General features: G+C 53.0%; 40 protein-coding genes and 1 pseudogene (1 of these 41 running past the window's edge). 15 read left to right on the forward strand and 26 right to left on the reverse strand.

The window, feature by feature from the left end; translation table 11 throughout:
- Window positions 1–91: 91 nt before the first annotated feature.
- Both ACW73I_RS16430 and tnpA (ACW73I_RS16435) read right to left on the reverse strand, forming a co-directional pair.
- Entirely contained in the window at window positions 92–1183 is a 1092-nt protein-coding gene (locus ACW73I_RS16430; RefSeq protein WP_458030508.1) for a glycosyltransferase, read from the reverse strand.
- Window positions 1184–1335: 152 nt separating this feature from the next.
- Window positions 1336–1696: pseudogene (gene tnpA / locus ACW73I_RS16435) on the reverse strand (IS200/IS605 family transposase); the annotation flags it as partial.
- A 299-nt stretch (window positions 1697–1995) separates the two neighbouring features.
- On the opposite strand from tnpA (ACW73I_RS16435), the gene tnpA (ACW73I_RS16440) reads away from it, so the two are divergent.
- Window positions 1996–2235 carry an IS66 family insertion sequence element accessory protein TnpA gene (tnpA, locus tag ACW73I_RS16440; RefSeq protein WP_458030509.1) on the forward strand — a complete coding sequence of 80 codons (240 nt, stop codon included), beginning with the start codon at window positions 1996–1998 and terminating at the stop codon, window positions 2233–2235.
- A 289-nt stretch (window positions 2236–2524) separates the two neighbouring features.
- On the opposite strand, the gene dapB is transcribed toward tnpA (ACW73I_RS16440), so the two are convergent.
- From dapB to hrcA, 7 genes are all read right to left on the reverse strand, one after another.
- Window positions 2525–3334, reverse strand: a complete 810-nt coding sequence (gene dapB / locus ACW73I_RS16445; protein WP_458030510.1) for a 4-hydroxy-tetrahydrodipicolinate reductase — start codon at window positions 3332–3334, stop codon at window positions 2525–2527.
- Window positions 3335–3337: 3 nt separating this feature from the next.
- On the reverse strand, window positions 3338–4474 hold the full coding sequence (dnaJ, locus tag ACW73I_RS16450) for a molecular chaperone DnaJ (protein WP_458030511.1): 1137 nt from the start codon (window positions 4472–4474) through the stop codon (window positions 3338–3340).
- A 394-nt stretch (window positions 4475–4868) separates the two neighbouring features.
- Window positions 4869–5030 (reverse strand): addiction module protein, encoded by a 162-nt coding sequence (locus ACW73I_RS16455; protein WP_458030512.1) that lies wholly within the window; start codon window positions 5028–5030, stop codon window positions 4869–4871.
- Between the two features lie 35 nt (window positions 5031–5065).
- Entirely contained in the window at window positions 5066–5218 is a 153-nt protein-coding gene (locus tag ACW73I_RS16460; protein ID WP_458030513.1) for a hypothetical protein, read from the reverse strand.
- Window positions 5219–5478: 260 nt separating this feature from the next.
- Window positions 5479–7416, reverse strand: coding sequence for a molecular chaperone DnaK (gene dnaK, locus ACW73I_RS16465; protein WP_458030514.1), 1938 nt, complete (start codon window positions 7414–7416; stop codon window positions 5479–5481).
- 73 nt (window positions 7417–7489) lie between these two features.
- On the reverse strand, window positions 7490–8140 hold the full coding sequence (gene grpE / locus ACW73I_RS16470; RefSeq protein WP_458030515.1) for a nucleotide exchange factor GrpE: 651 nt from the start codon (window positions 8138–8140) through the stop codon (window positions 7490–7492).
- A 51-nt stretch (window positions 8141–8191) separates the two neighbouring features.
- A complete protein-coding gene (gene hrcA / locus ACW73I_RS16475) occupies window positions 8192–9226 on the reverse strand; it encodes a heat-inducible transcriptional repressor HrcA (protein ID WP_458030516.1) in 1035 nt (344 codons plus the stop codon).
- Between the two features lie 209 nt (window positions 9227–9435).
- Between hrcA and ACW73I_RS16480 the strand changes: the two genes are divergently transcribed.
- The 3 genes from ACW73I_RS16480 to ACW73I_RS16490 are packed head-to-tail and all read left to right on the forward strand — an operon-like array spanning window position 9436 to window position 12409.
- Window positions 9436–10710 carry an ABC transporter substrate-binding protein gene (locus ACW73I_RS16480; protein WP_458030517.1) on the forward strand — a complete coding sequence of 425 codons (1275 nt, stop codon included), beginning with the start codon at window positions 9436–9438 and terminating at the stop codon, window positions 10708–10710.
- The gene (locus tag ACW73I_RS16485; protein ID WP_458030518.1) at window positions 10707–11585 is read left to right on the forward strand and encodes a carbohydrate ABC transporter permease; all 879 of its coding nucleotides are present in this window, start codon (window positions 10707–10709) and stop codon (window positions 11583–11585) included. The genes ACW73I_RS16480 and ACW73I_RS16485 overlap by 4 nt, the downstream gene beginning before the upstream one ends.
- Complete coding sequence (locus tag ACW73I_RS16490) at window positions 11582–12409, forward strand: carbohydrate ABC transporter permease (protein ID WP_458030519.1); 828 nt, start codon at window positions 11582–11584, stop codon at window positions 12407–12409. The genes ACW73I_RS16485 and ACW73I_RS16490 overlap by 4 nt, the downstream gene beginning before the upstream one ends.
- A 630-nt stretch (window positions 12410–13039) precedes the next feature.
- Here ACW73I_RS16490 and cas2 read toward each other — a convergent pair.
- The 11 genes from cas2 to ACW73I_RS16545 form a co-directional block, all read right to left on the reverse strand.
- Complete coding sequence (cas2, locus tag ACW73I_RS16495) at window positions 13040–13330, reverse strand: CRISPR-associated endonuclease Cas2 (RefSeq protein ID WP_458030520.1); 291 nt, start codon at window positions 13328–13330, stop codon at window positions 13040–13042.
- Window positions 13331–13345: 15 nt separating this feature from the next.
- Window positions 13346–14377 (reverse strand): type I-C CRISPR-associated endonuclease Cas1c, encoded by a 1032-nt coding sequence (cas1c, locus tag ACW73I_RS16500; RefSeq protein ID WP_458030521.1) that lies wholly within the window; start codon window positions 14375–14377, stop codon window positions 13346–13348.
- Window positions 14378–14380: 3 nt separating this feature from the next.
- Window positions 14381–15004 carry a CRISPR-associated protein Cas4 gene (gene cas4 / locus ACW73I_RS16505; RefSeq protein WP_458030522.1) on the reverse strand — a complete coding sequence of 208 codons (624 nt, stop codon included), beginning with the start codon at window positions 15002–15004 and terminating at the stop codon, window positions 14381–14383.
- Between the two features lie 17 nt (window positions 15005–15021).
- A complete protein-coding gene (cas7c, locus tag ACW73I_RS16510) occupies window positions 15022–15888 on the reverse strand; it encodes a type I-C CRISPR-associated protein Cas7/Csd2 (protein ID WP_458030523.1) in 867 nt (288 codons plus the stop codon).
- Between the two features lie 29 nt (window positions 15889–15917).
- The gene (cas8c, locus tag ACW73I_RS16515) at window positions 15918–17759 is read right to left on the reverse strand and encodes a type I-C CRISPR-associated protein Cas8c/Csd1 (RefSeq protein ID WP_458030524.1); all 1842 of its coding nucleotides are present in this window, start codon (window positions 17757–17759) and stop codon (window positions 15918–15920) included.
- Window positions 17756–18433: a type I-C CRISPR-associated protein Cas5c gene (gene cas5c / locus ACW73I_RS16520; RefSeq protein ID WP_458030525.1), complete on the reverse strand. Its 678-nt coding sequence runs from the start codon at window positions 18431–18433 to the stop codon at window positions 17756–17758. The genes cas8c and cas5c overlap by 4 nt, the downstream gene beginning before the upstream one ends.
- Window positions 18434–18458: 25 nt before the next feature.
- Window positions 18459–20753, reverse strand: a complete 2295-nt coding sequence (gene cas3, locus ACW73I_RS16525) for a CRISPR-associated helicase Cas3' (RefSeq protein WP_458030526.1) — start codon at window positions 20751–20753, stop codon at window positions 18459–18461.
- A gap of 151 nt (window positions 20754–20904) precedes the next feature.
- Window positions 20905–22458: an efflux transporter outer membrane subunit gene (locus tag ACW73I_RS16530; protein WP_458030527.1), complete on the reverse strand. Its 1554-nt coding sequence runs from the start codon at window positions 22456–22458 to the stop codon at window positions 20905–20907.
- Complete coding sequence (locus ACW73I_RS16535) at window positions 22439–24883, reverse strand: HEAT repeat domain-containing protein (RefSeq protein ID WP_458030528.1); 2445 nt, start codon at window positions 24881–24883, stop codon at window positions 22439–22441. The genes ACW73I_RS16530 and ACW73I_RS16535 overlap by 20 nt, the downstream gene beginning before the upstream one ends.
- A gap of 77 nt (window positions 24884–24960) precedes the next feature.
- Complete coding sequence (locus ACW73I_RS16540; protein ID WP_458030529.1) at window positions 24961–29052, reverse strand: hypothetical protein; 4092 nt, start codon at window positions 29050–29052, stop codon at window positions 24961–24963.
- 69 nt (window positions 29053–29121) lie between these two features.
- Window positions 29122–29541 carry a hypothetical protein gene (locus tag ACW73I_RS16545; RefSeq protein ID WP_458030530.1) on the reverse strand — a complete coding sequence of 140 codons (420 nt, stop codon included), beginning with the start codon at window positions 29539–29541 and terminating at the stop codon, window positions 29122–29124.
- A 283-nt stretch (window positions 29542–29824) separates the two neighbouring features.
- Between ACW73I_RS16545 and ACW73I_RS16550 the strand changes: the two genes are divergently transcribed.
- The 5 genes from ACW73I_RS16550 (at window position 29825) to recN (ending at window position 42098) form a co-directional block, all read left to right on the forward strand.
- Window positions 29825–30970, forward strand: a complete 1146-nt coding sequence (locus ACW73I_RS16550) for an ABC transporter ATP-binding protein (protein WP_458030531.1) — start codon at window positions 29825–29827, stop codon at window positions 30968–30970.
- 144 nt (window positions 30971–31114) lie between these two features.
- The gene (locus ACW73I_RS16555) at window positions 31115–36643 is read left to right on the forward strand and encodes a PAS domain S-box protein (protein ID WP_458030532.1); all 5529 of its coding nucleotides are present in this window, start codon (window positions 31115–31117) and stop codon (window positions 36641–36643) included.
- A 271-nt stretch (window positions 36644–36914) separates the two neighbouring features.
- Entirely contained in the window at window positions 36915–39425 is a 2511-nt protein-coding gene (locus ACW73I_RS16560; RefSeq protein WP_458030533.1) for an EAL domain-containing protein, read from the forward strand.
- A 105-nt stretch (window positions 39426–39530) separates the two neighbouring features.
- Window positions 39531–40415, forward strand: coding sequence for an NAD(+) kinase (locus tag ACW73I_RS16565; RefSeq protein WP_458030534.1), 885 nt, complete (start codon window positions 39531–39533; stop codon window positions 40413–40415).
- Window positions 40416–40418: 3 nt separating this feature from the next.
- Window positions 40419–42098, forward strand: coding sequence for a DNA repair protein RecN (gene recN / locus ACW73I_RS16570; RefSeq protein ID WP_458030535.1), 1680 nt, complete (start codon window positions 40419–40421; stop codon window positions 42096–42098).
- A gap of 77 nt (window positions 42099–42175) precedes the next feature.
- Here recN and ACW73I_RS16575 read toward each other — a convergent pair whose 3' ends face one another.
- The 6 genes from ACW73I_RS16575 to ACW73I_RS16600 form a co-directional block, all read right to left on the reverse strand.
- Entirely contained in the window at window positions 42176–43948 is a 1773-nt protein-coding gene (locus ACW73I_RS16575; protein ID WP_458030536.1) for a bacteriohemerythrin, read from the reverse strand.
- A 402-nt stretch (window positions 43949–44350) separates the two neighbouring features.
- A complete protein-coding gene (locus tag ACW73I_RS16580) occupies window positions 44351–45259 on the reverse strand; it encodes a DUF7281 domain-containing protein (protein ID WP_458030537.1) in 909 nt (302 codons plus the stop codon).
- 1 nt (window position 45260) lies between these two features.
- Window positions 45261–46493, reverse strand: a complete 1233-nt coding sequence (locus tag ACW73I_RS16585; RefSeq protein WP_458030538.1) for a hypothetical protein — start codon at window positions 46491–46493, stop codon at window positions 45261–45263.
- Entirely contained in the window at window positions 46490–47122 is a 633-nt protein-coding gene (locus ACW73I_RS16590; protein WP_458030539.1) for a condensin complex protein MksE, read from the reverse strand. Before ACW73I_RS16590 ends, ACW73I_RS16585 begins: the two co-directional genes overlap by 4 nt.
- Entirely contained in the window at window positions 47115–50783 is a 3669-nt protein-coding gene (locus tag ACW73I_RS16595; RefSeq protein WP_458030540.1) for an ATP-binding protein, read from the reverse strand. Before ACW73I_RS16595 ends, ACW73I_RS16590 begins: the two co-directional genes overlap by 8 nt.
- A gap of 160 nt (window positions 50784–50943) precedes the next feature.
- Window positions 50944–51654: a 4'-phosphopantetheinyl transferase family protein gene (locus tag ACW73I_RS16600; RefSeq protein WP_458030541.1), complete on the reverse strand. Its 711-nt coding sequence runs from the start codon at window positions 51652–51654 to the stop codon at window positions 50944–50946.
- A 131-nt stretch (window positions 51655–51785) separates the two neighbouring features.
- On the opposite strand from ACW73I_RS16600, the gene ACW73I_RS16605 reads away from it, so the two are divergent.
- From ACW73I_RS16605 to ACW73I_RS16630, 6 genes are all read left to right on the forward strand, one after another.
- Complete coding sequence (locus ACW73I_RS16605; RefSeq protein WP_458030542.1) at window positions 51786–53522, forward strand: acetolactate synthase 3 large subunit; 1737 nt, start codon at window positions 51786–51788, stop codon at window positions 53520–53522.
- Complete coding sequence (gene ilvN / locus ACW73I_RS16610) at window positions 53523–54014, forward strand: acetolactate synthase small subunit (protein ID WP_458030543.1); 492 nt, start codon at window positions 53523–53525, stop codon at window positions 54012–54014.
- A 28-nt stretch (window positions 54015–54042) separates the two neighbouring features.
- On the forward strand, window positions 54043–55059 hold the full coding sequence (gene ilvC / locus ACW73I_RS16615; protein WP_458030544.1) for a ketol-acid reductoisomerase: 1017 nt from the start codon (window positions 54043–54045) through the stop codon (window positions 55057–55059).
- A 296-nt stretch (window positions 55060–55355) separates the two neighbouring features.
- Window positions 55356–56096: a CDP-diacylglycerol--serine O-phosphatidyltransferase gene (pssA, locus tag ACW73I_RS16620; protein WP_458030545.1), complete on the forward strand. Its 741-nt coding sequence runs from the start codon at window positions 55356–55358 to the stop codon at window positions 56094–56096.
- Window positions 56097–56105: 9 nt separating this feature from the next.
- Window positions 56106–56945 carry a CHAD domain-containing protein gene (locus ACW73I_RS16625; protein WP_458030546.1) on the forward strand — a complete coding sequence of 280 codons (840 nt, stop codon included), beginning with the start codon at window positions 56106–56108 and terminating at the stop codon, window positions 56943–56945.
- Between the two features lie 73 nt (window positions 56946–57018).
- Window positions 57019–57671, forward strand: partial view of a F0F1 ATP synthase subunit delta gene (locus tag ACW73I_RS16630; RefSeq protein WP_458030547.1) — the 5' portion only. It continues 100 nt past the right edge of the window; the window shows 653 of its 753 coding nt (coding positions 1–653); the start codon lies at window positions 57019–57021; its stop codon lies beyond the right edge, outside the window.

The following is a 57671-nucleotide window of genomic DNA, read 5'->3' on the forward strand; positions in this document are numbered from 1 at the left end:
GCTTTATAAGTTAATCTAGCGGCTGGCTCAGCGAATCAATGCGGATTGCGGGGGCGATAAAATCAACAGCCTGTTAAAGGTAAAGTATTGGTCATATAAAACTAACACCATATAAATGCCAATTTTGTTGTGTTTCTGAAACAAGTTTGAGTTCTAATAAATAGGTTGACGTATCGAAATCCGATATTTCGTAACACGCTTCCGTAAATTTAAGAGGAGAACCATTGAGATATGCCAACGGAGTTTCTGCCAGGTCACAATCCACGACGACTCGGCTAGGCTTTTCTTTTTTATACCACGGTAAATAAACCTCGACTTCAGAGCCAACTAAATGGTTATTTTTATAAAAACCATAATTCATATCATTTTCGGACGATGGATGAGGCTTTATGGTCTTAAGGCTTCGATAACAATTAAGCAAATTCAACATCAGCCGGTCAAAGCCATTTGTTTGATTCGACAATAAATCTTGATAATAAAATCCAAGCAATGATCTTATTGCTGAAAAGGGATTGTTATTGTTAAACAGATGTTGGCCTATTTCATAAAAACGTTGCCAAGAACGACTGGAGGTTTTCGTTCCTGGATACATTCTCACAACGGACAAAGGTTTATTCAGGTAATAAAATTTAGCACCGGACTTATAGAGTCTTATCCATAAATCCCAGTCCATCGTATAATGCAATCCATCGTTGAGTTTTCCGCCGATTTTCTCAAATGCCGTGCGCCGCACAAAGCATGAAGGTTGAGAAATGCAACATTCTCTGGTGATGGCATTTATCGACTTCTTGATTGCAGGAAAATAGCCGATAAATTTCTCGCACTCATCGACAAAAACTGAATCGCCGTAAACGACATCCACATCGGGATGATCGATAAATACTTGGCGTATTAAATCTAATGTATACGGAAAATAATAATCGTCGGCACATAGCCAGGCGATTATCTCTCCATCCGTATTATCCCAACCTTCCTGTATTGCCGCAGTTTGCCCTTGATCGGGCCCATGGCGATGATAAGCAAATAATCCGCTATAACCATTCAAAACCTCCTGAACGCTATCGTCTGGCGTTGCATCCATGATCGCCAAATTCACATAATTATTTCGGACTCGAATACTCTCCAAGGCAGATTGCAGGAAATTCGCTTGGCCATAAACCGGTATTGCTATGCTTATTTTCATTAAACCATATCATAAGATACTAAACAACCACCCGCTATAGTGGGTGGGTTCTAATAACGGGCTGAAACCAGATACGCTTCAAATAAACAACGCTTCTTAATCGACTCCAGTTTAAAATTGTCCTTTGAATTAGATTCAGAACGATACTCCAACTAGTGTTTGATCATTTCATCCGTCATCTGACCTACTGTGACGCATAAATACTCGCGAGCCCAAAAACGACTTTTCCAATACAGCTTTTTCAAGTATAAAAATTCTTCAAATAGATAGCTCGAAGCTTGACTCTTGACTTCGGTCGGGGGCGACGGCACACATCATCAAGATGTGCACATGATCTTTGCTCACGACACCGACACCTTTGATGATCCGTATCTCAAAGGTTTCGCACGTCTGCAGCACTAAGTCTCTCACCCGTTCGACTATTTCACCCTTTAGCACTGTATAACGATACTTCGTTACACAAACAAAATTGTACTCACTTTGATAATCCGTATGGCTACAGTATCTATAGTCTCTTGTCTACACGTTTGCCAGCTTTATCACCGCTATAGCTGTTAGTCACCTTCATGTTGGAAAGTTAATCAGCTTTATATGTCAAGTCCTATAAGATTATGGATATACGAATAAAATCTCTCGACTTTTTTCTGTAATGTTCTCAAAGCTTGAAGCGAACAAAAATGCTCAAGACTATGCAGAGGCATTCCTACTATTGTAACAGTTTGACATCGTGTAAGGTAGTAAGCGCGTAGTCGTCCCACCTGTGAAAAATATTCGTCCTGCGGCATCCTGTGATTTTTTGAGCAGAAGAAGTCATGGCCGTCACATCGAAATGGCGTCAGCATATTGAAGAGTGGCAGCGCAGTGGTCTGTCGCAAGCCGAATATTGTGCTGAGCAGCAAATCAATGTTCGTACGTTCACGGCGCGACTGAGCGACTATCGCAAGTTACCCAAGTCCGATTCGGCAGTCTTGATACCCGTCCAGGTTGCGCCCTCTGAGCCTGTCGATGCGGCCATCCCCTTTACCCTAAATTCGGCAGTTGAAGCTATTTGAATGATGTAAATCGCTGTATTCATTGAGAACAACGGTTTTTTCACACTCACCAAAATGGTGACGCTTTCAACTGCTCCGCAGTTGAATTCAGTACTTTAAAATCATATGGTTAGCAGATTTCAACCTAATTAAACTGCTCTTTTTAGGTTGAATAAAGTAACGGAAATAAACCGAAGCTCGGCCCATTTCGCAAAAAAAGGTGCCAATGGCACCTTTACATGATTCGAATCCCGAAATAGCGGATACGGCCAAACGATAAACTCTGCGGCCGGTTTTACCAAAAGAATGATTAGGCGTTTTTCAAATCCAACACGTCCAGCATATCGTATAGACCCGGTGTTTTATCCTTTAGCCATATCGCCGCCCTTACCGCGCCATTGGCGAAGGTCATACGGCTGGTCGCTTTATGGGTAATCTCGACCCGCTCGCCTTCGTCGGCGAACATCACGATATGTTCGCCGACGATGTCGCCTGCCCGTATCGTCGAGAAGCCTATGGTTTTGCGGTCGCGTGCGCCGGTTTCGCCTTCGCGGCCATAAACCGCACATGTTTTCAAATCGCGCCCCAAAGTAGACGCCACGACTTCGCCCATGCGCAAAGCGGTGCCGGAAGGCGCATCCACCTTATGCCGGTGATGAGCCTCTATGATTTCGATATCGGTGTAATCGCCCATGACTTTGGCTGCCATTTCCAACAATTTCAGCGACAAGTTCACGCCGACACTAAAATTAGGCGCGATCACAATGGGAATTTCTCTAGCGATTTCCGCAATCGCAGCTTTTTGCGTATCGGAATAGCCGGTGGTACCGATCACAACTTTCTTGCCGGCCTGCCGGCAAATATCGATATAAGCCATCGACGCATCGGGGCGGGTAAAGTCGATCAACACATCGAATTGATCGCTTACTGCCGCCAAGTCCGTCCCTACCGGCAAACCCAGTGTAGAAATACCCGCCAGTTCGCCGGCATCCTTACCGACCGAGAGACTCTCCGCCCGCGACACTGCGACAGTCAGTTCCGCCTGCTCGGCCAAAGCCGCCGCCTTGATCAAACACAATCCCATGCGGCCGGACACGCCGACCAGGGCAATTTTCACCATGATTTATCCTGTCAATTTATCGAAAAAGCTTTTGACGCCGTCCATGAAGCTATGTTCTTGCGGACTATGCTGTTTGCCGCCGCCGCTCAGCGAAGCCTGCAATTGCTCGATCAACGATTGCTGTTCCTTGGTCAAACGCACCGGGGTTTCGATCTGTACCCGGCATAACAAGTCGCCCACCGCGCCGCCGCGCACCGGCTTGACGCCTTTGCCGCGCAAACGGAACAGCTTGCCGGTTTGAGTTTCGGCGGGGATTTTCAATTTAACCTTGCCGTCCAATGTGGGCACTTCCAGTTCGCCGCCCAAACAAGCGGTCGGAAAACTGATCGGTACTTCACAATACAAGTTGGCGCCGTCGCGGGTAAAGATAGGATGATCTTTTACCTGCACCTGCACGTACAAGTCGCCGGAAGGCCCTCCGTTGATGCCCGCCTCGCCCTCGCCGGCCAGACGAATGCGGTCGCCGGTATCGACGCCGGGCGGCACTTTGACATTGAGGGTTTTGGTTTCCTGCACACGACCCTGTCCATAACACTTCGGACAAGGGTCTTTGATTTGCTTGCCGGAACCATGACAGGTCGGGCAGGTTTGCTGGACCGAGAAAAAACCCTGCTGCATTCTGACCTGGCCATGGCCGTGACAGGTAGAACAGACCACCGGACTGCTGCCTTTTCTTGCACCCGAACCGTTACATTCGTTACAAGTAACCAAAACCGGCACTTTTACGACGGCTTCGGTACCGCCGACCGCTTCTTCCAGCGTCAATTCCAGGTTATAGCGTAGGTCGGCGCCACGCTGCACACTGCTGCGCTGCTGGCGTCCGCCACCGAAAATGTCGCCGAACACGTCGCCGAAGATGTCGCTAAAACTTTCCGCGCCGCTAAATCCGCCTCGTCCGCCCATGGACGGGTCAACACCGGCATGACCGAATTGATCGTACGCCGAGCGTTTTTTCGGATCGGACAATACCTCGTAGGCTTCCTTGATTTGCTTGAATTTCTTCTCGGCTTCTTCTTGATTGTCTTTGTTTCTGTCCGGATGAAATTTCATCGCCAGCTTGCGATAGCTCTTTTTGATCTCGGCTTCGCTCGCGTTGCGATCGACTTCCAACAGTTTGTAAAAATCTTCTTTTGCGGCCATCTAGTTTTCTTGGATATTTATTATTCAGTATTAATAATTCGGTTACAGCCTGCCCAACCAATAATCGGGCCTTCTTTTCTTATGGGAGATGGCTAAAATCTGTAAGCCACCCGACGCGTCTCTGAAAATGATTTTATAAGGGAATCAGTCAAAGAAACCACCCGAATATTTGGTTTCCGCTCTACCCTGAAACGTTCCGGCATATCGGCGACGCGGATCATCAAATTTTCGAATTCAGCCAAATAAGCGCCCCCTAGCCCCGGCTGTCGCGATTCATAAAAAACGATATTTTCAAAATGTTCTCACTCGGCACCCGGATGAAACCAGTAACTCATTTCAACAACTGACGCGCCTTGGCACTAACCTCTTCGGCAGAAATCAATTCTATCGAACCTTAATCAATCTCATCGGCCCGGCGCTGAGCTTCGTCCAACCAAGCTTCATGTAATTCGGCATCGGTCATATTATCCAAACTCAACAGCAAACTATGAGCGAGTTTTGCACGCTCCGCTACTGGAAGATGAAGCGCTTCGCGTTCGATTACCGTGCTATCCATTATTGCTACCTCAAAAATACCTCGAAAGTTTGCACTTAGCCTAACACGCGATCGAATTGTTTTTCGACTTCCTCGTGGGAAACACTCTCTTCTTTCTCCGCCCTGGCTATTCCCACCTGAATTTTGACCATGACATACAGACGGTATTGAATGTCTTCATAACTGCTTTCTTCAGGCAGTCTGTTCAATCATTCTTTGACTTTCGAAACCGCAGCTTGCATATCTCACCTCGAAAAACAAAAGGTAGGCGATGCGTACCCTACATGGCTAGGTAGCTCCGATTAGCGTTAGCATAATCGGAGGAACGTAATTATTTTTGAACATACGTCCGATTACGCTCCGCTAATCGGACCTACGCAGGCTTCTTAACACGTAAGGCGAAAGCCGTAGAGCGTTCCGTCAAATAAAAAGCAAAGGCGGATCGGCTTTCGCCATCCGCCCTACGCTGTTACTTGTTATCGTCCTTGACTTCTTCGAATTCGGCATCGACCACGTCGTGCTCGGCACCGGCTTGTTGCTGGTCGTCACTCGCCTGGTGAGCTCCGCCAGCACCCGCTTCGGCGCCGCCTTTTTGCGCATAGACCCGCTCGGCCAATTTGCCGGACAGTTCGGTCAAGGCATGAGTTTTCGCTTCGATGGCTTCTTTGTCGTCTTTTTTCAGAACGTCTTGCAATTCTTTGATCGCCGACTCGATAGCAGATCTTTCATCGCTTGAAACTTGGTCGCCCAATTCTTTCATCGATTTTTCAGTCGCGTGTATCATGCCGTCCGCCGCGTTTCGCGCGGACACCAGGTCTTTCAATTTACGGTCTTCATCGGCATGGGCCTCGGCATCCTTGATCATACGTTCGACTTCATCGTCGGACAAGCCGCTGGACGCCTTGATCACGATGGATTGTTTCTTGCCGGTGGCTTTGTCTTTGGCCGATACGTTCAAGATACCGTTGGCATCGATATCGAAAGATACCTCGATTTGCGGAATTCCGCGCGGTGCCGGCGGAATGTCCTGCAAGTCGAAACGGCCCAAGGATTTGTTACCGGATGCCATTTCCCTTTCACCTTGCAGCACGTGCACGGTTACCGCGGTTTGATTATCTTCCGCCGTCGAGAACACCTGCGACGCATTGGTCGGTATCGTGGTATTTTTCTCGATCAATTTGGTCATCACGCCGCCCAGGGTTTCGATGCCCAACGACAGCGGGGTCACGTCCAGCAACAGTACGTCTTTGACGTCGCCGCCCAATACGCCGGCCTGGATCGCAGCGCCCAAAGCCACCGCTTCGTCCGGGTTGACGTCTTTGCGAGGTTCTTTACCGAACAATTCTTTGACGAACGCTTGCACTTTCGGCATGCGGGTTTGACCGCCGACCAGAATCACATCGTTGATTTTCGATGTCGAAACGCCGGCATCTTTGATCGCTTGCAAGCAAGGCGCTTTGGTTTTTTCTATCAAGTCTTCGACCAAGGACTCCAATTTGGCGCGGGTCAATTTGACGTTCAAATGCTTGGGTCCGGCCGCATCGGCAGTGATGTAAGGCAAATTGACGTCGGTTTGTTCTGACGAAGACAGTTCGATTTTGGCTTTTTCCGCCGCTTCCTTCAGACGTTGCAGCGCCAACGGATCGTTATGCAAATCGATGCCGGTATCTTTTTTGAATTCGCCGGCCAAGAAATCGATGATGCGCAAGTCGAAGTCTTCACCGCCCAGGAAAGTATCGCCGTTGGTGGCCAATACTTCGAATTGGTGTTCACCCTCGATTTCGGCGATTTCGATGATGGAAATATCGAAGGTACCGCCGCCCAAGTCGTACACCGCTATCGTGGTGTCGCCTTTGGGTTTGTCCATACCGAAAGCCAAGGCCGCGGCGGTCGGCTCGTTGATGATGCGTTTGACGTCCAAACCGGCGATGCGGCCGGCGTCTTTAGTGGCTTGGCGTTGCGAATCGTTGAAGTAGGCGGGTACGGTAATCACCGCTTCGGTGACCTCTTCGCCCAAAAACGCTTCGGCGTCTTTTTTCAGCTTCATCAACACGCGTGACGATACTTCGGGCGGGGCCATTTTTTTGCCGTGGCATTCCACCCAGGCGTCGCCGTTGTTGGCTTCGATGATTTTGTACGGCACCATTTTGATGTCTTTTTGTACCGCATCTTCCTTGAAGCGGCGGCCGATCAAACGTTTGATGGCAAACAAGGTATTCTCGGGATTGGTGACCGCCTGACGCTTCGCCGACTGGCCCACCAAGACTTCGTTGTCGCCGGTAAACGCGATGATGGACGGCGTGGTGCGCGCACCTTCACTGTTTTCGATCACGCGCGCCGTACCGTTTTCCAGTACCGCCACGCATGAGTTGGTGGTACCCAAATCGATTCCGATCATTTTACCCATTGAATTTCTCCAGACTTGAATTGAATATAATTAGTGAAAATCTGTAAGCGATATGCGGTTGATGGTTTTAATTTCAAGCCTGCTCATCGATTTTTGCATCATCTGCCGGTTTATCTTCGGCTTTTGCGACCACGACCATGGCCGGACGCAATAAACGTCCGTTCAGTACAAAACCTTTTTGGAAGACGGTAATCACATGATTCGGCGCCACGGTCGAGCTCGGCTGCATGACCATGGCCTGATGCAATTCCGGATTGAACGGTTCGCCGACGGGATCGACGGTCTCGATATTGAATTTGGCAAACACGGCTTCGAATTGCTTTTTAGTCAATTCACTACCTTCGCGCAATTTAACGACTTCCGGGCTATCGCCTGCAGCCGCCTGAATTCCGAGTTCAAGACTATCCAATACCGTCAACAATTCCTTGGCGAACTTGGCGATACCATATTTGCGCTCGTCGTCCAAATCTTTTTGCACGCGCTTTTTTAGATTGTCCATTTCCGCCATGGCCCGCATGGCTTTGTCCAAATTGGCCCCCGCTTGTTGTTGCGCTTCTTCTAGCTGTTTCTGCAAAACCTCGATACTCACCTCTTCGGTTGCCGGTTCCGCTTCGGTTCCCTCGGCAACTTGTTCTTCAGCAGATGCCTCGTTGGTTTGCTCAAGCACTTCAGCGATTAGCTCACTGTCTGATTGCTGTTCGTGACTTGATTGCTGATGACTCATATTTCACTCCGAAAATTGCAATTTTTAAAATCCGTATAAGCATATGGGCGTTTATTTGCTATTCAAGGCCGCGCCCAATAATTTTGCCGTGACGTCCACAAAAGGGATGACTTTCTCATAAGCCATGCGTGTCGGGCCAATCACGCCGAGCACGCCGACGACTTCGTCGTTGATCGAATAGGACGAAGTCACCAGGCTGCAATGATCGAAAGCGCGGTAGCCCGACTCCTCTCCGATAAAAATCTGTACCCCGTCCGCCTGTAGGCATTGATCCAACAAGTGAATCACCCCCTGCTTCTGGCTGAAGGCTTCGAAAAGCTGTTTCAGCCGTTCCATGTCCGACAACTCGGAAAAACCCATTAAATTGGTTTCACCGCTCAAGACGTAATCTTCTTTGGGTTTTTGCGAGAAGGCCAATTGCGCCATGTTGACCGCATCTATCATGCCCTGATTAACCCGGTGTCTGTCCTGCTCCATGTCCTTCACGATCAAATCGCGGATTTTGGACAAACTGCGCCCCGCATAAACGCTGTTGAGGTAGTTAGCCGCTTGCTGCAGCTCCGCCGAACTAAACGTTTTGTCGGTATGAATGATCTTGTTGTGGACTTCCTGGCCATCCGTCACGACGATCACCAATACCCGCGTGCCGGACATCGGCAGAAACTCGATATGCTGCAATGCCACGGATTCACGCCGGGGCAAGGTCACGACCCCCGCCATTTTGGTCACATCGGAAAGCAATTTAGACGTCTTGTTCAGCACATCGCCGGGTTCGTCGCTTTCGGCCAGAAAACTGTTTTGCAGTTGATCAAGCTCGATCGAATCCAGCGGCTTCACCGTCAACAAACTATTGACGAACAAGCGATAACCGCTGACGGTGGGTACTCGTCCGGCCGAAGTGTGCGGTGAATGAATCAAGCCCATCTCTTCCAAGTCGGCCATCACGTTTCGTATCGTCGCCGGACTTAACTTAAGATTCGGGTCCTTCGACAACGCGCGCGACCCGACCGGCTGGCCGTCTTGAATATATCGCTCAACCAATGCTTTTAAAAGATAAAGCGACCTCTCGTTTAAATTCTGATTCATAAGCACAACAATACCCGACACAAAGCGCTAGCACTCTATCTACCAGAGTGCCAGCAAACTAACAGTTCGATAAAACCTTGTCAACACGGGCTATAACACTCATTATTGAGAAAATTACGATACGGCTACGCGCACGGCCGACTAATCCCGCTGCGTCCGGGCATGGGCCTACCTGCGCCGCCGTCTTCTCAAGCCGAAAGGCGGGCCCTATGAACCAATTTATTCGTAAACACCTGATTCGTAGACACATATCAAAAGCGCCGATATTTATTGCGCTATTCGGTCTTATCGGCGTTGCCTGTCAAAACGAATTGCCGCCGCCGCAACCGATGTTGACGTGGTATGTCTTCAACGAACGCTCCGGCGCATTTCGTGAGGCGGCCGAATTCTGTTCGCAAACATCGGGCGGGCGCTATCAAATCCGCTTGATACCGCTTCCTTCCGACGCCGACCAACAGCGCGAACAGTTGGTACGCCGGCTCGCCGCCGCCGACTCCAGCATAGACATCATCGGCATGGACGTGATCTGGACCGCGGAGTTTGCCGAGGCCGGCTGGGTGTTGCCCTGGCCGGAGCAGACATCGTCCAGGATAGCGAACGGACGCTTGCCGGCGGCGCTGAAAAGCGGACAATACAAAAGCCGAGTTTGGGCCATTCCTTTCACCAGCAACGCGCAATTATTGTGGTACCGCAACGATCGCATCGTGGACGCCCCAAGCACCTGGCAAGCGCTCTTAAGCGAGGCCGAAATGCAACACAAAGCGGGCGCTCTCCAACTGCAAGGTCAACGCTACGAAGGGTTCACGGTTTTTTTCGTGTCGCTGCTGGCGTCCGCGGGAGGCTCGATATTGGATCAAAATGGCGCGATTTCGCTGGAGGACAAACCCACGCTGGAAACCTTGGCCTTGATGAAACGTATCGGCAATTCGCCCGCCGTTTCGCGTTCTCTGGCCACGGACCGCGAGGACCAGTCCCGCCTGGGCTTCGAGACCGGGCTGCCGGTTTTCATGCTCAACTATTCATTCGTTTGGCCCAGCGCTCAACAAAACGCGCCCGAGGTGTTCAAGCATATGGGATTTTCGCGCTGGCCCTCGGTCGGGGGCCAGCGGCCAAGCCGGGTCAGTCTGGGCGGCATCAATCTCGGCGTCGCCGCGTATACTCCAAATCCGGAACTGGCTTTCGAGGCCGCCGAATGTTTGGCATCGGCAGAGAATCAGATCAAGGCCGCAATCAAAGGCGGCATGCCGCCGACGCTGGAGGCATTGTACGACTATCCCGAGATTCGCCGACAATTCCCGTTTGCCGATGTATTGCGCGAAACCTTACGCAACGCGGTATTGAGGCCGACCAGCCCCGTCTACAACGACATTTCCCTGGCCGTCAGCCGCACGCTGCATCCGATGCGAGACATCGAGCCCCGGCGAGATCTTGACAAACTGCGCTTGGCCATACAGCGGGCGCTGGATTCGGAGGGCTTGCTATGAATGCCGGCAAATCCGAGCGCCGCCTGGGCTGGCTATTGTGTGCGCCGGCGGTCGCGGCCATGCTGCTGGTGACCGCCTACCCCATCGCCTATGCCCTGTGGCTGTCCCTGTTCCGCTACGATTTGCGCTTTCCCAGTCAGCGGGAATTCGTCGGCTTCGCCAATTATGCCGGCGTATTGAGCTCCGAAGTCTGGTGGAAAGCCTTGGGCAACACCCTGATCATCACGATAGGCTCGGTTTGCGTCGAATTGGTCTTGGGCCTGGCGCTGGCGCTGCTGATGCACAAGACCACGCTCGGCCGCCGTAGCGTCAGAACCGCGGTATTGATTCCCTATGCCATCATCACCGTGGTCGCCGCGCTGGCCTGGAAATTCGCGTTCGACCCGACCACCGGCTTCGTTAACGCATTGCTGGGTTTGGAGAACGCCTGGCTGACCCAGCGCTGGTCCGCATTTTTCGTGATCATTTTCAGCGAAATCTGGAAAACGACCCCATTCATGGCCTTGTTGCTGCTTGCCGGCCTGACCTTGATCCCGGAAGACCTGATCAAAGCCGCGCGGGTAGACGGCGCTTCGGCCCGGCAACGCCTGCGCCTCATCGTTTTGCCGTTGATGAAACCGACGATATTGGTGGCATTGTTGTTCCGCACCCTGGACGCCTTCCGCATTTTCGACACCGTTTACGTGCAAACCCGCGGCGCCCAGGACACCGAAACCCTTTCCATAATCGGCTACAACACCTTGATCGTAAGGCTCAACCTCGGTTTGGGCTCGGCCGTTTCGGTTTTAATCTTCCTTGGCGTATTGTTGATCGCCTGGCTGTTCGTCAAGGGATTCGGCGCGTCGCTTGAACGAAGTCCGGCGGAGCGGCCATGAAACTAGGTTTCGAAAAACTGTTTTGGGCCGCGGGCAATTTTATCGCGATCTTTTACGCGCTATTGCCGGTGGCCTGGATCGTTTCGCTGTCGCTGAAGCGCACCGGCGATTTAAACGATCAGCGTTTTTTTCCGATCAGCATCAGCTTCGACAACTACCGCAACGTCATCGACGATGCTCAATTTCCGGCCGCGCTGGCCAATTCGATCGGCATCGCCTTGATAGCGACATTGCTATCGGTGGTTTTGGCAACCTTTGCCGCCTATGCCATCGTGCGCCTGGAGTTTCCCGGCAAGAAAGCCGTCTTGGCCGGCGCATTGGCGATTGCGATGTTTCCGCCGGTCGCCATCATCGGCCCCTTATTCAATTTATGGCGTTTGCTCGGCTTGTTCGATACTTGGCTAGGCCTGATTCTGCCTTACATGACCTTCACGCTGCCGCTGTCGATCTGGACCTTGGCGGCCTTTTTCCGGGAAATCCCGTGGGATTTGGACAAAGCCGCCCGGGTGGACGGCGCGACCCCGTTTCAGGCATTCATTCACGTAATCGCGCCGTTGGCGGCACCGGGGGTATTCACCTCGGCTATTTTGGTGTTTATTTTTGCCTGGAACGACTTTTTATTCGCAACCTCGTTAACCTCGACCAACGCCGCCCGCACCGTGCCGGCCGCCATCGCCTTTTTCACCGGCAGCTCGCAGTTCGAACAACCCACGGGTTCGATCGCCGCCGCATCGGTGGTCGTCACGGTACCGGTGATCATACTAGTCCTGCTGTTTCAGCGCCGAATCGTCGCCGGCCTGACCGCCGGCGCGGTGAAAGGTTAGACGCCAATGTCCACACAGACGCCGCTTCTTTCGGAAGCGCTATCGAAGTAATCCTATATTGAATCAGTTCTCGCATAGATAGACGAGATACGTTCTTTTGACTCACCAAAAGAACGTATCCAAACACAAATCTGCCGGGAACCGATTCGGATGCCGAAGGAAATGCGCGCGAAGTGCGAGTGCCGCGATGGTAGGAGTCACGTCCCCGGAGGACTTAGCGCGGTTTCGGTTTCAATCCACGCGCCCGCGTGGGGCGCGACACTGGGACAATTTTTTTCCCAATCTCGTTTCCGTTTCAATCCACGCGCCCGCGTGGGGCGCGACCCCGTCGAGAGCTTGGCCCTATCGACGCATTGGTTTCAATCCACGCGCCCGCGTGGGGCGCGACGATGGTTGGGTGATTTGGCATGTCAGGCATTTTGTTTCAATCCACGCGCCCGCGTGGGGCGCGACTGCGTTTTCTTTATCGATTGATTTTCAAGGAAAAATCGCCTTTGAAATGCGAACCGAAGCAATTCAACGCAGGCATCATTCTATTTCAATTTGATGTTCTTCAGAAGTTGATTTTATTTCAATGACTTGGCAAGTCTGCGAGAGTGTGGGGAATTTTATGGGCGCTTGGGGTTCGCATCACATCAGCAACAGGCCATCCAAATCCAATGTTTTCTTGGCGCCGATATGTTCGACCTTGCGTTTCCAATGGTTGCCGAGGTAATAAATCCGCAGGCTGTCCTCGTCTTGATCCATCACGTCGAGCAACTGGCTTTTCAGTTGGGTCCATTGCGCCATGTCCACGTCGGTTTCGAACACCGAGTATTGCACCCGTTGGCCGAAAACCTGGCATAGCCGGGCCAAACGGCGCAATCGTTTCGGGCCGGTTTCATCTTTGAAGCTGACGTCGTAAGTCACTAAAATCATCATGTGCGATTCCCCTGTCTATTTCCATAAAAACGGCACGTAACTATCGCAATCCCCGCGGAGGTGTCTGGCCAAAATCTGAGCCTGCAGCCAGGGCAACATGCCCATCGGCACCGTTTCCTCAAACCAGGGATGCAGCAAATTGTCCTGTTTTCGATCTTGCCAGGCGGCCAACAAGGTACGGCGAGGCTCTTCTTTTAAGGTGACGGAACCATTCGGCCAAGTTTCGAAATCCTTGGCGGCCAATTGGCGTTTGTTGACCAGCGACAACACGAAACGGTCGGCCATCGGCCGAAATTCTTCGGCCAAATCCAGTGCCAGCGAGGGCCGGCCGCTACGCAATTGATGCAAAAATCCACTGGCTGGATCCAGGCCGGTGGTTTCCAGTGCCGCGCGGCAATCATGCGTCAACAAGGTATAGCAAAACGACAGCAAGGCATTGATGGGATCGGTCGGCGGACGGCGCCGGCGCGCGTCGAATTCAAACGCCGGCTGGCGGATCAAATGTTGAAACACACCGAAATAGACTTGCGCGGCCTCCCCTTCCCGTCCCATCAAGGTATCGATGGTTTCGCTATCGCTCAGTTGTTGAAGACAGCGGCTCAAACGCTTTTCCGCCGTCGTCAGTTCAGCGACCATTGCCCCGTCGCCTTGCCCGCCGTAGTCGCGCAAATAGCGCCGTAATACCGCGCGCTGATTGTAGAGTTTGCCGCTCAACACGGTACGCGCAATGACGACGCTTTTATCTCGGTCCGCGCCGGTCAAATGCTGGGTGCGCCGTAACAAGACGTTACCGCTGACAGGGCCTTCGACGCGAGCCAAGAATTTGCCGAATTGATTCAAATAAGTAATGGTAACGCCGTTTTCGGCGCAATGCGCCATCAGATAAGGTGAGATGCTGACTTGGCCGAAACAAACCAAGCCTTGCAGCTTATGAATAGGCACCCGCGCTTTCAACTCGTCGCCTACCTTCATGACCAAATTATCGTTGTCTTTATGCACCCAGGCATTTTGGGTCTGAATATAAATCACGTTGCGCAAAGGACGCATGTTTCAATCCTGTGTCAGTTGTCGCGCCAGCCAGGTCGAGGCCGAACGGCAGAAATATTGGGGATGGCATTGGTCGATCAGTGAACAGTGCCGACATTTTCCGGCCTGATATACGGCTTTGGGCGTGATTTTGCTTTCAACGATGGCTCGACAAGCCTGAATGGTTTGTAGGGTCAACGCGCGCAAGGCTTCGTCGAATTCGACCACATGCCGCCGCCGTACTTCGCCGTAAAACAGCGCGCCTTCCGGCACGATGACTCCTTCCATATCCTCCAAACAGATGGCCTGGGCACATAGTTGTACTTCATCAGCCCGGTGCGCTTTAGGTTTGCCGCGCTTGTATTCGATTGGATAGGGTTGCTCAGTCCCATCCGTCAGACGGTGATATTCCACCACATCGGCCACGCCTTCTATGCCTAACGAAGCATGCGATAAACGTAGCGCACGCACCGCACGAATATCGCCGCGCTTTTCCTTTTCGGCCTGATCGACCCGTTGATGCAGCACTCGACCTTCGGCGGTAAACCGGTTTTCCAGCCAAACATCTTCCAGCTCGATCAGCCCGAATTGGCGCGGGCAGTACAAATAATGTTGCAGCCGGGATAGGTAGATGGGCTCTAGTTCCATGACATTAAAGGCATTCCTTACATTTCGATAAGTGCTACACCCGCCGGCAAATCACTTTGACTAATCGCTTCAACGACATAATCGCCAAAATCGCGAGGCGGTTTGTCTTCATCGCCCTTTCGATTAATTTTCACTAACTCGAACAACTTATGCGCAGGCGCATTGCCCAACTTATCTTGATGTTTAAAGATTAACAGCTTGCGTGTCGCCATTTCGCCACGGGCGGCGGAATGGTCGTGCTCGAACATTTCGGTCAAGGCTTTCCATAGCAATTGCAAATCGTCCTCGGTGAACCCGGTTTTTTCGGCGAGCGCGGCGGAAATAAAGCCATGGACCCGATATAGGCCATACGGCACGATGAATTTCCGGCCCATGGTGCGCTCTTTTTCCGCATCTTTTTCATTGGCAACCGCCATACGGGTAATGGAGATTTCTTGCGGAAAAACAGGATCGATCGAACGGGCGAAGGCCAATTGCACGGGGCCTCTGACGGTGCCGGCATTGACTTCCGTGCTCATGACCGCGCCAAACGTCCGCACATCGAAAAAACTATCACACATAAACTTCGTTAACGCTTTCGCTTCGTTGTGATCTTTAGGCAGCTTTTTCGGGGTAATTTTGATATCCAATGTTTCGTAGGCTTTTTTGTGCTGATCATTCAGAACCGCTTTTTCTTGCATATAAATGGCGTAGCCTTGCTTATCCGATTGGGTCAATTCCACATAGTTACGAATCTTACGTTTTAGGCAGACATCGGTAACCAAACCCTGATTGGTTTCTGGATCCAAACGCGGCATGTTACCTGCGTCCGGATCGCCATTGGGGTTGCCGTTTTTCACATCGAATAGTAAAACAAACTCGTAGCGGTGATTGATAGTCGTCATGGTAAATACTCCTTTTTATTTTTTATTCGTTAATCTTCGGTTTGATCGCTTTCATCATGTACCGCAACTAGGTTTTCAACCTCCTTGCCGGTTTGGTCTTTGATTTTTCGGGTATGGCGTTGCTGGTAATAACCGATGGCGAAACGGCCCTGCTCCTGTAAATTGAGATTTCTCGGCCAATAACTTGGCATGCCGTCTTGAATCTCTTTGATTTGACCATCGAAAAACGACGCCAGATATCTTTTCTCTACGTCGTCTTTTCTGATTTTAGCGAGATGGTTCATCGCATTCCGCATCAGCGAAGGAAATACCAAAGCCGGCGTCGCGGATGCCGCGCCCCAATAGCGGTCCCTGATCGTGGCGTTAATATCGTTGCCTAAGGCTTGCTTCTGTATGCTTTCCAAAACGGCGAACAGTCTCCCCATGCGGTAGGCAACATTTTTTTCGTTCACATCCAAACTCATTGGTAACTCCCTGGTGTTTGACTGGTTTAAACGGATTTGGCGGTTTATGACGGCTTTGCACAGCGATACCCGCGTATGCGTCACCGTGCCATCGGTGCGCATGCGGATTAATACTTGCGACAACAGGCTTTGCGGATAGGCTTGGCCGGTGAAAATCGCCCGGGCGAGATTGCCAGCCAGTAGCGGCGAAATTCGGTCGGCATCGGTTTTGTGCTTGCCGTTGTCCAGATAAACAGGTGCCGTTGCGTAGGTCAGCCACCAGATTTCCGGTAAGCCGTTACCTTGCTGCGGTTCCATACGTAAATCGTGATAATGCTGGCCGATGCGGCGGGTTAATTCGTCCAAGGTCGTGGCATACCAAAAACGGATGGACAAGCGGGCGGCATTCGGCGATAAGCCCAAGATAAAAAACTTAGTTGCCGGATCGAGATCGGGGCGTAATTCTTTTAAAGGGATACCCTGCGCGATTTGCTGCAATACGGAAGCTAAGCTGGCCGTTTCTTGCTGATCGGTCGGACTTAACGCTTCCGCCATAAACGCTTCCGCCCTTTCCGCGTGGGCGTTTTCATTGGCTTCCGCCCAAAATACCGTCATTGCGTCGCCGATTTTCAAACGTTGTTTGTTATCGGATTCTTTGCGTAACAGATGATTGAGTGCCGTGGCATATTTAAATGCGGATTTAGCGCCGACACTGGCGTTCTTACCGCGCTTTAGCCCGTAGGATTCAAAAGCATCTTTGTTAAACGATACGATATAGGCTCCCGAGGTTTGCGCGTTATCGATCCCTTTAATCGGGTTGTGCAGTTCGGCAATTTTTCCCGTGTTTCCACCGACAAGGCATTGTCCGTCCGAAAGGCCATTCAAATAGGCATCGAGCGCATTGTTCCACTGCGCTTTGAATTCGGGGCAGTCGTGTACGAAGCGATTGCCCTCCGTGACGACTCGAAAAACGATATTCGAATCCAGAAAATCCTTGGTCTTTAAGTAGTCGTAATCCTGTTTATGTGCTTGCCAGAACGCAGGAAATTTCCGCATGGCCTGCAAAGCATTGGAACGTGCCGCATCGAATGAGGCCACCTTATCCCAAAAGTCTTGATATTTTTTGTCCAAATCCTTGGGCTTTTCCGAAAGACCGAGCGTATAAGCAGAGTTATCCCATAGATAATTGGCTTTGACACCGGATGTTCGCCCTTCGGGATAAACCGGCACCATTAATGGGCGAGGACTATAAACGGTCTTGTTTTTGACTTGGTGAGTCATACGGATATCCTGAACATCCTGAATCGAGCCGTCTTGTCTCAACACGACGCAATAGCTGATTTTTTCCCAACTCCAACCGTATGGCGGCAGCATGTCTTGTTGTTCGGCAAGCCTATCGTAGTAACTGACTAATGCTTGCAAAATCATGAGACAACCCCCGATTTCGCCGGCACGTCAATAATGCCGTCCATCATTTCCGGCCGGTAAAACAGCGGGTTCATGCCGTTTTCGAAATCCATATCCCATAACATCCAGCCCAAATCGTGCGGGCCTTGCAGCGACTCGTGGCAGGAAGGAATGTCTCCGCTGTTTTCCAGCAACTCGAATGAGGCGCTAAATTCACGCGTCCCTAAACACGGCTGTTGATAGCATTGGCCTTTGCCTGCCCTTCGTCTGAACATTTCAATATGCTTGCCTTCATTGTCTCCAGGCCCGGCTTTGTCAGTCAGTTCGAAATGCGCTTCGATCACGTAACAAACCTTCTTTAAGACGATCGCGGCCCGTTGTTGGCGATTGTCACCGTCGTCCACGTGATAAACCAATTCGGAAAGATCGCCTTTCTTGATAGCCGACTTGACTTTAGTCGGTTTAGTCATGTCAGCGACCTCATTACGCCTGATGTTCTCAAAGCGTATGGGTTCGATGACGTGAATCCGGTCGATGATCCAACGAATGGCAGGCTTCCAATGAATCGCTTCGATAATGCCGCGCGCCGCCGACGGGGTTATTACATCGTACGATACCCGTTCTACCTTCATTTCCGGCCGGGTAAAACAAGCGTTTTCGCCCCAAACTTTTAGAATGATTCCCTTACCCATCATTGTTTTGCCTTTTACATTTTCTTCATTAAAGGACGCATGCGTCGCCAGTCATTAGCAAAGGATCTTGCGCAAGATCAAACCCGACCTTATCGTCGTATAAACCTTTATCCACCAATAGCAGAAATTGCTGGCCGAATCGATTCGGTTGAATATAGGCCAACGAACCAAGGTTTAGCAGTTCACCGACAAATCTATCCGGTACCGAAATCGTATAGACCTGTAGTTTTCTGGCTATCGAGCCAACGCTGACGTCGTCAGGTAAATAGCTCAATTGCTCGATTAACTGAGCAGCATTGTCGTCATAGCCTACGATCACCGTTTTCATGGCGTTGCTAATGACTTTGAATTTTTGAGCAATCCATTCGAAAGGCAGACTCTGTAATTTATTGCCTTTCAGTTCTTCCAAAATATTGTGCTTGTCCAATTCGCTGGTTCGGCCGGCTTCCTTATGCCAATACACGCGGCCGAAATAATCCTTGATCGCCGGCAAACCTAAAGGATCATGGCTGAAGGCTCCGATGGCCAATGTTTCCTTCATTTTCGCAGCATAGGTCTGCAATTCAGCAGGCGGTGGGTATTCCGGCGAGGTAAATATCCATACGTGGCTATCCTTTCGATCTTTTTTGCCCTCCCGGTTACAACGTCCCGCCGCTTGAGCAATGGAATCCAATCCTGCATCGCTACGCATCACAAACGGAAAATCCACATCCACTCCGGCTTCGATGAGTGATGTCGAAACTACACGGCAAAGTTTGTTCTTGTCGGGATGCAAAGCTGAGCGTATTTCTTCAAGCACCTTTTTGCGATGCGCGGCGCACATATAGGTCGATAAATGAAAGGCGCCGTCCAGCCCGGCAATGCCACGATAGAGTTCCTGTGCTTGCTGGCGGTTATTGACGATACAGAGTACTTGGCGTTCCTGATTTAATTTTTCGATGACTTGGTCATTATCCATCTCACCGACATGCTTGACGGTCACCCGCTTGAATTGCTCGTATAGTCGCTCCGGATTCAGCGTATTCGACGCCGCCAGTTCACGGACATTTTGAAATCCGCCTTCAAAGCCGTCTTCTATTCTTAACGCCGGTTGCGTGGCTGTGCATAACACAATGGAGCAACCGTAGTTTCTGCCTAACTCATCCAATGCCGCCATGCACGGTCGTAATAGATCCATCGGCAACGTTTGCGCTTCGTCCAATATCACCACACTGTTGGCGATACGATGTAATTTTCGGCAATCGCGGGTACGGTTCGAAAAAAGCGACTCCAGGAATTGAACGGCAGTGGTCACGATGACCGGCGCGTCCCAATTTTCCATCGCCATTTTCAGTTTGGTTTTGCTGTCGCGTTGTTCGACATTGTCCTCGATAGCCGGATCATTAAATGCACTGTGATGCTCGATCACGGCATCCCGGTATTGTTCGCCGAATTGTTTGCGAAACACCTCGGAATTCTGTTCGATGACGCTGGTAAACGGAATCACATATATGATCCGGCGTTTTTGGAAGGTTTCGGCATGATCGAGAGCAAAGGCCATCGACGCCAAGGTTTTGCCGCCGCCGGTCGGAACGGTCAAACTGAATAAACCCAAGCCCGGCTCCAAAATCGTGGCGTTTCGTCGAACCGACTCCAGAATTTCGGAACGTTTTTTGTTAATGTCGCTATCCGGTTTGAAAGCACCGATTTTTTCATCGAATTGGCGTTTAAGCTGAGCCAAGCTTGGATACTGCCCGCGTACTTTTTCGGTTTTGCCGGCTACGCGGTTGCAAAAATCCTCGGTATCCAGCCGATCGGCATCGACTACACACGAAAGTATCATCCGGGCCAGAAAGGCAAATTGAAAGTAGCCAAATCCTTTATTCGGATTTAAGGGCGGCGCTTTTAATTCGACGGGTAAATACTGTTTGAGCTCTTGTTGCCAAACCGGAATCAAGTTTGGCAGCCGATTCTTATCGCAACGCTCGTTAAGCGGTGTGAGTCTCTGCTCTATCCGATATTCCCCATTACAGAGTCCAGTATGATGGCCTGCTATCGCGTAGGCGATGAAATACCCGTATTGGCGATATTGTTCGAGCGCGATACTGGCGCCCCAGCCCGCGTGATCGACTCTGACGGAGCGGCCTTCCAAACGCTTTTGAAATTCGATTGTGTACTTTCCAAGATCGTGTAACAGACCTGCCACTTTACCGTAGTCGCCGCAATTGAAAGCGCCAGCAAACTTTCCGGCTAATTCACCAACGTTTACTAGATGATCTTTCAGCAATTGCCAATCGGATTTATCGGCATTTTCAGTAGAGTGTGCGTAGAAGATTTGATCCATTTAAAATTAAAACCTTTCCATAAAACACAAGCGATGCGGGCAATATTAAGTAATAATACTCCATTACCTACACCCAGCATCAGTTTATCGACTAATCCATTGCTCTGTACTTAACCGCTGTTTTACGACGAAGCAATTTTAAACGTCCAACCTATTCCGCATTAGGCAGTATTTCCCCCCAATCCGTCCGTTCCGCCATGGTTTTTTCGATCTCGGCCGGGATGATGTTTTTGCCTTCCCGAAGCTCCCAACCGCCGCCCAGGGCTTTGTATAAGGAGATCAGATTTCGGGCGACTTCGCTTTGGGCCCTGGTTAGGCGGTCTTGTTGCTCGACCAAGAACAGCTGTGCGTTCAGCACTCGGTTGTAGTCTTCGATGCCGTCCCGGTATTGAGCCAGCGCGATATCGACGGCGTGGCGGGTCGCGTCGACGCTCACTTGCAAATCGGTGACTTGTTCGCGCGTTTTTAAAAATCCGATCATGGCGTCTTCGACTTCGCGCAAGGCGGCAAGCACGGTGTTTTGATAGAGGGCCAATTGCTCCTGAAGTTTGGCGTCCTGCACCCGCACGTTATTTTTTAGGCGGCCGTATTGCAAAATCGGCCAGGTAATGGTCGGGCCTATCTTGGCCGCCATGGCTTGCGATCCCAACACGTCGAAAGCGTCGATGCCTTGGGTGGAACCGGCCAAGGCGCCGATGCTGCCTTGCAGCGACAGTCTCGGAAACAAATCGGATTTGGCCACGCCTATCATCGCGCTCTGCGCGGCGGCTCTGAATTCTTCGCGGCGGACGTCGGGACGCCGGCGAACCACATCCGCCGGTATGCCGACCACCACTTCGGGAGGCGCACTGGGTATGGCTTGGGTATCCGTCAGATAATCGGCCAAACGTTCCGGCGGCATACCCAATAACACGCACAAGGCGTTTTTCGATTGCCGCAAACCGATTTCGAGCGCCGAGACCAAGGCTTTGGTGCCGTACAACAGCGACTTTGCTTGTTCGACATCCAGCACGGTGGCGATACCGTTACGATATTGGGCGTCGGCGATGCGCAAGCTGCCTTCCTGCAATTTCACATTTTCTTCCGCCAGCCTTAGCCGTTGTTCGAAAGCGCGGATTTGCGTGTAGGTGGCGGCGACTTCACCGGTTAAAGAAACCAACATGTCGTCGTAATCGAATTCGGATACCTCCAGCATCGCATCGGCCGATTCGATGCCGCGGCGGAATTTGCCCCAGATATCGACTTCCCACATCACATCCAAACCCATGCCGAATTCGGTGTAATAACGGTCGAAATCGGTAAAATTCGGCTCGTTACCGCTATGCTGGAAGTGCAATAATCGCGTGTTGATTTCCTGCGTCTGCGGAAAAATCCGACCTTTCGCTATGCCGAGTTTTGCCCTCGACTCCATGATGCGTATCGCGGCCGCCTGCAAACTCAAATTTTGTTGATAGGCGGTGTCGATCAGGCGGTTGAGTACCGGGTCGTTGAACACCGTCCACCATTGCCGAAAATCGCCGCGTTTAAACGCCGGATCATTCTGGTCCAGCCAGCTTTCGGAAATTTTCGGTTCCGGCGGCACGAAGTCGGGCCCCAGCTTGAAACAGCCCGTCATCAAGCAGGACAGCGCGATGGCGGCGGGCAACCGTTTCAGGTCGGCTTTCAAGTTTGTGCTAGCCACGGGATTAAGCATGCTTTTCCTCATGCTCGTCTCCGGCTCGCTTGGAAATTTTGATGGGTACGATAGCCGGCGCGGCCGCGGCCGATACGTTGGCAAAAGCGGCCGGATTCGCGCGGCTATTGCCTTGGTGGCCGACGATGACCGGTTCCAGTTTCAGCGCCGGTAAAACGACATAGCTGACGAATAAGGCAATCAGCAGATTCAGCGGCAAACAAACCAGCCAGAACGGCAAAGTCGCGGTCAGGTATTCATCGATGCGCATGATGCGAATCTGCTCGGCCGTATGCACCAGATAATGTTGATATTCCTGGCGGTCGAACGCGCGCATGAAATTCAACAATTGAAAAAACTCGCCGCTGCGATAGTTTTCGTAAGCCTGCCGCAAATACACGTTCAAGGATTTCAACTGACGTTTATGAAATTGCGGATGACCCTTGCCTTGCGTCCGCGCCAGATAGAACACCACGTCTTCCACGTTTTCCGCTTCCTGCGGCAAGGTGGCGTGGGGGACGATATAACGCCACATGCTGGGCCGGTCATGGTGCGCCTGGTATACGTGCTGTAGGTAATGCAGCATCACATCCAAGGTCTCGGGCGTATTCATCGCCAACAGCGCGGTTAAGGCCTGGGTTTTGACCAGCAATTCCTCCGGCGTTTTCCTTAGCGTTTCTACCCAGGCCGAAATCACTTGTCTTTCTTCATCGTTCCAGCTCGGCGACGCTTCGCCGACAATGGATTGACTGGCAACGCCATCGCTCAATAATAGATCGATCGCGTACAAGGCTTTCTGCTGGTCGCCTATATTGGCCAATGCGGTCACGGCCCAAGCCCTGCCGAATGCATCCGAGTTACTGCGGTAATTCTGCAGCATGCGTACGATTTCGGTGAATTTAGGGTCGCTGGAGCCCTGGGTGTCCCGGATCGCGAAATTGCCGATTGCGATAGCCGCCAGACGGCGCACTTCCGGATTCTGATCGCGCAGCAATTCGAGCAGCAGCGGCATGGTGTAGGGATTTTTCAGTTCGGCCAGGCGCCAGGCCACGTTCGCCCGCACCGCCGGGTCGGGATCGATCAGCAAATGATCGATGCGATCCGTGTAGGTTCGGCCAAGGGCCGCGACGATGCCCCGATACCGCTGTTCGGATATGCCAAGCAATCTTTCGCCGGGTTGCGGCGGGACATTTTCGGCGATTAATTTACGCAGGCTCTTCCGCACATAATCCTGCTCGAACGAAGGGCCGGAAAATTTTTCCAGCGCGGCGTATTTCTGCCGGTTCAGGAAATTCGCCACCGATTGCGCCGGCGCCACCTTATACAAGGTCCGCACCTTAACCCCGAAGGTATGCTCGATAAAATCGTCCAGCCGGGCTTGCGAATAACTGATGGTCGGCAAGACTTTATTCCGGTAGTCGAGCAAGGGCTGCAGCGCGGGCTTACCCATTGCGCGCAAACCGTCCAAAATGGCTTCGCGCTTGGCCAGATATAAATCCAGATAAGCCTGGTTCAGGCGTTTCAACCTTGGGTATTCTTCATCCAAGCCATCGTAAACTTTAATCAAGGGCTTAAACAAACGAATATCGGCGGCGAAATGCTTGACCATAAAATGGATCAAGTCCACTTTGTGGGATTCGTCGACCTCGTGATCTTGCAGAAGGTCCAATAAGGCATGGAAACGCTCCTCCGCTTGGCGTTGAACGAATGCGCTTTCATCTCTATCCAACAAGCTCCAGGTTTCCAGCAGGGTTCTGTAACGCGCCTTGGAGATGGCATTTTCCTTGAGCAAGTCTTCGACGTTTTCGCGGGTCAAGGCATGCCGGCGCATCGCCGTGCTATCCACCGAGGTCGCGTTAAGTTGGTTGTGAAATGCGGTCAGATCCTGTTGCTGCTGCTCCCGCAGGTTTTGCAGAACGTGGCGTATACGGGCGTCTTTTTCCATCAGCCCCCACAAGACATCCCAGCCCAGAGCCGACCTATCGACTTTGGCGGGATTAGGAACGGCAAGGTTTGACGGCCGCGCGTGGTCGGACGGCATTTCCGTAATCGGCAAACCCAGCAAGGCTTGCACTTTTATGTCGTCGACATTCAACGGCTTGGGCTGATTGTCGGAGAGGGCATCGAAGGGTTTATCGCCGTAGGGGATTTCGGCGATGCTGTATAAATAGCCGGACCAAAACAACAAAACAATCAGCGCGGACTGGTAGAACACCTTGCCCCAAAAGCTCGCCATCAAGGTTTTAAAGACCAGAAAGCAAACGATGAATACGCTTGCGCCGAATTGCACGGCCGGCGGCATCAAGGTCTCGGTAATCAGGAAAATGACCGACAGCGTCAAAAACGTATACAGCATCAGCTTGATCACAAGCTTTTCCCTATGATTCTTCGGCTTTTGCTCCGCCACCAGCAGTAGGAAGGCGAGCACGGCGACCACGATAAAGACGATGGGCAACATGAGGTGCGGCTCCTTTTTAGTTATTGTTATGAGTCAGTGGCCGACAAACGGCTGCGGATCAAGGCTAGATCGACTAATCAGGCCACATCGGCCAAATCTTTCCGCACCGGCTGTTTGTCCAGATGTCTGTATAGGAACTGTCTTTGGGCTTCATCCAAATAGGCGGTCGGCAAACTGATCTGATAATCTTTTTGGCTGTTATTGATGACGAAATGTTCTTCGTCGTCGATGGTTTGCAATACGCCGATAAATTTGCCGGCTTGGCGGTATTTGGGCACGTCGACCAAAGTGCCCTTGTCTTTGCCCGCCCCCGGATGCAGGCGAATTTCGGCCGTGGCCAGAAACGGATCGTCGTTTTTGTTTAAGTGGCTCAACGCGACGTTGATGGTATCGTCACCCAATGTGACAACGCCCAAGGCCTCGTTCCGCACCGGCATTTCCTGATTGAACGAAATCAAGGGTTGGCGCGGCGTCATGGTTTCCACATGGTGATCCATCGGTGAAACCGGGTGTTTGGTCGATTGAATCTGCGCTTGGTTGGCGGTATCGGCTTCGCCCGACAGGTTTTTCAAATCGATACCGAATTCCAGCAAGGCGTGATACAGCAGCATCGCGCCGGGCAACCAGCGGATCACGTCCCAAATCGCCTTATTGACTAGAGTCTTGCGGCGCTCGCCCAGTACGAATTCGACGATCAGACCGTCGGATAAATCGATCAAGCGGCGGTTGATCAGGCGCAGCAATTCGGGCGACAGCTTGCGGTCGTATTGCTTGCGCAAGGATTCCAGATTGTCCGACAGCACCATTTGATAGGGCCTGGCCGCCCAATCGTGCTGGTCGCGATTCATGTAATACGAGCCGTGGCGTACCTTGTCGCGCGATTGCGGCTGGCCGCCGTTGAAGCGTATGCCGCCGATCTGAGCGAAGACCATGACTTCCTCGGCCGCGTTATTGGCTTCTTCGACGCCCATGCGCTCGTCCGGCGTGCGGTGTATGGTCACGACGCCGCGATGGGCGCGGATGCCGAAGCGGTGCAGCGCATCCTGCACGGTATCGGCCCAATAGAAATAGGGCGTGATGAAGGCCGGCGCATTGGAAAACAGAGTGGCGTTGTAGCGCTCGATGATGCGGGCGATGTAACGCCGGTCTATATAGAGCTCGGCCCGGCCGCCTATGCGTTCCCATAAGGGCCGGCCCTGAAAATAGCGGATGCCGACATGGATCAGCCACAAAGCGAACAAGAACAAGGTGGCGTCCAGCACATGAGATAGAAACGGCACGCCGGCTATGTCCTGGAACGGCGCGGTCAACACCGCGAACACCGGCACGCCGAACAGCGTGGCGACAAAGATATAGGCCGCGAATACCGCATAACTGCGGATGAATTCTATGGTGTTTTCCGCCCTGGCTTTGGCTTCTTTCTCCAAGGCATCGGTATCGGGCGATGCGATCTCTTGGCCGGCGGAGCTATACCCAACCCGATTGGCGATTTCCACTTCGTAGACGGCCACCTGGAATTTACGGAAGGCGTCCAGATCGGCCGGTTGCAGGTCGTGGCGGATTTCCAGCCTTTCCATTTCATCGTGCCGGCCTTGCAGCTGAAACAGCCGGCGCATGTCCAACGCGCGTTGCGCCAAGTCCATCAGGATTTCGGTCAGCACGGCATGGGTGGCGACCGGTATCAAGGTGGCGGCCTCGGAACGGCGCCGGCCGCAACTGCCGTCCGGCGCCCAATGGCTCAGATTGACGAAGGTATTCGGCAGCAATGGATCTTCCGGATGGAAGCCTTGGCCCAAGGCCTGGGTCATCGAATTCAAGAAGCATTGGCTCAGCACGAAGCAGCGTTCGGAGCCGACCAGTTCGCGAGCCTTGCGGATCGCGGCCAAGGTCGATTGGGTTTGCGCGGAATTGCTGACGCCCAAGAACAAGGTGTTCTTGCCGTAACGGCCTATGCCCTCGCGGCGGGTACGCTTCATTTCCTTTAACACGTTACCGGAATTTTCCGCGCGTATGCGCAAGCCCGGCAAGATCGATTGCAAGGCCAGGCTGAACTCGTTGATCAGGTCCTGATTGAAATCGACACCGAACAAAACCAGATCGTGCTTATCGGAATCGCACAGATCATCCAATAGGCGCTCCAACAACAGATTGCCGAAGTTATCCATCGTCGCCCGGTTTTCGCCGCCCGGAGCAAAGGAATCGCGCACGCGGCGCAGAATGTAGGGGATGTCTTGAATGTCTTTTTTGACGTCTTCGCCCGGCACGAAATCGTGGCGGGTATGGCGGTCGATCTTCGGATTGCCGTTGACGTTGAACCAATCGCATTTGACGTCTTTATAGCGGCCGCTCAAGTCGGTATTCGGCGCCGGCAGCGTTTGACGATAGAGATCGTCATCCAGCGTGGCGCGGTTATAGATGCGGATCGGATCTTGCTCCGGCAACGGGCGATATTCGATGGTCGCGTATTGGCCGTCCTCCAAATAAATTTGCAAGGAGTCGTCGTCGGCATTGCCGAATTGCAACGCCGTGGTCACCCCCTGCGGTTCGGCACTGCCGAAGATTTCGCCTTGGCTGCGGTTATGACCGATGGAGAAGGCCTGGGTCAAGGAAAACACGCCGAGCCGCGGTTCCAGGGTGGAGCAAACCATCAGCGCGAATTCGCCGACGAAATCGCGCGAGGCCCGCCGCATCACGTAGGTTAAATCGTGCCGGTAAAAAGCCTGTTCGAAGGTTTGGATAAACGCTTCCGCCATTTCTGGCCGCATATGGCCGGCGACGCGTTTCGCTAAAATATCGCGCAAGCCTTGTTTGACCTCGTCTTCCAGATCATTGATCGAGCGGGCGTCCGGTTTTAAATGCGATGCCGAAACATCCGCGCCGACTTTATTCAACGCAATATCGATCTCTTCGGCCCAGGTTTGCAAAGGATTCAGATTGAAGCGGCCGCTGACGATGTCTTGGTTGTAATCCAAGGCCGCCGTGAAATAGGCGTAGCGCAAGGACTTGTAAGCCAGCCCTTGGGTAAACGTGAAATCCACCCACTCGGCCACGCTGCGCGAATCGGAATTGCCTTGCGAGGTCGTGACCGGCATCGCCGCCATGAAAACGGCCCTGGCCTCCATCTGGCTGAAATAATGCCGCACCGGCCGGCCGTCGACGCTCAGGTCCAGATAAACGCCGTCCATGTCGCCGTTATGCGCGATCATGTTGAATACTTCGCCGTTGACGTTTTGCAGGCCGCCGTCGACGACTCGATGGTGGGTCATTTGCGCATAATGCTCGTACCAATGCGGTTGAGCGTTATGCCAGTGCGTCGCCCCGCCGGTGGCGTAACGCAGGTGCAGCAAAATCGCTTCGAAATCGCCGGCCTTGCTGAAGCCTTCGCGGCGAGCCTTGGTCAGCAAGGCATTCATCTTGCGGCAAACCACTTTGACGATGTCTTCGCGCTTGCCTTTGACGGCCTTGTCGAAAATGATGGACAAGGCGCCCAGGCGCTTGACCAGGATCGAAAAGCCGCCGGACTGGCCGCCGCGGGTAGAAGCCTCCCGCGCCAGTATTTCGACCAACGCCTTCAAACGCTCCGATACCAGTTGCGGCGACGGCGATTTTTCCTGCGGATTCAGGCCGTAACGCACGGCAAAGGCCGGCCCGCAGTTCCATTGCGACGTATTTCCAAAGATTAGCGATCGAATATCCGGCCAGGACATCATGGCCAGTAAGGAGCTGAGCGCGAAGCCGCTCAGCAGGATTCGAACCGCTTCGTAGCCTATGCGGTATTGGAACAGCGCCTGTTCGAAACGATTGAACAAGCTTATCGCCAGCAGCAGGGCAAACGCGTTCATCAGAATTCCGCCGGCGGCGACCCAGCGGTTTTGCCAAGGCGATAGGTTTGAAATACTGATTTGGGGAGAATGACTGGAAAATTGCGGCAGAGCGCTAAACGGCATCAAACTTGCAGCTATTTGCCGCCAATTCATGCCTTCCAAAACGATGGTTTCATTTAGAAAACCGATCCGCCCCGTTGCCAGACAAAGATGCAAAGCGTGTCCGAAACCGTGAATGATTAAACTAACCGCATTGCATAAACGTAACGGCAGCAACATTAATTCGATAACGAAAGCGAAGACGTCAAACCGAAAAACGATCGCGTGTTTCATTTTTGCAAACATAATTCCGCCCCTTTTTTGCTTTTATTCAGGCTGAAAAATTGCGCTCCTTAGGCCGCCGTATTCGATCTTTTACGAGCACAAATTCTCGGTACGGGAGTTGGCGGCGTAAATAGTGCCTTGTGCGTCAACATGCCAGCGGTATCGTATTTCCATGCTCTTGCTGACCAAAAAGGCTCTTTCCACGATGTATCCGTCGTCGGTTTCGAAAACGCGCCAGCCCAAATCCCGCCGGCTAGGACGAATTTTATGATCCAACAGCTCGTCCACTGTTTCGCCGTGTATGCAGCCTTGATGAGTAACCAGGTTTTTTGCCGTTTGATAAGGATCAGCCGCGTATGCCGTCGGCGATAAGGTAATGACAAAGAGTCCCGCCAGCCATCGATAGACGGTTTGACGTTTCTCGCTTGCCGCTAAAACGGGAAACCCGACCATCATTTTTTCGGAAATAACAACTAAGAACGATATGAAATTCCACTTGCTTGTCATCATTAATCTCTCGTCTTAAATCGAAGAACATTCAGATCATCGATTGTTGATTTCTGCCGTTCGTATCAATAGCGATTGCTTAAATCCTGATCCCGACCTTCTCCCGAAGGAAGAAGGAACTGATTTCGCTTTTATGCCGCCTGATCCGGAATAAAAGCCTACACGATAAATAATATCGTATCAATATTATTTTGACTCGATCCTACTTATTAAGCCCTATCATGCGAAATCCCGATAGAATCGGAACGCTGATGACGTAAAAGCACCCAAGCAATAGGAGAGGAGAATGGCCGAAATAGCGCTAGAGCATGTCAGCAAACAGTTTCCGGACGGCACTATCACGCTGAAAGATGCCAGCTTCACGATACACGACGGCGAATTTTTCATCCTGGTCGGCCCGTCCGGCTGCGGTAAATCGACATTGCTGAATATGATCGTCGGCCTGGAAACGGTCAGCAGCGGTGAAATCCGGGTGGATGGAAAATTAGTCAACGGCTTGGACCCGAAAGACCGCAACATGGCCATGGTGTTCCAAAGCTATGCAATCTATCCGCACATGAGCGTCCGGGAGAACATTGCCTTTCCGTTGCGCATAGCCAAGTTGACGAAAGCGGAAATCGACGAGCGTGTCGACGCGGCCGCCGCCGTTCTTGAATTGACCTCGCTGCTCGACCGCAAGCCCGCCAGCTTGTCCGGCGGCCAGCGCCAGCGGGTGGCGATGGGCCGCGCCATCGTCCGGAAACCTGAGGCGTTTTTATTGGACGAACCCCTTTCCAACCTGGATGCCCGCCTGCGGGTACAAATGCGCGGCGAAATTGCCCGCCTGCAAAAACGGCTGGGCAGCACGATGATCTACGTCACGCACGATCAGACCGAAGCGATGACCCTGGGCGACCGGGTCGCCGTCTTGAACCACGGGGAGGTGCAACAGATCGGCACCCCAAAACAGCTTTATCATCGCCCCGCCAACCTGTTCGTCGCCGGCTTCATAGGCTCGCCGAGCATGAACTTGCTGCCGGCCCGAATCAAAGGCGCTCATCTAGCGCTGCCGTTTGCCGAAACGGAATTGACCCAAGCAGTCGCTACCGACGACGATTGGCTTATAGCCGGTTTTCGTCCGGAACAACTCAGATATACCCAGTCAAGGAACGCCCGGCCGGGCGAACTGATTTTCGAGGTCCACGCCGAAGCCACGGAATGGCTGGGCTCAGACCTATACGTCTATTTCGATGCGCAATGTCCCGTAAATTGGCCGACAAGCGCTTGGCCGGCACCGTTATCCGATAAAATTCGCAGCGACCGCCCCCTATCCGCGGTCGCTCGGCTCGATCCGTCAACAACCGTCGGCAAAGGCGACGTAATTTTCCTAGCGCTGGACACAAGCACCATGCATCTATTCGACAGGAGGACCGGAAAGTTGCTCGCCGCCTAAGCGGCCGAGCCTGAAAAACGATTTCCCGTTTTGTCTGATTATTTAATTTTTCATTAACAATCAACTGCATGAGGTGGCTCGGAAATCGGGATTGTTCCGAATACGCTATTATTTGAAGCCATCACGGCACATTATGCGAATTGAATGTCTATCAGATACCCAAAGTTAGAGATAAAGCACTCCGGCAATGCCAATGAGGCGCAGTCGTTGCTGGACGGCTTGCCGGATGCCGTATTGATCTTGAATGGCTATGGGCATATCCTCGGCGCGAACTTGACCGCAGTCCATCGTTACGGCTACGGCCTTGACGACTTGAAACAAATGACGCTGGAGAATCTGACAGCCCCGGAACTCAAATACAGGATTTCGTTGCAGTTCGAACATGTATTGAAATTCGGCGGCCTGTTTGAATGGAAGCTTCTATTAAAAGACGGCTCCGCGCTTCCGGTTGAAATATCCGCCCGCCCGATTGTCTTCCACGGTGAAGACGGCATACTCTGCTGCGTACGCGACATCGGCCCGCACAATAAATCGGAGACGGCGCCCGCCGGGCGAGATCATACGCTGGAACGGATATTGGACGCCGAACCGGGCAGTATCTATATTTTCGATCTGAACAAGCAGGCAAACATCTACGTCAATCGTTTTTGGCTAGCGGCCTTCGGCTACACGCTCGAAGAAGCCCAAGCCATGGGCGGTTCGCTGGCTTCCCGCATTTTTCATCCGGAAGACCTGGCGCTGATTTCCGCCCATCACGAATCCATGAAAGAGGCCAAGGATGATGAAATACGCGTGATCGAGTACCGCTGCCGGGACAAGGCCGGAAATTGGCATTGGATGATTTGCCGGGAAACGCCGTTCGCCCGCGACGAACAAGGAAAGGTCGGACAGGTTCTCGGTATTGCGTATGACATTACCGAGCGTAAGTTGAACGACAAGGCATTGGCCCGCGCTATACGCTCTTTACGTACCCTGAGCGCCTGCAACAAAGCGGTGGTGCAAGCAACCGGCGAAACTCAGCTGTTTAATCAGATCTGCCACCAATTGATTGCCAGCGATGGCTTTCAGATGGCTTGGATAGGCAAGGTGGAATTCGACGAAGCGAAAAGCGTGCTTCCCATTGCGGCGGCCGGCGATGAAACCGGTTATCTCAAGGAAATCAAAGTCTCTTGGGGCGACAATCAGTACGGCCATGGTCCGACCGGAACCGCCGTTCGCGAATGCCGTGAGACAGTCGTCCGCGATACCACGGACGATCCCGACTACGCCATATGGCGCGAGGCCGCTCGAAATCGAGGTTATCGATCCACAATTGCCCTGCCGCTATTAATTGAAAAGGGGCGATGCCAATACGTCCTGAATGTGTATGCCGCCGAACACGATGCCTTCGACGAGTCGGAGGTGGCGCTGCTGTTCGAATTGGCCCGCAATCTGGCCTACGGCATCCGGGCCTTGCGGGAGCGCCGGAATCTGATCGATGCCGAAGTATCGCTGGAAAAGGGGCGCCGCTTTCTGAAGACTTTGATTCAGACCTTACCGGATTTGGTTTGGTTAAAGGATGTGGACGGAACCTATTTGGCCTGCAATCCCCGCTTCGAGCAATTATATGGGGTCAAGGAAGCGGATCTGGTGGGCAAGACCGATTACGATTTCGTCGGCAAGGAACTCGCTGATTTCTTTCGGAATAACGATCTGGCAGCCATTGCCGCCGGCCATCCCCGGGTGAATGAAGAAGAGCTGACTTTCGCCGCCGACGGTCACCGGGAGCTGGTGGAAACCATCAAGACGCCCATGTTCGACGACCTGGGAAAACTCATTGGGGTATTGGGCATCGGCCGCGACATCACTCAGCGCAAGCAATCCGAACAAGCTTTACGGGAGAGTGAGGAACGGTTGCTTGCGGTTACCAACGCCGCCCAAGACGCGATCATCATGATAAACAACGATGAAAAAGTCATGCTGTGGAATCCGGCCGCGGAGAAGATGTTTGGTTATTCCGCCGACGAAATCATGCAAGATAATCTGCATGATTTTGTAACGCCGGAACGTTTTCTCCCTGCCTATCGGACCGGCTTCGCGGTATTCAAGGACAGTGGCCGAGGCGCGGCCGTCAATAAGACGATGGAATTGGCGGCCCGACGTAGGAACGGCGCAGAGTTTCCGGTCGATATTTCTATTTCCGCCGTCCAACTCAAAGGAAAATGGTGCGCGGTCGGCATCGTGCGCGACATCAGTGAGCGTAAAAAGGCCGAGGAGGCATTACGGGAAAGTGAAGCGACTTTTCGCTCGTTGTTCGAAAACATGCTCAACGGCTTCGCCTATTGCCGCATGATTTACGAGGAAGGTCAGGCACCGGATTTCGTGTATTTAAACGTGAATCAAGCGTTCGAAACCCTGACCGGTTTGAAAGATGTCGTCGGCAAAAAAGTCAGCCAGGTGATTCCACGCATCCGCGAAACCACGCCTGAATTGATTGAAACCTACGGCCGGGTTGCGATGACGGGAAGACCGGAACGCTTCGAATCCTATGTAGAACCCTTAAAAATGTGGTTTTGGATTTCGGTGTATAGCCCGAAGAAAGAGTACTTCGTCGCCATTTTCGATGTCATCAACGAACGAAAGCGGGCCGAGGAACAGTTGAAAATTACCGCAAGCTCGCTGGAAACCGCGCAGCGCATCGCTCAAGTAGGTTCCTGGCAATGGAATTTTCGCGCGGATGCGGTTCGCTGGTCGGCAGAGCTCTATCGGATTTACGGTCTGGATCCGTCTCTGCCGCCGATTCGTTACGCGGAGGTTGAGCGTTGCTACACATCGGAAAGCTGGGCACGCTTGAGCACAGCGGTTGAAAGGGGCATAAAAGACGGCATACCCTTCGAATGCGATGTCGAAGTGGTTCGGCCCAATGGCGAACATCGCTGGACGGTGTCGCGCGGCGAAGCCATTCGCGACGACCGTGGGGAGATCGTCGAATTGCGGGGCACAGTCCAGGACATCACCGAGCGTAAGCGGACGGAGGAGGCAATCAATGCCGCCAAAACATTCTTGGATACGCTGGTCGAAATGAGTCCGTTCGCCCTATGGGTTTCGGATTCAGAAGGCACCCTAACCCGGACCAACCGTTCCCTCCGCCAAACCCTCAAATTGAAAGATGAGCAAATCATCGGCAAATACAATGTGCTCCGGGACCGGAACCTGAAAAAACAAGGCGTGATGCACTTGGCGCGGAGCGTCTATGAACGGCACCAAGCCGTCCGTTTCAGTATTCCGTGGAATCTGGCGGAAGCTAAAGATATCGATTCCAAGGAGACTTGCAAGCTCTATATCGACGTATCGATGTTCCCCATTTTGGATACGTCAGGCAATCTCACTAATGTGGTATGCCAGTGGGCCGACGTTACCGAACATAAAAAGGCCGAAAATGAAATCCGTAAACTTTCGCAGGCAATCGAGCAAAGCCCGGAAAGTATCGTCATTACCAATCTCGACGCCGAAATCGAATACGTGAACGAGGCCTTTGTCCAGGCCACGGGCTACAGCCGCCAGGAGGCCCTCGGGCAAAACCCCCGTATCCTGCAATCCGGAAAAACGCCCGAGTCCACCTATATCGCGTTTTGGACGGCGCTTACCCAAGGACTGCCCTGGAAAGGCGAATTCATCAACCGGCGTAAGAACGGAGAGGAGTTTGCCGAATTCGTCACCGCCAGCCCGGTCCGGCAAGCCGACGGCCGCATCACCCACTACATGGTAATCAAGGAAGACATCACGGAAAAGAAACGCATCGGTGCCGAACTGGACAACTACCGTCAGCACCTGGAAGAATTAGTAGCCCGGCGTACGGCCGACCTGGCTACGGCCCAAGCCCGCGCCGAAGCCGCCAATCAGGCCAAAAGTGCGTTCGTCGCCAACATGAGCCACGAAATTCGCACTCCGCTTAACGCCATTCTCGGTTTTACGCATTTATTGCAGCGGACGTCGTCCGATCCCGTCCAAAAGGACAAACTAAGCAAAATTGACGCAGCCTCGCAACACTTGCTTTCAGTCATCAACGATATCTTGGACTTTTCCAAAATCGAAGCCGGCAAGTTGCATTTGGAAAGTAGCGGCTTCGCACTGGGCCGGCTGCTGGACAATATCCATTCCATGATCAGGCCGCAAGTCATCGAGAAGGGCTTGGAGCTAATCATAGAGAGCGACGAACTACCCAAAGTCGTTGAAGGCGACGCTACTCGACTGACTCAGGCTATCCTCAATTATCTGTCCAATGCCGTCAAATTCACCCACGAGGGCAGCATCACCCTGCGCCTAACCAAGCTGGAAGAAAATGAGCAGGAACTGCTGCTGAAGGTGGAGGTCGCCGATACCGGTATCGGCATTGCGCCGGAAAAGCTCGATACACTGTTTCACGCTTTTGAACAAGCCGACACATCAACAACCCGGCAGTACGGCGGTACCGGCTTGGGTTTGGCTATCTCGCGCCGCCTCGCCAAGCTCATGGGCGGGGAAGCCGGCGTGGAAAGCATTTTTGGTCAAGGCAGCCGTTTCTGGTTCACCGCCCGCCTGGGCAAAAGCACTCTCAGCTTGGCGGAATTATACGAACGTTCGTTGCTATCCGAACGCGAGATACATGATATCCGGCCAGGCGCGCGCATTCTACTGGTTGAGGATAATGTCATCAACCAGGAAGTCGCAGCGGAAATCCTGAAATCGGCCGGACTCAGGGTCGACGTCGCCAACAGCGGAACCGAGGCGGTGTCCATGGCGGAAAATGGCAACTATGACCTGATTCTGATGGATATCCAGATGCCGGAGATGGATGGGCTGCAGGCAGCTCGACACATCCGAGCCCTTCCCGGTTTGAAGGACCTGCCTATCCTGGCCATGACGGCCAATGTCTTTGACGAGGACCGGGAGCGTTGTATTGCCGCGGGCATGAATGATTTTCTGGCTAAGCCGGTCAACCCGGAACGCCTGTTTATCGCGCTGCGCCGCTGGCTGCCCGGTCTCGAATTCACATCTTCTTCTCAAAGCGACATTCATTTAACCTTGAAATCTTTAATGCAGATCGCCGGCTTAAATGTGAAGCAAGGCCTTAGAACGCTAGCGGGTAACGTTTCCGCCTACACGCGATTACTGCGCAAATACGTACGGGAATACGACGGCGCCATGACTCGCTTACGCAGCCTGCTGGCGGCAGGAAATCTCGCACAAGCACGATTACTCGTTCATTCTCTGAAAGGCAGCTCCGCCAATCTGGGGGCGACCAAAGTCCAAAACTTGGCGGCCGAGCTTGAAATGGCGATAAGGGAAAACCCAGTCGGTTTCGAGCTTGACAAGCTGGTAGACGCCGTGGAGATCGAACTCGATCACATTGCGACAGCACTCCGATCGATCTTGTCCGAACGGGAAGCCCGCGCCGAACCGGGCTTGTTGAATTGGGACGAAGTGTTTAAGGTTGTTGAAAGTCTACAACACCTTCTGGCTGCTTCCGATACGAAAGCGAATGAGCTTGCCGACCAATATGAATCCCTGCTTGAGGATGCCCTCGGCCCTCTGGGTGTGGAACTTATACAGCATGTCGAGCGATTTCAGTATTCGGAAGCCGAAGAGGTTCTGCGCAGAGCCAGTGCCGCGTATCCACAATTAGCGGGGATTGGCAATCGCCCCCCCGAATAGTAATGGTCAACGCGGATGTACCGGGATTTTGCAGATCGGATCTTGTACAAAAACAAGCAGATGTTACATTTATGAGTCATTGTTTGAAGAAGGCTTAATCGCAAAAGTTAACGATGGCCACGAAAAATAGGGGGAGCGGATTCGTCTGATGTCTGCTAATTCCATATAGGATTTGGTTCACCGGCAATCGAATAACCTTCGGCAATAAAGGGTAAGATCGGCAAACAATTCAATCATCATGATACCATCCGACACCAATCATTCATCAGACATGTCCGTTACAGTCACCATCCTGATTGTCGATGACAATCCTGAAAACCTGACTGTGCTGAATAAGATTCTTTTGCCCGTATATCGAGTGCTTGCGGCTAATTCCGGGCAACGCGCCTTGCGGCTAGCGATGTCCGATCCGAAGCCCGACCTCATTTTGCTGGATGTGATGATGCCGGAAATGGATGGCTACACCGTACTGGCGAAATTGAAAGCAAACCCGGTCACCAGCGACATTCCGGTTATCTTCGTCACCGCCATGGATTCGTGCGAGGACGAACGGCGCGGCCTCGAATTGGGGGCGGCAGACTACATCACCAAACCCGTACGGCCGGATATCGTATTGGCACGCGTACGTACCCGGCTGGAACTGAAGCGCGCGCGCGACCGTCTGCGAGACCAGAACGCCTTCCTCGAAGCCGAGGTCGCGCGACGGGTTGCCGAAAACGAATTGATCATGACATCGGCCGGCGAAGGAATTTATGGTACCGACACTCGAGGGTTGATTAACTTTATCAATCCCGCCGCGCTGAACGCGCTCGGTTACACCAGGGACGAATTGTTGGGACGGGATACTAGTATCATGCTGTTTAACCCCGCCGAAGAGATCAACCCGAAACTTCTCGAACAGTGTTTTTTACACCGTTGCCTGGCAGGGGAATTGTCGATTGAAAGAGATGAGGAAACCTTCTGGCGGAAAGACGGTACGCCCTTTCCGGTAGAGATGACCTGTGTGCCTTTGCGGCATCGCGACAAACTCATGGGGGCGGTGGTAACTTTCACGGATATCACCGAGCGAAAAACGTATATGGCGCAACTGGAGCGCAAATCCAACTTCGACGACTTAACAGGGTTACCGAACCGCAACCTGTTGACCGACCGCTTGTCGCGCGGTATTACTCTTTGCCGGACTGAGCGGATTCCGCTTACCGTGTTGGTGCTTAGCCTGGGGCGCTTTAGGGAAATCAACGAAGGACTGGGCCGTGCCTATGGCGACAAAGTGTTGCAGGAAGTCGCACTACGATTGGAGAAACTCGTGAAAGAGTCGGAGAGCGTCGCGCGGCTGGGCGGCGACAAATTCGTTCTGTTATTAGAGAATGACGGCAGCCTGACCGGACGAGAGCATCCCGTGCTGGCGTCGCTGTCGCGCCCGTTTTTGATCAATGGACAAGAGACTTTTCTATCGCCCAGCATAGGCATCAGCATCTTCCCCAAGGATGGCGAGGACGGTGAAACCCTGTTGAAAAATGCGGAGGCGGCTATGTACAAAGCCCGTGCCGCCGGCGGCAGCAGATTCCACTTCTATTCAGCCGAAATGAATACCCGGTCGCTGGAGCGCCTGACGTTGGAAAACGAGCTACGGCGGGCACAGGAGAAGGACGAACTGAGGCTTGTGTATCAGCCCCAACTGAATCTCCGCAGCGGAGAGATCATCGGCGCGGAAGCGCTGATTCGCTGGCAACATCCGCGGCTGGGACTGGTCTCGCCTGCGGATTTCATCCCCCTGGCCGAGGCAATCGGACTGATCGTCCCCATCGGCGAATGGGTTTTGCGCACTGCCTGCGCACAGAACAAGGCTTGGCAGGATGCCGGATTGCCCAATGTGACGATGGCGGTGAATCTTTCCGCCCATCAGTTTGTCGGCCAAAACATTAGCGCCTTGGTTGAAACAGTATTAAACGAAACCGGCCTTGACCCCGGTTTTCTGGAACTGGAACTGACCGAGAGCGCCGCCATGTATGACGTCGACGACTTCGTACTCATTACGCAAAAATTAAAGGCCTTGGGCGTGACCCTATCCATCGACGATTTCGGCACCGGCTATTCTTCGTTGAGTTACCTCAAACGTTTTGCAATAGACCGTCTGAAAATCGACAAGTCGTTCGTCGACGAAATTACCCAAGATCCCAACAATGCGGCTATCGCCCAAGCTGTGACAGCCCTGTCGCATAGTCTGAATCTATCGGTAATCGCGGAAGGCGTCGAAACGGAAGGCCAACTCAAAATGCTCAGCGCTCAAGGTTGCGACGAAATGCAGGGGTTCTATTTTAGTAAACCGGTCAGCGCCGCCGAATTCGAGTTGATGCTGAGAGAGGGCCGCAGGCTGGTTTTTCCGCCCGGTTACGATCTTTCCGAACGGATAGTTTTGCTGGTAGACGACGAAGCAAACATTCTCTCTTCGCTGAAACGCCTGTTGCGGCGCGAAGGCTACATCGTCCTGACCGCCTGTAGCGGACAGCAAGGTTTGGAATTAATGGCCACTCATAAGGTGGGAGTAGTAATTTCCGACGCGCGCATGCCGCATATGACCGGCGCGGATTTTCTTTCCAAGGTAAGGCAAATGCATCCCGATTGTGTACGCATCATGCTCTCCGGCTACACCGATATCCAAGCGGTAACCGAGGCTGTAAACAAAGGCGAAATCTACAAATTCCTGACCAAACCATGGGATAGCGACGATTTACGGGAAACTGTTCGGAAGGCATTTCTTTATAAGGAGGTGCGGCGTTAACTGACAGGAAAGGTCTTGCCGTTCCGGATGGCAGGCAGCATTCCCCGCTGGCCCTTAGATCATTTATTTGTATAATCCGGTCTATTTTTATCAAACAAGCTAATTATGCCCTCACCCTTTCATCGCGTCGGCATTGTCGGTAAGTTCGGCGACCCCGGCAATGCTTCAACATTGGTCGAGCTTTTCGAATTTTTGCAGGCGCGTGGGCACGAGGTATTAGCCGATAGTCAGAGCGCGGAGTTAATCGCTAGTGGCAACGTAAGCGGGCTGCACATCGATCGCTTGCCGGAGTATTGCGATCTGATCATTTCTGTTGGCGGCGACGGGACTTTCCTTGCCGCAGCGCGCGCCACGGCCGATTTCGACATTCCGGTCGTCGGCGTCAATCTCGGCCGCTTGGGCTTTTTGGTGGACATATCGCCCCAGCAACTGACCAGCCGCCTGGAACAAATTCTGGACGGCCGTTTCAAGAGCGAAAGCCGAGTACTGCTGCAAGCCAGCATCTTTCGCGACGGAGAGGTCACTCACCGGCAAACGGCGGTGAACGAAGTGGTCGTGCATCGTTGGGTCACGCCCAGCATGATAGAAATCGTCACCAGCATAGACGGCGTCTATTTGAATACCCAGCGTTCCGATGGCCTGATCGTCGCTACACCGACCGGCTCCACCGCCTATTCCTTATCGGCCGGCGGCCCTATCCTGCATCCGGCATTGCACGCATTGGTATTGGTGCCGCTGAATCCCCATACGCTGTCGAACCGGCCAATAGTCATAGACGATGACGTTGAAATCACCATCAGTTTCAGTCAGACCAAACAGATCAACGCCTTGGTCACCTGCGATCATTTGGAAATTCCCGATGTACTGATCGGCGACAAGATCGTCATCAAAAAATCGGACAAGGCCATCAATATCCTGCATCCGGAAGACCACGACTATTTTCATATCCTGCGAAGCAAACTTAACTGGAGTAGCGGTTATACGCCCTAGCTTATGCTGTTAAATCTGAATATCATCGACCTCGCCGTCGTCGACGCGCTCGACTTAGATCTGGAGCCCGGCATGTCGGTCCTGACCGGCGAAACCGGCGCAGGCAAATCCATTCTGTTGACGGCATTGGGTTTGGCGCTTGGCGACCGGGCCGACTCCGGCTACGTCCGCCCCAACAGTAAACGCGCGGAAATCAATCTGGAATTCGACCTGAGCAAGGCACCCTTGGTCATGCACTGGCTGAAAGAGCAAGAGCTGGACGCCGAGGACCAATGCTTGATCCGCCGCACGATCGGCAGCGACGGCCGTTCCAAGGCTTACATCAACAACCGGCCGGTCAATCTGCAAACCTTGCAGTCCTTAAGCCGGCAATTGGTGGAAATCCACGGTCAACACGCCCACCTGACCCTGCTGGACAAAGACGAACAGCGCTTGCTGCTGGACGGCTTTGCCGGACACCAAGATTTACTGGATCAACTCAACCTGTGCCATCAGAACTGGCGGCAAGCCCACAAAACCCTGCAGCAATTGCTCAAGGCCGGCGCCGACAAAACCGAACGCGAAGACCTATTGCGCTATCAATTGGAAGAATTGCAGCAGTTGGACCTGGAGAACTTCGATTATCAAGCCTTGGTAGACGATCACAACAAACTCGCCAATCTCGGCAATATTCTGACAGTCGGCCAGCAACAACTGGACATACTGTACGACAACGACCAGCAATCGGTCGCGCAAATGCTGGGCCATTGCCTGCACGCCGTCGGCGAACTGTCGCAGTATGCGGGCGAATTGAACGAAATCGCCGAAATGCTGGCCGAGGCCGAAATCCAAGTCAGCGAAGCTTCCCAGCAACTGCGCCGTTTTCTGGAAAATCAGGAGGCCGATCCGCAACAACTTGCCGCCCTGGAAAATCAGATCGGCATCATTCAATCCCTGAGCCGCAAACACAAAGTTCCAGCGGAACAATTGCCGCAACTGGCCGCACAACTATCTGAAGAATTGGACAACATCAGTCACAGCAGCGAGCGCATCGAAAGCCTAAGCGCAGACTGCGAGAGCCTGTTAAAGCAATACCGGCTACTGGCCCAAAACTTGTCCGCCAGCCGCCGTAAAGCCGCCGACGAATTGCAGCGCCGCATCTCGGACACGATCAAGGAACTGGGCATGCCGCACGGCGAATTCGCCGTCGAAATATCGAATGACGAAAAGGCCGACCCGCAGCGCAACGGCAACGACCATATCGAATTTCTGGTCAGCACCAATCCCGGCCTGCCGGCCAAACCGTTGGCCAAGGTGGCATCGGGCGGCGAACTGTCGCGCATCAGCCTGGCGATTCAGGTCACGACCAGCACCGACAAGACCACGCCGACGATGATTTTCGACGAAGTGGATTCCGGCATCGGCGGCGGCATCGCCGAAATTGTCGGGCAAAAACTCAGGCGCTTGAGCCGCAACCGCCAAGTCTTGTGCGTCACCCACTTGCCGCAAGTGGCTGCCCAGGCGCACCAACACTTATTTGTCGCCAAAAACCAGAATGCCGAGGTCACCTCGTCTACGGTCAGACGGCTCGGCAATGAGGAACGGGTCGATGAAGTCGCTCGCATGCTGGGCGGCGTAACCATCACCGAAAACACTTTAGCCCATGCGCGCGAGATGTTGGAGTCAGCCGCAATCAGCGGCTAAGACCTATTTGAGCCACATCCGCCGCACCGCGCGCGTTCAGCCAAGTCTGACGCAATAAGCAAACTGCCGCTCGAAACTCAATCGGTTTGGCGCTTAGCGGAGGCTTTGCTTAGCCATTTAAGAATGGTAGCGTATAAGTGACTCCGGTCTATGGGCTTGATGATATAACCGTTCATGCCGGCGTCCCGGCAACGTTGTTGGTCGTCATCGAAGGCGTTAGCGGTTAAGGCCAGAATCGGAACGTGTTCGCGGCCGGCGATGGCGCGAATTGCACGTGTGGCGTCCAAGCCGTTCAGGCGGGGCATTTGGATGTCCATTAGTATCAAGGCATATTCGTATTTCTCGGCTAAGCGCACCGCGATTTCACCGTCCTCGGCTTGGTCCACCAGCAGCCCTACGCTTTCAAGTAAATAGGTCGATATCTCGCGGTTAACGGGTTCGTCCTCGGCTATCAGCACGCGCGAGCCGGCGAAATGGTCCAGTAAAACCTGATCCTCCAGGCCGTGCCGTTGCGCTTCCGGTTGATCTACGTTATCGAAATGCTTGTTTAGGCGCGCGGTGAACCAAAAACAACTGCCTTGCCCCGGCGTGCTTTCTACGCCAACATCACCGCCCATCAGTTGCGCCAACTTTTTGTTGATAGCCAGCCCTAAACCGGTGCCGCCATATTTTCTGGTCGTTGTCGCGTCGGCTTGCTCGAACGCGCGAAACAATTTGGGAATCTTGTCCGGCTTGATCCCGATACCGGTATCCTGAACCAGAAACCGTACCAACACGCCGGTATCGTCTTCTTCGAGCAACTGCGTGCTTATCGTGATGCTGCCTGCGTCGGTGAATTTGAGTGCATTGGTGCTGAAGTTGAGAAGCGCTTGTTGCAAACGCGTGGGATCGCCAAGCAAATTACGGGGTAATTTTTCCAAACAAAGGATCAATTTAATATTCTTTTCGCGCATGCGGTCGGCAAGCATGGAAGCCACATTTTCCACCAGGCTTTCGACTGAGACATGCCTTTGCTCCAGCTGAAATTTTTCCGCTTCTATCTTGGACAAATCCAGCACATCGTTGATGACGCTGAGTAGATGCTTACCCGCTTGATCGATTTTATTCACGCGCTCTTCCTGTTTCGGCGGCATTCCTTCGTTCTTCAGGATGTGAACCATGCCGATAATCGCACTGAGCGGCGTGCGAATTTCGTGGCTCATATTAGCCAAAAAGACCGACTTGGCTCGATTGGCCGCGTCGGCCTGTCGCTTTGCCGCTTTTAGTTTCTCTTCGATCTTCTTGCGCGCGTTGATCTCCCGCGTCAAACGTACCGTGTTGTTGGCGAGTTTGTCATACATCGTCATCACCGTATCGATCAGCACGCGCGTGGAACCGGCCATCTCGTTGTCCGATACTTTTTTGGCACTCTGCAGCGACACGCCGGTCGGCAGCGCCAACACCACCTTCGCCATGCGCTTGTCCGACTCCAATATATGAAAAGCCAGCCAGTGGGTTAGGAATTTAACAATGTCGGCGACGACGTCGTCGATAGTTTTACTGCATTGCTCGTCTTTAAGCCTAATGACTTCATCGATGAAATCGTGATGCGCATCTCTGTGCCGAATCAGCCAAGCATCGTCGGAAAAATGCTCCTGCCAGATCAGCTCTTCGGTGGCAAAATGCGTGGCCGTGTACTGTCTAAGTTCTTCGAATATCGCGTTAAGCGCCGGCGCGTCGGCCTGATAAGCTAAATGAGCGACTAATTTGTTCAGCAACAATACCAATGTTCGGTGCTGGGCATCGACGACGGATAGGCCGGTTTCAAAATTTTCATTCCATGGAAAAATTTCAACAGTTTCGGTTTGCATAAAGGGTTCAAGGTCTGTAAGTGCAGAAGCAAGAAGCGATTTCCGCGCTACTTCCCGATCGGCTAGCAAAGCAAGCACGCGTGACCCTGAGTCTATGCCATCTTACAAAACATGCAAGATGTATAAGCCTATCTCAAGGCTAGCCGGCCCGGTTGTTCAGCGAACTCGACCGGGCTTGCCGTATGCCTCGTAACGCCTTCGGTGGCAATATCGAATGTTGAACGCTAAGGATTCGGCCAAAAACAACTTCCCGTTTTGCCGGTGCGAGCCCTGGGGCATACCGAATGAGGAACGCCGCGAACCCTTCCATGGGGGCTTGACGGCCGTCCTTGCCGCCGACATCCTCACTCGGTACCTCCCCAGTGACCATTGCCGTATCGGGAAGTTATTTTGGACGATATCCTAAGCGTTGCCTTCTCTTTCGATGGGTATCAACTCGAGAGGCATATTGTGGCTAAACATGTGTTCTTGTCGAAGCGAGTTGCGATGATTTTGCAATGTGAAAACGAGCTGCTTGAACGGTTCGGATAATCCATTCGAATCCGATAAGCCAAGCAGATAGTTCATCGCCTGGGACTGAGTATCGAAACCGGCTTTGTTGGCGTAAGGGCCGTTTAATAAATGTTCCCATTCGTTCTTGCTTGGCCCCAACCAAAAACTCGCTAAAGGCAAGGTCAAGGCGATTTCCAGGCCCTTGGGATCCATGTCGCTGAACACGATGACGGTTTTGTCGCTGCCGAAGCGCCGGACAAATTCGCGGCAGGCACCGGCTGTGGCGCCGCTTTTGTAATCGCCGCGGTAGACCCAGAGGGCGCGCGGGTCGACGCAAGGAATCCGCCAAGCGCAGCATAGCGGCATGATGGCCAGATTTTCGACGACTACGATGGTTTGATGCTCGACGCTACGAATGCCCGAATTCATGCAAAGCAGGCCGGCCGAGCTAAGGCCATGCGGATGCAATGCTATTTCCTCGCCATTGACCCGGATGATACCGTCGGCGCCGTTCAATAACAGATGATCGTCGCCGGCCGGTTTGGACGCCAGTTTTTCGTCGGCATGATATTCGGCCATCCGCAAGCGGCCTTCGGGTAATTTTTCGACCGAAAACGGGTCCAGGCCGACTTCTTTCAAGACCTGCCGGCGCAGGTAGCGTTTGTTTTCGGCAGTGAAAATCAAGCGGTTGTTACCGACATAGCCGCAGCCATAGTGCGAGATGACTCTTTGGCCGATAGCAGTGATCATACGTTCCGTCGTTTGATCCGGTTTGTCTCTGAGCAATTGGCTGATCCACTGATAAATTTTCCTGTCCACGTCAGGCTACCCGTTGCATCTGAATTTCTTCAATGATTTGGTTACCGTCGAAGCCTTCCAGGTTTTCGCCTTGCAGTTCCAGGCTTATCGCGCGGCGCACGTGTCCAGGAAGGCAGCAATATTGTGCGAACACCATGTCCAGCCACAGTTCCGGTTTGACTTCCAAGCCTTGCTCGCTCCAGTAATGCAATGCCGAAACCTTGCGGCCTTGCAATTCCAACGCATGCTCAAACAGATTTTCGATATGGCTTTCGTACAAGTCCTGATCGTAAGCAAGCTGTTCCGGCAATTGCGTGTCCAAGGGGGATGTGGCGCTGTCGCGCGTTAGCGGCGCGACGGGTTTGGTTTGACGCCGCAACTCGCGGACGACGGCCGCCAGGTCGGCTTGCAACGCCGGATTTGCCGCGTTGATGCCGGCTTGTAAATTCAGGCCGGGGCCGCGTTGCAGCAGTTTAGGAATACCGGCTTCAGCGCTCCAATCCAAGGCCTCCCATTCCGGATGCTGCCGTAAAAACCGCGCCATGGCCCGGCAGCGGTTGGCGGTTTGTTCCTGCAGCCTTAACTTGAACAGCAGTTCCTTCATGCGGCCGACGATGCCGCTCAGGCGTTCGACGATGCTTTTGTATTGGTCGATGAAGCGGACGATTTTACGGCTCAGTTCCGGGGGGACCGAAGGCCAGTCGCTCAGCCATGCGTAGCAATCGTCGATTCTGACATGGTTCAGCTCCTGCACCAATTGCTGCGCGTAGGCCAGCGCCCGTTGATTTTGCCGGATTTTGCCGTTTAAAGAATTCACGAAGCCGAATTGACTGGTAATGGCCGCGAACATGACGCCGAGACTGTTTTCCAAGGTTTCGGTCGCTTCGTACAAGGCATCGTCGATTTGCTCCAAATGAAATTGCACTTCGTCTTGCTTGTTCTGTTCCAGCGCGCGGCGGTAATCTTCGATGTCCTCCTCGACACCGCGGATCAGCCGGGCCATGTTGAGATTTTGCTGGTAGCGCTGATTGCGCAGCAACAGACGATCTATCAGGCGTTTTAAATCGCCGGTCAGGCGGTATTCGTCCGCCGCGTCGGCGGTGCGCAGCAAGCCGGATTTTTTCAGGCCGTCGATCGCCGCGCGGTTTTCGTCGTCGGCATACAGCGTGCCGTCGATATAGGTTTTTGCCAACAACCGGTCGGCGCCGGCCAGCTTGCGGATGAGTCCGGCAATCTGTTCATGGTCGAAACTCATAAAAACAGTTCCTGCTGGCCATCGTCTGCGTCAACGCCGGTGTGCTGGTCCAGATCCAGGTTTTCGGCGTCGTTCAAGAAGGCGATGAGCTGGTGCAGATAATTGATCTTGCCGGTGGCGATATACACCGAAGCCTGAGGGTTGGGGCGCACCAGAAAGCCCGTCTGTTCCAGCTTTTGCAATACCCAGGATAGTTGATCGTTGATGCCGGTCTTGCTGGTCTTGAACAGCGTCAATTGGGTCAGCCGGTTTAGTTGCTCGGCCAAAGACGGTTCGTGCTCGATGGCCTGCAATAACCGGTGCAAGCGGATTGTGTCGCGGGCCCTGATCGGCATGTCCTGCCCCAGTGCGGTCATGACCATGTCCATCCATTCGACCACGGGGCGCAGTTGCGAGCGGATTTCGGAAAAGGCTTCCCTGATCGCGGCGCGGTTGCCGTCGTCGACCACCGTGTAGGCCGCGTAAAATAGTTCGCCGTCCATGTTCAGCAATTCCCTATCCAGTGGCTTTAAGAAGGCGTCGATCTTTTCGGCATTGGCGGCGTGCGACAAATAGTCGAAGGCGTCGGGATAGGCGGTCGGGCAAATGAAATGGCCGCTCAACAAGCTTTCGGCGACTTGCTTAAACATGGGTGTCCTCCTGTTGCGCGTTCAACAGCTGTTCCAGCTTGCTTGGCGGCAGCTCGACTTCGTGCAGCCTTTGCCGGTCGATCAAATAGCGGCGCTTGAACAAGCCCAGTACGTGGCGGTCGGCGGTTGGGGTGGCCGACAGGATTTGGATGTTTTGCTTGGCCAACAGATTCATCATCGCCTCGATGTTTTCCGGGGCCAGATCGCCCAGTTCGTCGACCGGCCAGCAGACGACGGTCGGATTTTGCTTGCGCAGCATGGCCGTGACGCCGGTGAAGAAGGTAATCAAGGCCAGATAGGACAAGCCGGTGGAGCTGACGTCCTTCAATTCCCGGGAATTGCGCGCGTGCTTGAGCTGGCCGTTTTCGAAGATGCTGAATTCGATGTCGAACAAAGCCAAATGCTTGATCTTGACGCCGGTGCTCGGCAGCAGCGCGGTCAATTCGTCCATGGCTTGCACCAAGCCTTCCGGAATCTCGTTTGAACCGCTCAATTCGGCATTGTCGCGGTACTGGCCGTAATGGTCGCCGAATTTTTTCAAGGCCTGCCAGTATTCCAAATCGCTCATCTTCGAGCGGATATTGACGGTGATTTCGCCTAATGCCTCGAAATAGCGCTCCTCGCTGACGTATTTGGACAGCTCGCTGCCGGTGTGTTTGATCGCTCGCTCGAAATTATGCAGATGCAGATAAAAATTGTTGACGCTGTTCGCATGAGTGTCGATCTGCTGGGCCGTGGCCTGTTTGACGTGGCCGACCATTTGCAATACGTCGATCAAGGGCTGTTCGATTTCCAGCGCTTCGGCCTGAAAAAACTCGCTGCGGGCCGCCGCGGCATTCAGCGCTTGCGACCAGGCTTCGGCTAATTGGCTGTGCAGGTGTTTGTTGAACAGTTGCACCAAACTTTGCTTTCCGGTATGAATATCGCGCTCTTGGCGCTTGCGTTCATCGAGACCGCCTTGGGTCAGATGCGGCAGCGTGCCGGCCGCGTATTCCGGTAAGTCCTCGGCGCGGACCGGCGGTGACCGGCGCAATTGTTCCAAGCATTGATCCAGTTGTAGAAAAAGGTTGTTATTTTTCTGCTGTTCATCTTCCAGCGCGGAGATTTGTTGATTCAGCTCGGCCCTTTGCCGTTGGTAATCTTTTTTGAGTTTGTCGATTTCATCTTTCAATTGTTGGTTCAGACGCCGGCAATCGTCGCGTTGCCGGCATAGTTCCGGATGCTGTCGCCAGCGTTTTTGCAGCCAGTCGCCATATTCTTCGGCCTTGCGCTGAAAACTACGGGCTTCCTTTTCCAGGCGCTCGGCTTCCTCGAGTCTGGCCGCCAACGTTAGAACGGTCTGTTCGTCGGCGCCGCTGTCTATTAGCTCGCTCTTCAATTGCTGTTGGATCCGGCTTTGTTCTTTTTTGAAATGGTCATGATCGGCTTGGATTTGCTCCTCTATCGTCGTCAACAGGTTTGCCAAATCCGATTCGAGGATGCCTTTTCGTTCCAGTTGTTCGTCTTGTAAGGCTTTTAGAGCCTCTCGATGTTGGGTCTCGATATCGGCCAGACTTTGGTCGCAGGCTTTGATGTCGTTGGATAAGCGAGCGATTTCCTGTTCCAACTGGCTTTTGGCTTTAGCAATTTCGGCTTCGATCCGGTCTGCCAGTGCGTCGGCTTCCTTGCTCAGGTTTTCTTCCTGCTTTTCGGACTGTTGCACGCCTTGCCGGGCTTCATCATATGCCGACTTGGCCTGATCGCGCAGTTTGTCGGCGGCCTGCAAGGCCGCTACCAGTTCTTCGCATTCTTTGCCGAGTTTGCCGACCTCTCCGAACAGTTTGGTTTCTTCCTGTTCCAGCTTGGCCTTGTCGGCGGTCAAGTAACTGCGGTCGGCCAACGCGTCCAAGTCGATGCTGAGGCCGTAAAATTCTCCGGCTTGGCCAGTCCATTGCGGAGCCAGGTCGCTACGATCCAATAATTCCGGAGCGATGACCCGGCCTATCGATTGCTGCCAGCCGTCGGCTTCTTGTTCCAGATAATATTGCAGCGAACTCGGCTCGGGCCGCAGGCGTCTTTGGCAATCGGCGTGGCGTTCCTTAGCCCGCTTGGTGTCGGCTTTCTTATCTTTGAGCGCTTGTTCGATTTCATGGTAATGGTTCAGCCGGATTTGGTAGTCGCTTTGCGCTTCGGCTTGGGCCTGATAAGCCTGTTTGGACGCTTTGCGCGCGGCGTCCAGAGCCTGCCGGTTTATGAGTTGCTGTTCGACCAACGCGGCGGGGATGGGCGGATTTTTCAGCTGGTTTTGCTTGATTCGGAATTCCGTCGAAAATTGCGCGCGCTGGTCTTGAACGGGTTGCAAGCGCTGTTCTTTAGTCTGTTGCAACTGATCCTTGCGCTGCCGGAACTCGGCGTCCGCTTCCCGTAGGTCTTTGCTTTGCTGCAGTTCGGCATTGGTAGCTTGCTGCCGGTAGAGCTGGGCTTGGGTTTCGTGCCGGTGTTGGAGTTCGGTTAATTGTTTTTCGTAGAAGCGCTGGATTTCCCGGGTCTTGTGCTCCAGCGCATCCAGTTCGGCCTGAATGTCGCGCTGTTGTTTGGCGTATTGTTCCGCCTTGGCCGCCTTGACCGCAAAGCTTTCGGCGCCTTGTTCTTCGTAGGCCAATTTTTGCGCTTCCAGCTGTTCGATTTGGTAGTTCAGTTCTTTCAAGCGGCTGCCCGCCTCGATTAAGGAGTCTTCCTTGGGCTCCAGCTGTTGTTTATGGTTTTGCTGCAATGCATCGCGCTGCTCGCTTAGCTGCGTCAGCTTGCTTGCCAGGGTTTCACCTTCTTGCTCGGCGGTTTTGTGTTTGTCCCGAGCCAAAAAGTGCAAATGGGACAGGGATTTCAGGGTTTGTTTCAGTTCGGCTATGGTCTGCAGCAAGCGGTCGAAGTCGGCGCGTTTGGCTTCGATTTCCTTAGCCGCGTTCAAATCGGCCAACCAGGCGGCTATGTGCTGTTTGTTCAGCTGAAAGGGCAGTTGTTCGTCTTCGTTCTGCAAAAAGCTCTGGCTTAATTTGCCGCGCGAGATGTCGATCAGCATTTGCTTGATGACGTCGAAATCGCCTATTTTCTCGATCACGGAGCCTATGACTTTTTCGATGTGGTTGATCGGCGTTGCGGCCATCGCGAAGCGGGTTTGCATGGCTCGCAGGTCTTTCTTGCCGCCCGACAACTGATGGCATTGAATCACGCTGCAATAGTCGTCCACTGCCAGGAAACGGGAGACTTCCGCGGTCGACCGGTACAGGCGTTCTATGCCGAGCGCGTCGCGCGGAAAGCCGGTTTCTGCGATGTAACAGTCCTGGCTATAAGGCGCGTCGACGAATTTGTATCTGGCGGCGCGGCCGTCGCTTTGTACCATCACGTGGCAGACTTGACCATGAGGGCGTTGGTACTCATACACCAGATAACTGCTGGCGCGCGGCAGGTAATACTCCAGAAAGCCTTTTTTGCTGCCGCTGCCGCCGACGATGTTGCTGGGCCGCTCGCCCCAGAACAATTGCATCAGGCGCAAAAAGGTGGTTTTACCGGCGCCGTTGGTACCGCTGAGATTGGTGTGGCCGTCCAGTTTCAATAAAACGGCTTTGCCGGGCCAAAAACTGTCGATTAGGAAGATCTGTTTCAGTTGGTAACAATTTGTCATTTATTCCTTTGATTTCCAACCCAATAGTAACGGGCCATCCTGAATGTCCGGAGCACTTTAACTTTTTATGAAGAAGGTGCGGTTAATAAAAGAACTATAATATTTTTTACAAAAAATGAAATTTAGCCGTTATTGTGATCGCAAGGACTGCACTTTGCCGCTAAGGAATTTCGCGCCGCCGCAAACTGAACCGATCGCGCCGTGTTACCAGGGCCGCGGATAGAAGCGGAGACAACGCCAGCTCGTTGACCCGCCAATCCGACGCCGCTCCGAATTCCGCAGGAATAGAAATCAATTGCCCGTCCGGCGGCAGCTCGAACTCGCACAAGTCCATGCCTAATGCGATGCCGCGGCCGACCGCTTTGACAAAGGCCTCTTTTTTGGTCCATAAGCGATAAAAGCCGGTTAATCGTTGCTCGTCCGATAAGAGCCGCCATTGATTAAACTCTCGCTCGGAAAACACGCGCCTGGCCAATGCGTCGAGGCTTTTGCGCGGGCTAATCGCCTCGATATCGACACCGATATCCGGAAAATTGGCTACTGCGATCACTAAATGATCGGCCGTATGCGATAAGTTGAAATGCAAAGAGCCGCAACTCAAGCCTGGTTTGCCGTACTCTCCGATATCGAAGCGTAAACCGGCGGACTCCATGCCGTCCATATAGCCGGCCAATGTTTGTCGTAACAGGCCGCGTATCAAAATGTAACGATCACGCTTGACCGGAAACTTGAAGGATTCGGCCTTTTGTCTTTCGTCGCTATCCAAGACAGCCAACAACTCCGGCATCCGATCGGGCGCCAATGCCAACCGCGCGCTCCAGATATCGACAAATTTTAACGGAATCGCTTGCTCCGGTCTCGACGGCACCATTTCCAATCCCCTTATAAAACCGGGGTAAAACGCTTGTTTTCCTTGACGAAAGCCGCCAAAGACAGTAGTTTAACTTCCCTTTTTTTAAAAAAAGCATTTTCAGGTTTGATTAGCATTTTGAGGACATAAAATTGGAACTCAGCGGCGGACAAATTCTTGTCCAGTGTCTTAAAGACGAAGGTGTCGAATATATTTTTGGTTATCCTGGCGGTGCGGTACTGCATATCTATGATGCCATTTTTCATCAAGACGACGTAAAACATATTCTGGTCCGGCACGAACAAGGCGCTACTCACGCTGCCGACGGGTATGCGCGCGCCACAGGCAAGCCAGGTGTGGTGCTTGTCACCTCCGGCCCCGGCGCTACCAACGCGGTAACGGGCATCGCCACGGCCTACATGGACTCGATTCCTATGGTGATCATTTCCGGCCAGGTGCCCTCTCCGGTCATAGGCAGCGACGCCTTTCAGGAAGTCGACATGGTCGGCATCACGCGCCCTTGCGTCAAACATAATTTCCTGGTCAAGAATGTTAACGACATCGCGGAGACTGTCAAAAAAGCCTTTTATCTGGCGACCACCGGCCGTCCCGGCCCGGTCGTAGTCGATATTCCCAAGGACATTACCGACCCGAATATCAAGGTACCGTACAAGTATCCGAAAAAGATCAGTATGCGTTCTTACAATCCTGTCGTCACCGGACACAAAGGCCAAATCAAACGTGCGGTTGAAGTGCTGTTGTCCGCGCAACGCCCGATCATATACTCCGGCGGCGGCGTGATTTTGGGCGAAGGCCATAAGGAATTGACCGAGCTGACCCAAATGTTGGGCTACCCGATCACCAATACCTTGATGGGCTTGGGCGCTTATCCTGCGACCGACAAACAATTCTTGGGCATGCTGGGCATGCACGGCACCTACGAAGCCAACATGGCGATGCACGAAAGCGACGTCATCCTCGCCGTCGGCGCCCGTTTCGACGACCGCGTCACCGGTAAGCTGGCCGAATTTTGCCCGTATGCCAAGATCATTCATATCGACGTCGATCCATCGTCGATTTCCAAAACCGTGCGCGTCGACATTCCTATCGTCGGCGAAGTCAAACCGGTGCTGGAACAAATGATAGAGTTGGTCAAAGACAGCAAAATCAAGCCGGCGAAACAGGCTTTGGAGTCCTGGTGGCAATTGATCGACAGTTGGCGAGCGATCAACTGTCTGGAATACGACCGGGGCAGCTTGTTCATTAAGCCGCAGTTCGTGATCGAACAATTGTACGAAGTGACCAAAGGCGATGCCTACATCACGTCGGACGTGGGACAGCACCAAATGTACGCGGCCCAATATTACAAATTCGACAAGCCGAGACGTTGGATCAATTCCGGCGGTTTAGGCACGATGGGCTTCGGATTGCCGGCGGCGATCGGCGTAAAACTGGCGCACCCGCATGCCGAAGTCGCCTGCGTAACCGGCGAGGCCAGCATACAAATGTGCATACAGGAACTGTCGACCGCTTTGCAATACAACACGCCGATCAAGATCATCAATCTGAACAACCGCTATATGGGCATGGTGCGGCAATGGCAGGAGTTTTCCTATCAAAGCCGTTATTCGCAGTCTTACATGGATACCATTCCGGAATTCGTTAAGTTAGCCGAAGCATACGGCCATGTCGGCATCCGTGTCGAAAAACCGGCCGACGTGCGAGAGGCCTTAAAAGAAGCTTTCGCGATGAAAGACCGGACGGTTTTCCTGGATTTCATCACCGACCGTACCGAAAACGTTTATCCGATGATCGAAGCCGGTAAAGCGCATCACGACATGAAACTGCGCGTTGCGCCAGGCACGCCGCTGGACAGGGAGTTATCGTAAATGAGACATATCATCTCGATCTTGATTGAAAACGAATCCGGCGCGTTGTCACGGGTTTCAGGCCTGTTCTCCGCGCGAGGGTATAATATCGAGTCGTTGACTGTTGCTCCTACCGAGGATCCCAGCCTGTCGCGCATGACCCTGGTCACTCGCGGTAACGACGACATTATCGAGCAAATCACCAAGCAACTGAACAAACTCGTCGATGTCGTCAAACTGATCGACCTGGCCGATGCACCGCATATCGAGCGCGAGCTGATGCTGGTAAAAATCAAGACCCCGGCGGACTCTCGGGAAGAGGTCAAACGCATGGTCGATATCTTTCGAGGCCAAATTATCGACGCCACGCCCACGAGTTATGTCGTCGAAATGACCGGCCAATCCAGCAAGCTGGATGCGTTCGTACAGGGTTTCGATCAAGAATGGATCATTGAGGTGGTGCGTTCCGGCCCAACCGGAATTTCCCGCGGCGAAAACGGCTTACATCTTTAATTAACACCATCATAACAAGAGAAAATCTATGCAAGTTTATTACGACAAAGACGCCGACCTGTCGGTCATCCAAAGCAAAAAAGTAGCCATCATCGGCTACGGCTCGCAAGGCCATGCTCACGCCAACAACCTGAAAGATTCCGGTGTTGACGTCGTGGTCGGTTTACGTGCCAGTTCCGCGTCCGTCGCCAAAGCCCAAAACAGCGGCTTGACTGTCAAAGACGTACCGGAGGCGGTTGCCGGTGCCGACGTGGTCATGATCCTGACCCCGGACGAATTCCAATCCAAACTCTACAAAGAAGAAATCGAGCCGAATATCAAACAAGGTGCGGCTTTGGCCTTCGCCCACGGCTTTTCCATCCTGTACAACCAAGTCGTGCCGCGCGCCGACCTGGACGTCATCATGATCGCGCCTAAAGCGCCGGGCCACACCGTGCGCTCCGAATTCGTCAAAGGCGGCGGCATACCCGACTTGATCGCGATTCACCAAGACGCCTCCGGATTGGCCAAAGCCATTTGTCTGTCTTATGCGTCCGCCATCGGCGGCGGCCGCTCCGGCATCATCGAAACCACCTTCCGCGACGAAACCGAAACCGATTTGTTCGGCGAACAAGCGGTATTGTGCGGCGGCGCGGTGGAACTGGTCAAAGCCGGTTTCGAAACCCTGACCGAAGCGGGCTATCCGCCTGAAATGGCCTACTTCGAGTGCCTGCACGAACTGAAGCTGATCGTGGACTTGATGTACGAAGGCGGCATCGCCAACATGAACTACTCGATCTCCAACAACGCGGAATACGGCGAATACGTCACCGGCCCGAAAGTCATCAACGAAGAAAGCCGCTGGGCGATGAAACAAGCCCTGGAAGACATTCAACAAGGCAAATACGCCAAGCAATTCATCCTGGAAGGCCAAACCGGCTATCCCGAAATGACTGCGCGCCGCCGCCTGAACGCCGAGCATCCGATCGAAACCGTAGGTGCGAAATTGCGCGCGATGATGCCTTGGATCAAAGCCAACCAAATCGTCGATAAAAGCAAAAACTAATCGGCCGAATACGCTAAAAGGCCCGTCCGAGGACGGGCTTTTTTTTGCCTAATCAATGGCCGTCCTTCCTTTTACCAAGCCTCGCCGCCTTGTTGGATGGCGGCGGCCAACATTAGGAACATCGAAACCGGCCGGACTTTTTACGGCGCTCAAGACCCGCCCGATTAAGCCCTTCGGCCTTGTTGTAATCGCAAGCAGCAAGCTCAAGCGGTCATCGCAATGTCATACAAACAGGATAGCGAGGCCGAAGCCGTCCATGTAAAATGCAAACCAATCCTATAATTCAAGCCAATATCATGAGCGCAAATCTGAAACCCAAACGCCATCGCGGCATTTATCTGCTACCGAATTTGTTTACTACCGGCGCTATGTTTGCCGGATTTTATGCCATCACTTCCGCTATCAACGGTCGCTTCGAAAGCGCCGCCATCTCAATGTTTATCGCTATGGTGCTCGACGGTTTGGACGGGCGCGTCGCCCGCCTGACCAACACCCAAAGCGCCTTCGGCGTGGAATACGATAGCCTGTCGGACATGGTATCGTTCGGAGCCGCCCCCGCCATCGTCATGTATTTGTGGACGCTATCCAGCTTGGGCCAGGTCGGCTTGTTTGCCGCCTTCGTTCACATGGCCGGCGGCGCATTGAGACTGGCGCGTTTCAACACACAAGTGGAGGTGGCCGACAAACGCTATTTTCAAGGGCTACCCAGCCCCGCCGCCGCCGCAATTCTGGCCGGCGGCTTATGGTTTTGCGTCGAGAACGGTTATGATGTCGAAAACTTCAAATACCTGGTCATGCTAATGACAATCACGACCGGATTACTAATGGTAAGCAACTTTCGCTATTCCAGCTTCAAGGAAATCGACTTTAAAAACCGAGTACCCTTTATCGTTGCCATTTTGGCGATGCTCATCATCAGCTTCGTCATGGCTCAGCCTCAGCGCATGCTTTTCCTGATATCCGTAGGTTACGCGGCATCAGGCCCGATTATTACCTTAGTGATGCGTAAGAGGCGTTTGCAAAGCCGCAAATCATGAGATGCGGCGATGCAAGACGGCAAGTTACTGATACGGGCGTTTGACCGGCTGTGGAAAAAGTACCGAAAACGCTTAGCCGACTGTAAACACGAAGCCGGCGAGGAAAGCGTACACAAGTTACGTATTAGTACCCGGCGCTTATTGTCGTCAATCGAATTACTTCAAGCCCTGAGTCCTCGGCGCGAATTACGCAGACTCCGCAAGGCGTTAAAAGGCCAACTCGACAGCTTCGACGACTTGCGCGACACCCAGGTCATGTTGCAGGAAATCGCTTCTAAAGCGGATTCCTTGCCGCCAATTCTCCGATTCCTGACTCACTTACAAACAACGGAACAGCACTTATTGGCTCAAACGCCCGCCATTATCGAGAATATCGAGTCTGAAAACCTGCCGCATCTGATCGAAAAAACGCGCCATCATCTACTCAAAAAATTCGACAAGGCCCATCTGAAATCGCAGGTTTTAACGATCATCGACGATACCTACCGTATCGCAATCGAGCGCTATCAGCTGATCGACATTTCCCAACCGGCAACCATCCACCGCACCCGTATCGGCGTGAAGAGATTCCGTTATATGCTTGAATCAGGCCGGCCACTGCTGCCTTCATTGCCGCCTGATCACCTGAAACGTCTGCACGCGTATTTGACCGGCATGGGCGAAATTCAAGATTCAAGCGTCTTAATACTGAGTCTAAAACATTTTTTCGGCGATGAAGTTCCTTTATCCGTACAATCTTACTATCAGCACCGGCATAGCGTTATACTCAGTGCCTATATGGCAAAACGGGAGGGACTCTTGCAATTTTGGCGTCCCGATGCCGACCGGCCATTTCCCTGGAAATCATAAACTTTAAACCATAGCCTACCATTCGCACGGCGTTGTCCAAACCGGCACGATAGCTATTCAAACGAGACCGAAAATGCAATTCGACTGGACGACGTTTTTCTTGGAAATTATTAATTTTCTAGTCTTGTTGTGGATACTACAGCGTTTTATCTATCGTCCGATACTCGATAGCCTCGATGCTCGCCAGCAGCGAATAAAAGATGAATCCGCGCATGCCGAAGGTTTACGCCATGAGGCGGAATTGTTGCGCCGTCAATATGAAGCGCGCCTAAGCGATTGGGATCGTGAGTGCGAACTCAATCGTCACCAGTTGGAACAAGAGTTGGCGAAACTGCGTACCGCAGGTCTGGAAAACTTAAAAAAAACGCTGGCGGACGAAGAAGCCAAAGCCCGCATTCGTAACGAAGCCGCCGTATCGGCGCATGAGGCCGCCTTGCGACGCGAGGCTACGGGCGCAGCTTACCGTCAGGTATCGGCGATGTTGCAGCGCCTCGCGTCGGCGGAATTGACCCATCGCATCGTCGGTATTTTTCTAGACGACTTAGGCGATTTGCCCGAAACCGATCAACAGGCGCTGCGTAAGGCGGCGGCCACGTTGATTTCTGCATCCGCCGTCGAGATCGTTAGCGCCCATCCGTTAGCCGATATCGACCGGAATACTTTAGTCCAAGCATTGTCGGCCGCGGCTGGGCAAGCACTGAATTTTACGTTTAGCGAGGACCCGCG

The sequence above is a fragment of the Methylomonas sp. MgM2 genome, from assembly GCF_054172045.1.

Bases quoted from the DNA above. Each gene is read 5' to 3' on its own strand.
- ACW73I_RS16430 (WP_458030508.1), bottom strand. From the start codon at position 1,183: ATGAAAATAAGCATAGCAATACCGGTTTATGGCCAAGCGAATTTCCTG.
- tnpA (WP_458030509.1), top strand. From the start codon at position 1,996: ATGGCCGTCACATCGAAATGGCGTCAGCATATTGAAGAGTGGCAGCGC.
- dapB (WP_458030510.1), bottom strand. From the start codon at position 3,334: ATGGTGAAAATTGCCCTGGTCGGCGTGTCCGGCCGCATGGGATTGTGT.
- dnaJ (WP_458030511.1), bottom strand. From the start codon at position 4,474: ATGGCCGCAAAAGAAGATTTTTACAAACTGTTGGAAGTCGATCGCAAC.
- ACW73I_RS16455 (WP_458030512.1), bottom strand. From the start codon at position 5,030: ATGGATAGCACGGTAATCGAACGCGAAGCGCTTCATCTTCCAGTAGCG.
- dnaK (WP_458030514.1), bottom strand. From the start codon at position 7,416: ATGGGTAAAATGATCGGAATCGATTTGGGTACCACCAACTCATGCGTG.
- grpE (WP_458030515.1), bottom strand. From the start codon at position 8,140: ATGAGTCATCAGCAATCAAGTCACGAACAGCAATCAGACAGTGAGCTA.
- hrcA (WP_458030516.1), bottom strand. From the start codon at position 9,226: ATGAATCAGAATTTAAACGAGAGGTCGCTTTATCTTTTAAAAGCATTG.
- ACW73I_RS16480 (WP_458030517.1), top strand. From the start codon at position 9,436: ATGAACCAATTTATTCGTAAACACCTGATTCGTAGACACATATCAAAA.
- ACW73I_RS16485 (WP_458030518.1), top strand. From the start codon at position 10,707: ATGAATGCCGGCAAATCCGAGCGCCGCCTGGGCTGGCTATTGTGTGCG.
- ACW73I_RS16490 (WP_458030519.1), top strand. From the start codon at position 11,582: ATGAAACTAGGTTTCGAAAAACTGTTTTGGGCCGCGGGCAATTTTATC.
- cas2 (WP_458030520.1), bottom strand. From the start codon at position 13,330: ATGATGATTTTAGTGACTTACGACGTCAGCTTCAAAGATGAAACCGGC.
- cas1c (WP_458030521.1), bottom strand. From the start codon at position 14,377: ATGCGTCCTTTGCGCAACGTGATTTATATTCAGACCCAAAATGCCTGG.
- cas4 (WP_458030522.1), bottom strand. From the start codon at position 15,004: ATGGAACTAGAGCCCATCTACCTATCCCGGCTGCAACATTATTTGTAC.
- cas7c (WP_458030523.1), bottom strand. From the start codon at position 15,888: ATGACGACTATCAATCACCGCTACGAGTTTGTTTTACTATTCGATGTG.
- cas8c (WP_458030524.1), bottom strand. From the start codon at position 17,759: ATGATTTTGCAAGCATTAGTCAGTTACTACGATAGGCTTGCCGAACAA.
- cas5c (WP_458030525.1), bottom strand. From the start codon at position 18,433: ATGATGGGTAAGGGAATCATTCTAAAAGTTTGGGGCGAAAACGCTTGT.
- cas3 (WP_458030526.1), bottom strand. From the start codon at position 20,753: ATGGATCAAATCTTCTACGCACACTCTACTGAAAATGCCGATAAATCC.
- ACW73I_RS16530 (WP_458030527.1), bottom strand. From the start codon at position 22,458: ATGAGGAAAAGCATGCTTAATCCCGTGGCTAGCACAAACTTGAAAGCC.
- ACW73I_RS16535 (WP_458030528.1), bottom strand. From the start codon at position 24,883: ATGTTGCCCATCGTCTTTATCGTGGTCGCCGTGCTCGCCTTCCTACTG.
- ACW73I_RS16540 (WP_458030529.1), bottom strand. From the start codon at position 29,052: ATGTTTGCAAAAATGAAACACGCGATCGTTTTTCGGTTTGACGTCTTC.
- ACW73I_RS16545 (WP_458030530.1), bottom strand. From the start codon at position 29,541: ATGATGACAAGCAAGTGGAATTTCATATCGTTCTTAGTTGTTATTTCC.
- ACW73I_RS16550 (WP_458030531.1), top strand. From the start codon at position 29,825: ATGGCCGAAATAGCGCTAGAGCATGTCAGCAAACAGTTTCCGGACGGC.
- ACW73I_RS16555 (WP_458030532.1), top strand. From the start codon at position 31,115: ATGTCTATCAGATACCCAAAGTTAGAGATAAAGCACTCCGGCAATGCC.
- ACW73I_RS16560 (WP_458030533.1), top strand. From the start codon at position 36,915: ATGTCCGTTACAGTCACCATCCTGATTGTCGATGACAATCCTGAAAAC.
- ACW73I_RS16565 (WP_458030534.1), top strand. From the start codon at position 39,531: ATGCCCTCACCCTTTCATCGCGTCGGCATTGTCGGTAAGTTCGGCGAC.
- recN (WP_458030535.1), top strand. From the start codon at position 40,419: ATGCTGTTAAATCTGAATATCATCGACCTCGCCGTCGTCGACGCGCTC.
- ACW73I_RS16575 (WP_458030536.1), bottom strand. From the start codon at position 43,948: ATGCAAACCGAAACTGTTGAAATTTTTCCATGGAATGAAAATTTTGAA.
- ACW73I_RS16585 (WP_458030538.1), bottom strand. From the start codon at position 46,493: ATGAGTTTCGACCATGAACAGATTGCCGGACTCATCCGCAAGCTGGCC.
- ACW73I_RS16590 (WP_458030539.1), bottom strand. From the start codon at position 47,122: ATGTTTAAGCAAGTCGCCGAAAGCTTGTTGAGCGGCCATTTCATTTGC.
- ACW73I_RS16595 (WP_458030540.1), bottom strand. From the start codon at position 50,783: ATGACAAATTGTTACCAACTGAAACAGATCTTCCTAATCGACAGTTTT.
- ACW73I_RS16600 (WP_458030541.1), bottom strand. From the start codon at position 51,654: ATGGTGCCGTCGAGACCGGAGCAAGCGATTCCGTTAAAATTTGTCGAT.
- ilvN (WP_458030543.1), top strand. From the start codon at position 53,523: ATGAGACATATCATCTCGATCTTGATTGAAAACGAATCCGGCGCGTTG.
- ilvC (WP_458030544.1), top strand. From the start codon at position 54,043: ATGCAAGTTTATTACGACAAAGACGCCGACCTGTCGGTCATCCAAAGC.
- pssA (WP_458030545.1), top strand. From the start codon at position 55,356: ATGAGCGCAAATCTGAAACCCAAACGCCATCGCGGCATTTATCTGCTA.
- ACW73I_RS16625 (WP_458030546.1), top strand. From the start codon at position 56,106: ATGCAAGACGGCAAGTTACTGATACGGGCGTTTGACCGGCTGTGGAAA.